General features: G+C 61.7%; 49 protein-coding genes and 1 tRNA gene. 16 read left to right on the top strand and 34 right to left on the bottom strand.

Going from position 1 to position 57,671, the window contains the following annotated elements; genetic code table 11:
• Positions 1-107: 107 nt before the first annotated feature.
• From PQQ52_RS27730 to PQQ52_RS27715, 4 genes are all read right to left on the bottom strand, one after another.
• Positions 108-3,104: a ribonucleoside-diphosphate reductase subunit alpha gene (locus PQQ52_RS27730; RefSeq protein WP_408218523.1), complete on the bottom strand. Its 2,997-nt coding sequence runs from the start codon at positions 3,102-3,104 to the stop codon at positions 108-110.
• Between the two features lie 528 nt (positions 3,105-3,632).
• Positions 3,633-4,229: a 1,6-anhydro-N-acetylmuramyl-L-alanine amidase AmpD gene (gene ampD / locus PQQ52_RS27725; protein WP_408218520.1), complete on the bottom strand. Its 597-nt coding sequence runs from the start codon at positions 4,227-4,229 to the stop codon at positions 3,633-3,635.
• Positions 4,226-4,561 carry a PP0621 family protein gene (locus PQQ52_RS27720; protein WP_408218517.1) on the bottom strand — a complete coding sequence of 112 codons (336 nt, stop codon included), beginning with the start codon at positions 4,559-4,561 and terminating at the stop codon, positions 4,226-4,228. The genes ampD and PQQ52_RS27720 overlap by 4 nt, the downstream gene beginning before the upstream one ends.
• A gap of 10 nt (positions 4,562-4,571) precedes the next feature.
• A complete protein-coding gene (locus tag PQQ52_RS27715) occupies positions 4,572-5,489 on the bottom strand; it encodes a cytochrome C assembly family protein (RefSeq protein ID WP_408218515.1) in 918 nt (305 codons plus the stop codon).
• Positions 5,490-5,570: 81 nt separating this feature from the next.
• Between PQQ52_RS27715 and ffh the strand changes: the two genes are divergently transcribed.
• Positions 5,571-6,938 (top strand): signal recognition particle protein, encoded by a 1,368-nt coding sequence (ffh, locus tag PQQ52_RS27710; protein WP_408218512.1) that lies wholly within the window; start codon positions 5,571-5,573, stop codon positions 6,936-6,938.
• A gap of 171 nt (positions 6,939-7,109) precedes the next feature.
• The gene (locus PQQ52_RS27705) at positions 7,110-7,661 is read left to right on the top strand and encodes a hypoxanthine-guanine phosphoribosyltransferase (protein ID WP_408218509.1); all 552 of its coding nucleotides are present in this window, start codon (positions 7,110-7,112) and stop codon (positions 7,659-7,661) included.
• Positions 7,662-7,794: 133 nt separating this feature from the next.
• On the opposite strand, the gene PQQ52_RS27700 is transcribed toward PQQ52_RS27705, so the two are convergent.
• Both PQQ52_RS27700 and PQQ52_RS27695 read right to left on the bottom strand, forming a co-directional pair.
• A complete protein-coding gene (locus PQQ52_RS27700; RefSeq protein ID WP_408218507.1) occupies positions 7,795-8,394 on the bottom strand; it encodes a MarC family protein in 600 nt (199 codons plus the stop codon).
• Between the two features lie 12 nt (positions 8,395-8,406).
• Positions 8,407-10,143, bottom strand: coding sequence for a proline--tRNA ligase (locus PQQ52_RS27695; RefSeq protein ID WP_408218504.1), 1,737 nt, complete (start codon positions 10,141-10,143; stop codon positions 8,407-8,409).
• A 360-nt stretch (positions 10,144-10,503) separates the two neighbouring features.
• On the opposite strand from PQQ52_RS27695, the gene PQQ52_RS27690 reads away from it, so the two are divergent.
• Positions 10,504-11,247: an RNA pyrophosphohydrolase gene (locus PQQ52_RS27690; RefSeq protein WP_408218660.1), complete on the top strand. Its 744-nt coding sequence runs from the start codon at positions 10,504-10,506 to the stop codon at positions 11,245-11,247.
• Positions 11,248-11,324: 77 nt separating this feature from the next.
• Complete coding sequence (locus PQQ52_RS27685) at positions 11,325-11,876, top strand: CNP1-like family protein (protein WP_408218502.1); 552 nt, start codon at positions 11,325-11,327, stop codon at positions 11,874-11,876.
• 116 nt (positions 11,877-11,992) lie between these two features.
• On the opposite strand, the gene proB is transcribed toward PQQ52_RS27685, so the two are convergent.
• From proB to rplU, 4 genes are all read right to left on the bottom strand, one after another.
• Complete coding sequence (proB, locus tag PQQ52_RS27680; protein ID WP_408218499.1) at positions 11,993-13,111, bottom strand: glutamate 5-kinase; 1,119 nt, start codon at positions 13,109-13,111, stop codon at positions 11,993-11,995.
• 70 nt (positions 13,112-13,181) lie between these two features.
• Positions 13,182-14,306 (bottom strand): GTPase ObgE, encoded by a 1,125-nt coding sequence (gene obgE, locus PQQ52_RS27675; RefSeq protein WP_408218497.1) that lies wholly within the window; start codon positions 14,304-14,306, stop codon positions 13,182-13,184.
• 241 nt (positions 14,307-14,547) lie between these two features.
• Positions 14,548-14,811, bottom strand: coding sequence for a 50S ribosomal protein L27 (gene rpmA, locus PQQ52_RS27670; RefSeq protein ID WP_007180330.1), 264 nt, complete (start codon positions 14,809-14,811; stop codon positions 14,548-14,550).
• A 25-nt stretch (positions 14,812-14,836) separates the two neighbouring features.
• A complete protein-coding gene (gene rplU / locus PQQ52_RS27665; RefSeq protein ID WP_007180329.1) occupies positions 14,837-15,148 on the bottom strand; it encodes a 50S ribosomal protein L21 in 312 nt (103 codons plus the stop codon).
• A 238-nt stretch (positions 15,149-15,386) separates the two neighbouring features.
• Here rplU and PQQ52_RS27660 point away from each other — a divergent pair, with 238 nt between their 5' ends.
• The 9 genes from PQQ52_RS27660 to yacG all read left to right on the top strand — a co-directional run bounded on the left by PQQ52_RS27660 (position 15,387) and on the right by yacG (position 23,631).
• Positions 15,387-16,379, top strand: coding sequence for a polyprenyl synthetase family protein (locus tag PQQ52_RS27660; protein WP_323043866.1), 993 nt, complete (start codon positions 15,387-15,389; stop codon positions 16,377-16,379).
• A 38-nt stretch (positions 16,380-16,417) separates the two neighbouring features.
• Positions 16,418-16,494, top strand: a tRNA-Pro gene (locus PQQ52_RS27655).
• Positions 16,495-16,696: 202 nt separating this feature from the next.
• On the top strand, positions 16,697-18,001 hold the full coding sequence (locus PQQ52_RS27650; protein WP_408218494.1) for an HlyC/CorC family transporter: 1,305 nt from the start codon (positions 16,697-16,699) through the stop codon (positions 17,999-18,001).
• A gap of 130 nt (positions 18,002-18,131) precedes the next feature.
• A complete protein-coding gene (locus PQQ52_RS27645) occupies positions 18,132-19,439 on the top strand; it encodes a GspE/PulE family protein (RefSeq protein ID WP_408218491.1) in 1,308 nt (435 codons plus the stop codon).
• Positions 19,436-20,665 carry a type II secretion system F family protein gene (locus tag PQQ52_RS27640; protein ID WP_408218489.1) on the top strand — a complete coding sequence of 410 codons (1,230 nt, stop codon included), beginning with the start codon at positions 19,436-19,438 and terminating at the stop codon, positions 20,663-20,665. The genes PQQ52_RS27645 and PQQ52_RS27640 overlap by 4 nt, the downstream gene beginning before the upstream one ends.
• Before the next feature lie 28 nt (positions 20,666-20,693).
• A complete protein-coding gene (locus tag PQQ52_RS27635; protein ID WP_408218486.1) occupies positions 20,694-21,635 on the top strand; it encodes a prepilin peptidase in 942 nt (313 codons plus the stop codon).
• A 3-nt stretch (positions 21,636-21,638) separates the two neighbouring features.
• Positions 21,639-22,241: a dephospho-CoA kinase gene (gene coaE, locus PQQ52_RS27630; protein WP_408218483.1), complete on the top strand. Its 603-nt coding sequence runs from the start codon at positions 21,639-21,641 to the stop codon at positions 22,239-22,241.
• 325 nt (positions 22,242-22,566) lie between these two features.
• Positions 22,567-23,322: a cell division protein ZapD gene (zapD, locus tag PQQ52_RS27625; protein ID WP_325046545.1), complete on the top strand. Its 756-nt coding sequence runs from the start codon at positions 22,567-22,569 to the stop codon at positions 23,320-23,322.
• 114 nt (positions 23,323-23,436) lie between these two features.
• Positions 23,437-23,631: a DNA gyrase inhibitor YacG gene (gene yacG, locus PQQ52_RS27620; protein WP_408218480.1), complete on the top strand. Its 195-nt coding sequence runs from the start codon at positions 23,437-23,439 to the stop codon at positions 23,629-23,631.
• A gap of 61 nt (positions 23,632-23,692) precedes the next feature.
• Here yacG and PQQ52_RS27615 read toward each other — a convergent pair whose 3' ends face one another.
• From PQQ52_RS27615 to secA, 4 genes are all read right to left on the bottom strand, one after another.
• Positions 23,693-24,121: an NUDIX domain-containing protein gene (locus tag PQQ52_RS27615; RefSeq protein ID WP_408218477.1), complete on the bottom strand. Its 429-nt coding sequence runs from the start codon at positions 24,119-24,121 to the stop codon at positions 23,693-23,695.
• Complete coding sequence (locus tag PQQ52_RS27610) at positions 24,118-24,987, bottom strand: ATP-binding protein (protein WP_408218474.1); 870 nt, start codon at positions 24,985-24,987, stop codon at positions 24,118-24,120. Before PQQ52_RS27610 ends, PQQ52_RS27615 begins: the two co-directional genes overlap by 4 nt.
• Positions 24,988-25,040: 53 nt before the next feature.
• Entirely contained in the window at positions 25,041-26,282 is a 1,242-nt protein-coding gene (argJ, locus tag PQQ52_RS27605; protein WP_408218472.1) for a bifunctional glutamate N-acetyltransferase/amino-acid acetyltransferase ArgJ, read from the bottom strand.
• 150 nt (positions 26,283-26,432) lie between these two features.
• The gene (gene secA, locus PQQ52_RS27600; RefSeq protein ID WP_408218657.1) at positions 26,433-29,243 is read right to left on the bottom strand and encodes a preprotein translocase subunit SecA; all 2,811 of its coding nucleotides are present in this window, start codon (positions 29,241-29,243) and stop codon (positions 26,433-26,435) included.
• Positions 29,244-29,533: 290 nt separating this feature from the next.
• Between secA and PQQ52_RS27595 the strand changes: the two genes are divergently transcribed.
• On the top strand, positions 29,534-30,019 hold the full coding sequence (locus tag PQQ52_RS27595) for a DciA family protein (RefSeq protein WP_408218469.1): 486 nt from the start codon (positions 29,534-29,536) through the stop codon (positions 30,017-30,019).
• Between the two features lie 92 nt (positions 30,020-30,111).
• Here PQQ52_RS27595 and lpxC read toward each other — a convergent pair whose 3' ends face one another.
• From lpxC to coq7, 18 genes are all read right to left on the bottom strand, one after another.
• On the bottom strand, positions 30,112-31,029 hold the full coding sequence (lpxC, locus tag PQQ52_RS27590; protein ID WP_408218466.1) for a UDP-3-O-acyl-N-acetylglucosamine deacetylase: 918 nt from the start codon (positions 31,027-31,029) through the stop codon (positions 30,112-30,114).
• 290 nt (positions 31,030-31,319) lie between these two features.
• Positions 31,320-31,823 carry a peroxiredoxin gene (locus PQQ52_RS27585; RefSeq protein WP_408218464.1) on the bottom strand — a complete coding sequence of 168 codons (504 nt, stop codon included), beginning with the start codon at positions 31,821-31,823 and terminating at the stop codon, positions 31,320-31,322.
• A 249-nt stretch (positions 31,824-32,072) separates the two neighbouring features.
• Positions 32,073-33,269, bottom strand: a complete 1,197-nt coding sequence (ftsZ, locus tag PQQ52_RS27580; protein ID WP_325046553.1) for a cell division protein FtsZ — start codon at positions 33,267-33,269, stop codon at positions 32,073-32,075.
• A 132-nt stretch (positions 33,270-33,401) separates the two neighbouring features.
• The gene (gene ftsA, locus PQQ52_RS27575) at positions 33,402-34,634 is read right to left on the bottom strand and encodes a cell division protein FtsA (protein WP_007180311.1); all 1,233 of its coding nucleotides are present in this window, start codon (positions 34,632-34,634) and stop codon (positions 33,402-33,404) included.
• 27 nt (positions 34,635-34,661) lie between these two features.
• On the bottom strand, positions 34,662-35,414 hold the full coding sequence (locus PQQ52_RS27570) for a cell division protein FtsQ/DivIB (RefSeq protein ID WP_408218461.1): 753 nt from the start codon (positions 35,412-35,414) through the stop codon (positions 34,662-34,664).
• A gap of 35 nt (positions 35,415-35,449) precedes the next feature.
• Positions 35,450-36,391, bottom strand: coding sequence for a D-alanine--D-alanine ligase (locus tag PQQ52_RS27565; protein ID WP_408218458.1), 942 nt, complete (start codon positions 36,389-36,391; stop codon positions 35,450-35,452).
• A gap of 1 nt (position 36,392) precedes the next feature.
• Positions 36,393-37,796 (bottom strand): UDP-N-acetylmuramate--L-alanine ligase, encoded by a 1,404-nt coding sequence (gene murC, locus PQQ52_RS27560; protein ID WP_408218456.1) that lies wholly within the window; start codon positions 37,794-37,796, stop codon positions 36,393-36,395.
• Positions 37,793-38,911, bottom strand: coding sequence for an undecaprenyldiphospho-muramoylpentapeptide beta-N-acetylglucosaminyltransferase (gene murG / locus PQQ52_RS27555; protein WP_408218453.1), 1,119 nt, complete (start codon positions 38,909-38,911; stop codon positions 37,793-37,795). The genes murC and murG overlap by 4 nt, the downstream gene beginning before the upstream one ends.
• A 121-nt stretch (positions 38,912-39,032) precedes the next feature.
• The gene (gene ftsW / locus PQQ52_RS27550; RefSeq protein ID WP_408218451.1) at positions 39,033-40,313 is read right to left on the bottom strand and encodes a putative lipid II flippase FtsW; all 1,281 of its coding nucleotides are present in this window, start codon (positions 40,311-40,313) and stop codon (positions 39,033-39,035) included.
• On the bottom strand, positions 40,310-41,824 hold the full coding sequence (murD, locus tag PQQ52_RS27545; RefSeq protein ID WP_408218448.1) for a UDP-N-acetylmuramoyl-L-alanine--D-glutamate ligase: 1,515 nt from the start codon (positions 41,822-41,824) through the stop codon (positions 40,310-40,312). The genes ftsW and murD overlap by 4 nt, the downstream gene beginning before the upstream one ends.
• A gap of 23 nt (positions 41,825-41,847) precedes the next feature.
• Positions 41,848-43,017, bottom strand: a complete 1,170-nt coding sequence (gene mraY, locus PQQ52_RS27540) for a phospho-N-acetylmuramoyl-pentapeptide-transferase (protein WP_408218445.1) — start codon at positions 43,015-43,017, stop codon at positions 41,848-41,850.
• 17 nt (positions 43,018-43,034) lie between these two features.
• Complete coding sequence (locus PQQ52_RS27535; RefSeq protein ID WP_408218443.1) at positions 43,035-44,447, bottom strand: UDP-N-acetylmuramoyl-tripeptide--D-alanyl-D-alanine ligase; 1,413 nt, start codon at positions 44,445-44,447, stop codon at positions 43,035-43,037.
• Entirely contained in the window at positions 44,444-45,991 is a 1,548-nt protein-coding gene (locus PQQ52_RS27530) for a UDP-N-acetylmuramoyl-L-alanyl-D-glutamate--2,6-diaminopimelate ligase (protein ID WP_408218440.1), read from the bottom strand. The genes PQQ52_RS27535 and PQQ52_RS27530 overlap by 4 nt, the downstream gene beginning before the upstream one ends.
• Positions 45,988-47,853 carry a peptidoglycan D,D-transpeptidase FtsI family protein gene (locus PQQ52_RS27525; RefSeq protein WP_408218438.1) on the bottom strand — a complete coding sequence of 622 codons (1,866 nt, stop codon included), beginning with the start codon at positions 47,851-47,853 and terminating at the stop codon, positions 45,988-45,990. Before PQQ52_RS27525 ends, PQQ52_RS27530 begins: the two co-directional genes overlap by 4 nt.
• Positions 47,850-48,200: a cell division protein FtsL gene (gene ftsL / locus PQQ52_RS27520; RefSeq protein WP_408218435.1), complete on the bottom strand. Its 351-nt coding sequence runs from the start codon at positions 48,198-48,200 to the stop codon at positions 47,850-47,852. Before ftsL ends, PQQ52_RS27525 begins: the two co-directional genes overlap by 4 nt.
• Positions 48,197-49,150 carry a 16S rRNA (cytosine(1402)-N(4))-methyltransferase RsmH gene (rsmH, locus tag PQQ52_RS27515; protein WP_408218432.1) on the bottom strand — a complete coding sequence of 318 codons (954 nt, stop codon included), beginning with the start codon at positions 49,148-49,150 and terminating at the stop codon, positions 48,197-48,199. The genes ftsL and rsmH overlap by 4 nt, the downstream gene beginning before the upstream one ends.
• Positions 49,151-49,165: 15 nt before the next feature.
• The gene (mraZ, locus tag PQQ52_RS27510; RefSeq protein WP_006053203.1) at positions 49,166-49,594 is read right to left on the bottom strand and encodes a division/cell wall cluster transcriptional repressor MraZ; all 429 of its coding nucleotides are present in this window, start codon (positions 49,592-49,594) and stop codon (positions 49,166-49,168) included.
• A 408-nt stretch (positions 49,595-50,002) separates the two neighbouring features.
• A complete protein-coding gene (gene coq7 / locus PQQ52_RS27505; protein WP_408218429.1) occupies positions 50,003-50,635 on the bottom strand; it encodes a 2-polyprenyl-3-methyl-6-methoxy-1,4-benzoquinone monooxygenase in 633 nt (210 codons plus the stop codon).
• Positions 50,636-50,937: 302 nt separating this feature from the next.
• On the opposite strand from coq7, the gene PQQ52_RS27500 reads away from it, so the two are divergent.
• Positions 50,938-52,107, top strand: coding sequence for a porin (locus PQQ52_RS27500; protein WP_408218427.1), 1,170 nt, complete (start codon positions 50,938-50,940; stop codon positions 52,105-52,107).
• A 211-nt stretch (positions 52,108-52,318) separates the two neighbouring features.
• Here the strand turns inward: PQQ52_RS27500 and PQQ52_RS27495 are convergent, their stop codons facing one another.
• Complete coding sequence (locus PQQ52_RS27495; RefSeq protein ID WP_408218425.1) at positions 52,319-53,992, bottom strand: long-chain fatty acid--CoA ligase; 1,674 nt, start codon at positions 53,990-53,992, stop codon at positions 52,319-52,321.
• 147 nt (positions 53,993-54,139) lie between these two features.
• Complete coding sequence (locus PQQ52_RS27490) at positions 54,140-56,218, bottom strand: molybdopterin-containing oxidoreductase family protein (protein WP_408218423.1); 2,079 nt, start codon at positions 56,216-56,218, stop codon at positions 54,140-54,142.
• 178 nt (positions 56,219-56,396) lie between these two features.
• On the opposite strand from PQQ52_RS27490, the gene PQQ52_RS27485 reads away from it, so the two are divergent.
• Positions 56,397-57,593 carry a M20 aminoacylase family protein gene (locus PQQ52_RS27485; RefSeq protein ID WP_408218420.1) on the top strand — a complete coding sequence of 399 codons (1,197 nt, stop codon included), beginning with the start codon at positions 56,397-56,399 and terminating at the stop codon, positions 57,591-57,593.
• The last annotated feature ends 78 nt before the right edge of the window (positions 57,594-57,671 follow it).

Raw genomic sequence — 57,671 nt, 5'->3', positions numbered from 1 at the left:
TGCTGATCGCTGCATGCGGGTCTTTACCTACAACCCGTTCAGCAAACAGCGATCCTGCTGCCTGCTTCGTACTCGCCTTGCGCTTGAATCACCATCGCGAAAGGTTCTTACTGGCAAGCCTCGCACTCGTCGAAACCCGGATCGCCCGGACGCATCATGCACACCGGACCATCCGCTTCCGGCGCTGCTTCGACTGCAACGGCCGGCGCTGCCGCCGCTGCCTGGATGCCGCCCGACGCTGCACCGCCGCTTGCGCCAAACCCGCCTGCCGCGCCACCGCCAACACCGCCCGAACCTTCGCCGCCACCCGAGCTCACCGCGTTCAGCGCGCCGTGAGCAACCGTCGACTTCTCGACGTGCGTCGCCGCCATCGTGCGGAGGTAGTAGGTCGTCTTCAGACCGCGCACCCATGCGAGTTTGTAGACTTCGTCGAGCTTCTTACCCGACGCGCCGCCCATGTAGATGTTCAGCGACTGCGCCTGGTCGATCCACTTCTGACGACGCGAGGCCGCTTCGACCAGCCACACCGGATCGAGTTCGAACGCGGTCGCATAGATCGCGCGCAGGTCGGCCGGGATGCGGTCGATGCGCGACAGCGTGCCGTCGAAGTACTTCAGGTCGGCGACCATCACTTCGTCCCACAGACCGCGTTCCTTCAGGTCGCGCACCAGGTAGTCGTTGACCACCGTGAATTCGCCCGACAGATTCGATTTCACATACAGGTTCTGGAACGTCGGTTCGATACAAGCCGACACGCCGATGATGTTCGAGATCGTCGCCGTCGGCGCGATCGCGACGCAGTTCGAGTTGCGCATGCCGTAGGTGGCGATGCGCGAACGCAGTTCGGTCCAGTCCATCGATTCGCTCGAATCGACTTCGACATAGCCGCCGCGCGCGTCGGCCAGCAGCTTCACCGAGTCTTGCGGAAGAATGCCGCGATCCCACAGCGAGCCGCGGTAGCTGGAGTAGCGGCCGCGCTCCTGCGCCAGTTCCGTCGACGCGTAGTAAGCGTAGTAGCAGACCGCTTCCATCGACGTATCGGCAAAAGCGACCGCCTCTTGCGACGCGTACGGCGTGCGCAGCAGGTGCAGGCAGTCCTGGAAGCCCATGATGCCCATGCCGACCGGACGGTGCTTCAGGTTCGAGTTACGTGCCTTGGCAACCGCGTAGTAGTTGATGTCGATCACGTTGTCGAGCATGCGCATCGCCACGCTGACGGTGCGCTTCAGCTTGTCGTGGTCGAGCACCAGCGTACCGTCGGCCTGTTCCTTCAGGTGGGCGACGAGGTTCACGGAGCCCAGGTTGCAGACGGCGATTTCGGCGTCGCTCGTGTTCAGCGTGATTTCCGTGCACAGGTTCGACGAGTGGACGACGCCGACGTGCTGTTGCGGCGAGCGCACATTGCATGGATCCTTGAACGTGATCCACGGGTGGCCGGTTTCGAACAGCATGCCCAGCATCTTGCGCCACAGCTGCGCCGCCGGAAGCTTCTTGAACAGCTTGATCTCGCCGCGCGCGACCTTGTCTTCGTAAGCCGTGTAAGCCGTTTCGAACTCGGCGCCGAACTTGTCGTGCAGGTCCGGGCAGGTGGACGGCGAGAACAGCGTCCAGTCGCCGCCTTCATGCACGCGCTTCATGAACAGGTCGGGAATCCAGTTCGCCGTGTTCATGTCGTGGGTCCGGCGACGGTCGTCGCCAGTGTTCTTACGCAGCTCGAGGAATTCCTCGATGTCCAGGTGCCACGTTTCCAGATACGCGCACACCGCGCCCTTGCGCTTGCCACCCTGGTTGACCGCGACAGCCGTGTCGTTGACAACCTTCAGGAACGGCACGACGCCTTGCGACTTGCCGTTGGTACCCTTGATGTGCGAACCGAGCGCGCGCACGCGCGTCCAGTCGTTGCCCAGACCGCCGGCGAACTTCGACAGCAGCGCGTTTTCCTTCAGCGCTTCGTAGATGCCGTCGAGGTCGTCGTCGACCGTCGTCAGATAGCACGACGACAGTTGCGAACGGCGCGTACCCGAGTTGAACAGCGTCGGCGTGGACGACATGAAGTCGAAGCTCGACAGCACGTTGTAAAACTCGACCGCGCGCGCTTCGCGGTCGATCTCGTTCAGCGACAGACCCATCGCCACACGCATAAAGAATGCCTGCGGCATTTCGATGCGCACGCCGTCGTGATGGAGGAAGTAGCGGTCGTACAGCGTTTGCAGACCGAGGTAACCGAATTGCAGGTCGCGGCTGTTGTCGAGTGCGGCGCCGAGGCGCTTCAGGTCGAACTGCAGCAGCTTGTCGTCGAGCAGTTCGGCTTGCACGCCGCGCTTGATGAATTGCGGGAAGTACTCGGCATAGCGGTCGGCCATTTCCGTTTGCGTGACTTCCTCTTCGAGGATCTCGCGGCGGATCGTATGCAGCAGGATGCGTGCGGTGACCTGGCTATAAGCCGGGTCCTTTTCGATCATGGTGCGGGCGGCCAGGATCGCCGAGTCGTAGACCTGGGTCATCGGCACGCCGTCGTACAGATTCTTCACCGTTTCCGCGATGATCGGATCGGCGCTCACGGCGTCGCCCAGGTTCGAGCAAGCCGATTCGATGATGCCGCGCAGTGCAGCCATGTCGAGCGGACGCGTCACGCCGTTGTCGGTGACGTTCAGACCCGGTGTGTTAGCGACGATCTGGTCGTCATGACCGCGCGCCTGGGTGCGCTTCTCGCGATACAGCACGTACGCACGCGCGACGTTGTGTTCGCCGCCCCGCATCAGCGCGAGCTCGACCTGATCCTGGATATCTTCGATATGGAACGTGCCGCCGTTCGGACGGCTGCGCACGAGTGCGCGCACCACGCTCTGCGTAAGTTGCTCGACCAGTTCGCGCACGCGAGCCGACGCAGCGCCTTGACCACCGTTGACAGCCAGAAATGCCTTCGTCACGGCGATGGCGATTTTCGACGGCTCGAACGACACCACGCTGCCGTTACGACGGATCACCTTGTAGTCGGCATAGGTCACTTGCGGCGCGAGCGCCTGTGCGCCTTGTGCCTGGCCGAAGGCCTGGCCAGTCGGTGAGCCCTCATACCGGGTCGTCACATTGTCGGTGGTTTGCATGTGCAAAGCTCCTGGTCCTGGAAATGGTGCGGAGAAAACCGCGGATTAAAACGAACGCTGCGCCGCCGCGTGCGCAAGCGATGGTGTGCAGGAAAAAGGCCGGCTGAGCCGGGCGGCGGGATGCGACAGCGATGAAGCCTGGTTCGAATTTGTAACGGTCTTCATCGTGTGTGTCGCGATCACTTGCTGTGCCCTTTTCCTGAATGCTTCTGGACGTTCCCGGTTCTCATTACCGGCCGCGCCGCAGGAATTTTTTCGCTGTCTGGAATGCTTGCGGCGCCATGCCCGGGGAGCGAGGCGCCGCATAACTTATGCACTCAGTTATGCACAGAGTTATACACACCGAACACTATATATAGTGCAAAGCTGAATTTCTGGCACCAAGTATAGTGGAGTTTCAAGACAGGTCAAATCGTTTTATTTGCTTTCGAAGACTTGACATTTGAATCGCGCGACGCAAAGCCACCGCCCCCAGAACAAGGCTGCGCCTTGCTCTGGGCGTCTCACGCGAAGTCGCGCGAAAGGTCGTTACGGTGCGCTGGAAAACTTGAGATAGGGGAAGTACTGATCCGCTAACGCGGTGTCGCGCTGCAGACGCTGCCACTCGAAATGGGGCCCTGGATCGGTTTTGCGGCCGGGGGCAATGTCCGAGTGACCGGCAAGCCACTCGACCGGATAGCGAGCCTTGAGCGCCGTCACAAGCGCACCGAGCGTGCGGTATTGCGCCGCTTCGAAAGCAGTCGTGTCACTGCCCTCCAGCTCGATGCCGATAGAGAAATCGTTGCAGCGCTCGCGCCCGAAAAAATTCGACGGGCCGGCATGCCACGCGCGCTCGTTGCAGGACACAAATTGCTCGAGCGCGCCGTCGCGATGGATCACGAAGTGCGCGGACACCCGTACGCCGCGCAAATGCGTGTCGTAGTACGGGTGGGCGTCGCAGTCGAGCGTGTTCTGGAACAGTTCGGCGATCGCCGTGCCGCCGAACTCATTGGGTGGCAAGCTGATGTTATGGACGACGATCAGCGTTGGCACGGCCCCGTCGGGCCGTGCTTCGAAATTCGGCGATGGCAGTTTGCGTGCGGCGTCGACCCAACCGTCGGCATCGACGGTGAACGCGACGCTCATCGAGCGTCGCGGCCCGTGGGATGCGCGCCGTGACGCTGCGCATGTGCGGCGCTGCAGAACGGCTGCCCGGCTACCACTACGGAGTCGCTTTTCGGCGCGTGCACGCCGCACTCGGCGCAACGGATCATCGGCTCGGCGAGTTGCGGCCGCGCTTGCGCGGAGGCGGGCCCACGCGCGCCGCCATTCGGGCCACTCTGGCCTTTTGCACCAGCGGCGCCATTCGCACCGGCACCTCCCGCGCGTTGCGACGCTTGCGCGTCATGACGACGCAGCGCCTTGACCAGCCACTGGCCAACGATGAACAACAGGATCAGCAGAAAAATTTGTCGCATAGCAGGGCACTCACACTACAGCACGGTGCAACAGCACCTCGAATACAAAACGGCTGCCGACGTACGCCAGCAGCAGCGCGACGAACGACGCCAGCACCCAGCGCAATGCCGCACGGCCGCGCCAGCCGGAAACCTTGCGCGCAGTCAGCAGCGCGCCGAACATCACCCAGGAAAGAATCGCGAAAACGGTCTTGTGATCGAGCCGCAACGCGCGGTCGACCAGTTGCTCGCTGAACATGATGCCCGAGAGCAGCGTCAGCGTAAGCAGTACGAAGCCGGCGCCGATCAGACGGAACAGCAGCTTTTCCAAAGTCAGTAGCGGCGGCAGCGTGTCGAGCCAGCTCGACAGCCAGCCGTTGCCCGCCGCAGCCGCGTTCCGTTGCGACACACCGCCGCGCATCGCGTGCAGACGCCGCTCGACCAGCAGCATCAGAATCGCGTGCAGTGCCGCGATCGCAAACAAACCGTACGCGATATTGGCGATCAGGAAGTGCAACTTGAACATCGGCGCGGCCGAATACGGCAGCACGCGCACGCCGTTGAACGCCAACGGTAATAGAGAAGCGACGCAGGCAAGCGGCAACACCAGCAAGCGAAGGCCGTCGAGCGGAAAGAAAAAACTTTCGATCCAGTAGATGCCGGCGCCGAGCCAGAACATGGCCGACAGCGCGAACGCGAAGCCGAACACCATCGCGTTCTGGGGAAAGATAGTGGTATGCAGCAGCACGCCGTGCGCGAGCAGCGCGACAAACAGCAGCGCGCGGCCCTGCGTGCTCATACCCGAGGCAGCCGAGACGCTCGCGGTCACGGGCACCGCCGGCACGCTCTCGAGCATGGGGCGCAAGGCGGCGTGCCGGTGCGAGCGCCAGCCGGCCACGGCGAGACCGCCGTAGAGGAGCGCAGTGAGGGCATACAGTACAATATCCATATTCGAAGTTTACACTAGGCCCCTGCTCCGCGACGTCTTCCACTTCGCGCCCCGCTCCGGCCGCACTGTTCATCGCTCCCCATGCTCGACAATCTGACTCAACGGATGGCGCGCGTCGTCAAGACGCTGCGCGGCGAAGCCCGGCTCACCGAGGCGAACACCCAGGAAATGCTGCGCGAAGTGCGCCTCGCGCTTCTCGAGGCGGACGTGGCACTGCCCGTCGTGCGCGAGTTCATCGCCAAGGTGAAGGAAAAAGCGCTCGGCGAAGAGGTCATCAGCAGTCTGTCGCCGGGCCAGGCACTGGTCGGCGTGGTGCAGCGCGAGCTGACCGCGATCATCGGCGGCGACTATGAAGGCAAGGCGGTCGAGCTGAATCTCGCCGTCACTCCGCCGGCCGTCATCCTGATGGCGGGTCTGCAAGGCGCCGGTAAGACGACCACGGTCGGCAAGCTTGCCAAGCTCCTGCGCGAAAAGTACAAAAAGAAGGTCCTGACCGTTTCGTGCGACGTTTACCGCCCGGCCGCTATTGCGCAGTTGAAGATGGTGACCGAGCAGGTTGGCGCGGATTTCTTCCCGTCGGAGCCAGATCAGAAACCGGTCGATATCGCGCGCGCCGCGGTGGATTGGGCCAAGCGCCACTACCACGACGTGCTGCTGGTCGATACGGCCGGCCGTCTGGGTATCGACGAAGCGATGATGCAGGAAATCACCGCGTTGCACAGCGAACTGAAACCGGCGGAAACGCTGTTCGTCGTCGACGCAATGCTGGGTCAGGATGCGGTCAACACGGCGAAGGCTTTTAGCGACGCATTGCCGCTCACTGGCGTGGTCCTCACCAAGCTCGACGGCGATTCGCGCGGTGGCGCGGCGCTCTCCGTGCGTCACGTGACGGGCAAGCCGATCAAGTTCGTCGGCGTCGCCGAAAAACTCGACGGCCTTGAAATTTTCTATCCGGATCGCATGGCGAACCGGATTCTCGGCATGGGCGACATTCTCGCCCTCGTCGAAGAAGCACAGAAGGGCGTCGATGTACAAGCCGCGCAGAAGCTCGCCGACAAGGTCAAGAAGGGCGGCGACTTCGACCTCAACGATTTCCGCGCGCAGCTGACGCAGATGAAGAGCATGGGCGGCCTGTCGTCGCTGATGGACAAACTGCCCGCGCAGTTCCAGCAGGCTGCGGCCGGCGCCAATATGGGCATGGCCGAATCGCAGATGCGCCGCATGGAAGGCATCATCAATTCGATGACGCCACTGGAGCGGGCCAAGCCCGAGCTGATCAAAGCCACCCGCAAGCGCCGCATTGCCGCCGGCGCAGGCGTGCAGGTGCAGGAAGTCAACCGCATGCTGAATCAGTACGACCAGATGCGCACGATGATGAAGAAGCTGAAGGGCGGCAATTTGCAGAAGATGATGCGCGGCATGAAGGGCATGATGCCCGGCATGCGCTAAGCTTTAGCAAAGACGGCGGCGCGCGTGCTTCCGTGTATGAACAACGGCACGCGTGGCTGACTCCGGATTTGTGCGGGTTTATTCTGTACCGCACGCCGCCGTCCCCAAAGGGGACCTCCTTCGGGGCGTTCTCACCCACACTATGTATACAGTTACCGCCCGTCAGACGTCATGAACCGCGAAGAAGCTCTCCACATTTTTAGCCACTCCGAAGAAATCGTTTCGGCCGACGACGTCAACGCGTCGATCAGCGGCATGGCTGCCGCCATCCGCGATGAGATGAGCGAGGAGTTCCCGCTTGTACTGTCGGTGATGGGCGGCGCGGCGGTATTCACCGGCATGCTGCTGCCTCACCTCGATTTCCCGCTCGAGTTCGACTACATCCACCTGACCCGCTACCGCAACACCACCAAGGGCGGCAGCGAGATGCAGTGGCGCGTGGCGCCAGCTGAGTCGGTGAAGGATCGCGTCGTGCTGGTGCTCGACGACATCCTCGACGAAGGCGAGACGATGGCCGCGATCCGCGACCGCATTCTTGCGATGGGCGCGAAGCGCTTCCTGAGCGCGGTGCTGTGCGAGAAGATCATTCCGAAGGCGAAGCCGCTGCATCCGGATTACTGTGGCTTCGAAGTGCCGGACCGCTACGTGTTCGGTTGCGGAATGGACGCTAAAGGCTACTGGCGCAACCTGCCGACCATTCGGGCGTTGACCGAGGGCGCTTGAGGCCTGGTTGCTTTGGCAGCGCCATTTGCGGCGCGCATCGACGTAAAAAAAGCGGCCTGCGGGCCGCTTTCTGTTTGTCAGGCTGGTTGATCGCACTGCTCCGCCGCCGTGTTGAATCTCGCACCAGATCTACTCAAAGTTGATGCACGAAAGAGCGGATGCCGCCGAGCATCATTTCGACTGAGATCGCCACCAGCACCAATCCCATCAGCCGTTCGAAGGCCATCATGGTGCGCTCGCCGAGCCACGCCTGAATGCGCTCCGCCAACATCAGCACGATCGCGCAGACGACCATCGTGACGGTCAGCGCACCGATCCATTCGAACATCTTGCCGGGCGCCTGCGACGTCAGCAGCATCACCGTCGCGAGCGCCGATGGGCCCGCCAGCGCCGGAATCGCAAGCGGCACGATCAGCGGCTCGCCACCCCGTGTGTCACCACCGAACGGACCGTCCGGGTGCGGGAACACCATTCTGAGCGCGATCAGAAACAGTACGATCCCACCGCCGATCCGCAACGACTGGTCGGTCAGGCTCATCATGCGCAGGAAGCCGTCGCCGACCACCATGAAGACCAGCAGGATCGCGAAGGCGATCGCCATCTCACGGAGAATGACGATCGTGCGCCGCTTCGGCGACACACCCCGCAGGCAACTGATAAAGAGCGGAATGTTGCCGAGCGGGTCTGTGATCAGAATCAGCAGGATGGTCGCGGACAGAAAGGTGTACTCCACCGTCCGCTCCGCTTACTGCGCCAACGCGGCGCGAACTTTGCCGATCACCGTTTGCGCGGCGTCTTCGACCAGCAGCAGCGTCGCTTCAGCGTCGCGGCGGCCTTGATACTCGAGCTTGCCGTCCTTGAGACCACGATCGCCGATCACCAGACGATGCGGCACACCGATCAGTTCCCAGTCGGCGAACATCACGCCCGGACGCTCACCCCGGTCGTCGAGGATCACGTCGATGCCCGCTTCGACCAACTCCGCGTACAGCTTGTCGGCCTGCTCGCGCACGGCATCGCTGCGGTCATAACCCATCGGGCACAGCACGACTTCGAACGGCGCAATCGATTCCGGCCAGATGATGCCCTTGTCGTCGAAATTCTGTTCGATCGCCGCGCCCAGAATGCGCGTGACGCCGATGCCGTAGCAGCCCATTTCCATCGGCTGCGGCTTGCCGTTCTCGTCGAGACAGGTCGCGTTCATCGCTTGCGAATACTTTGTGCCGAGCTGGAACACGTGGCCGACTTCGATGCCACGGCAGATGTCGAGCACGCCCTTGCCGTCCGGCGACGGATCGCCCTTCTTCACATTGCGGATGTCGGCGACGACCGGCTCCGGCAGATCGCGGCCCCAGTTTACGCCGGTGATGTGGTAATCCACCTCGTTCGCGCCGACCACGAAGTCGCTCATGTTCGCGACCGTGCGATCCGCAACGACCTTGACCGGCTTCTTCGTGTTGATCGGACCGAGGTAACCCGGCGGCGTGCCGAAAGTCTCGATGATCTCGGCTTCGGTGGCCATGCGGAATTCTGCAAGGCCCGGCAGCTTGCTTGCCTTGATCTCGTTCAGATCGTGATCGCCACGCAGCATCAGCAACCAGATGGTCGGCTCCGCGCCTTCGTTTTCGGTAGCGAGGACGATCGACTTGATGGTGCGCTCGAGCGGAATGTTCAGCAGCTCGGCTACGGCCTCGCACTTCGCTTTGCCCGGCGTTGCCGTCTTCTTCATCTCTTCGGCCGGCGCCGCGCGTTCCGTGTAGAGCGGCAACGCTTCAGCCGCTTCGACGTTCGCTGCGAAATCCGAGGTGGGGCAATAGGCGATCGCATCTTCGCCGGTGTCGGCGATCACGTGGAATTCATGCGAGCCGCTGCCGCCGATCGAACCGTTGTCCGCTGCCACTGCGCGGAAATCCAGACCAAGGCGCGTGAAGATCCGCACATACGCGTCGTACATCTTGCGATACGACTCGCGCAGGCCTTCCACGTCTTTGTCGAACGAGTACGCGTCTTTCATGATGAACTCGCGGCCGCGCATCACGCCGAAACGCGGACGGATCTCGTCGCGGAACTTCGTCTGGATCTGGTAGAAGTTCACCGGCAATTGGCGGTAGCTCTTGATCTGGCCGCGCGCGATGTCCGTGACCACTTCTTCGTGGGTCGGTCCGAACACGAAATCGGATTGTTTGCGGTCCTTGAAGCGCAGCAGTTCGGGGCCGTATTTTTCCCAGCGGCCCGATTCCTGCCACAGTTCCGCTGGCTGCACCGACGGCATCAACAACTCGATCCCGCCTGCCCGGTTCATTTCTTCACGCACGATGGCTTCCACCTTGCGGATCGAACGCAGGCCGACCGGCAGGTAGTTATAGATACCGCCGGCGACGCGGCGGATCATGCCGGCGCGCACCATGAGCTTGTGGCTGACGATCTCGGCGTCGGCGGGCGCTTCTTTCAGCGTGCCGATAAAGAAACGGGAAGCTTTCATTCAGATTTTCCAAAAGCGGCGGCTCCGGAGGGACCGCCCGAAAGGTGAAAACGGTGGGGAAACCGACACAGACCCGGCTTGGAGCCGGCACGGACTCGCCGAACACCCGGCCAAAGTCTGGCCAGGCCTCGGCAAACGCCCTGCACATACCAGGCAAAACCCGCGCAAAACCGGTCCGCCCGCGGCGCCGAAGCCACCGCGCAAAGCCTTTGCAGCAAGGGATAAGGCACGGAAAGACTGACAGGCTACCGCAAACGCGGGCCTTTTGCGGCGAATCGTTCCAATCTGGTGCGATTCGGTGCGTCGGGTCCGTTATCTGTTTATAATCAAAGCAATTTTAAAGGATTCGAAGGTGGTTGTATGCTGGATCGTGAAGGCTTTCGCCCGAACGTCGGCATCATCCTCTTGAACGCGCACAACGAGGTGTTTTGGGGCAAACGGCTCCGTGAACATTCCTGGCAGTTTCCGCAAGGGGGCATCAAGTACGGAGAGACCCCCGTGCAAGCGATGTATCGGGAGTTACACGAAGAAACCGGGCTGCTTCCTGAGCACGTCAAGGTGATTGGTCGCACGCGCGACTGGTTGCGTTACGAGGTGCCTGACAAGTTCATCAAGCGCGAAGTACGCGGTCATTACCGCGGCCAGAAACAAATCTGGTTTTTACTCCGGATGGTTGGGCGCGATTGCGACATCTGCTTGCGCGCCACCGACCACCCTGAGTTCGATGCGTGGCGCTGGAACGAGTACTGGGTGCCACTCGACTGTGTGATCGAGTTCAAGCGGGATGTGTATCAGTTGGCGCTGACGGAGCTATCCCGTTTCATGCGCCGGGCTGCGCCGCGTGCGGAAAAACCTGGCGGGCACCATGGGCCGCGTTATCCCCGGATAGCGTCGTCAATGGAAGGTCCGCCGGATTCGACAATGATGACGGTCACCACCTCGGTGACCACCCTCAGCATCGAAACGTCGATTCACACGACGATCGTGTCTGATTGCGGTCCCGATTCCGGGTCGGTAGCCGAGGTTGGCTCCGCCTCGGAACGCGAAGACGAATCGGATCGCGAAACCGCCGGCTCGTTGTTCCGTCCTGGCGTACGCAATTAACAACTCTGTGCGGCTGTCCACGCCGCCTCTCTCTGGCGCGGCTCGATGAGCTGCGCCAGTGTTTCGAGGAAACCATATTGAAAGCACTTGCTCTCGTCGTGGCGTGCGTCGCCACCGGCGCCCTGCTGGCTGGTTGCGCCAGCAAACCCTCCAATAAAGACGACAGCGCGTTTGCCTACTTGCTGGACCGGCCGACCAACTGGGTGGAAAACAAGGTGGACACCTTGCCGCCGCTGCCGCAAGACTCGAACCTTCTTCCTTTCGAGGTCTCAGGCAACACGCCGTTGCAGTTCGCGATCGACAGAAATTCGCTGAGTGTCGGCACCGACGGCGTGGTGCGCTACACCGTTGTCGTAACGAGCCCAAGCGGCGCGCGCAACGTGAACTACGAAGGGATTCGCTGCGACACGTATGAATGGCGCCAGTACGCGGGGCTGAACGCCGATCACGACGGCTGGGACCAGACCGTCGCCAACGACTTCAGGCGCATTGAGAATGGCGCGCTGAACGCGTACCAGGCAGCGCTGTATCAGGATTACATGTGTGCGAACAAGATGCCTACCGGCACCGCGAAGCAGATCGCTGAGAACATCCGCTACAAGCGCACGCAAACGTCTCTGGTCCACTGAGGTCGTTTTCGCGGGTACACGCCCAATCTGGAAGCCGCAGCGGACGTGAAAAAGCCGTTCCAGCTCACGCTGGAACGGCTTTTTTGTCTGTCTGTCGTGCGTACTTTACCTGGAAATCAGACGAGCACAAGATTGTCGCGGTGGATTACCTCAGGCTCCAGCATATAGCCGAGCACAGATTCAATCTCGCCGCTCGGACGCCGCTGAATCAGCTTGGTTTCCGCACTGCTGTAATTCGTCAGGCCGCGCGCTACTTCACGGCCTGCCGCGTTCAGACAAGCGATCACTTCGCCGCGTGCAAACGCGCCCTGCACACCGACAATGCCGATCGGCAGCAAGCTCTTGCCGCCTTCGGTCAGCTTCTCGACTGCGCCGTCGTCGATCACCACGTGGCCGCGCACCTGCAGGTGATCGGCCATCCATTGCTTGCGCGCCGCGATGCGTGCCGTGCGCGCGATCAACTGCGTGCCAATCGCCTCGCCCGAGGCCAGCCGTGACAAGACATCCGCCTCACGGCCGCTCGCGATCACCGTATTGGCACCGCTGTGCGCCGCGCGTTTAGCCGCAAGAATCTTGGTCAGCATACCGCCGCGGCCCAGGCTCGAACCCGCGCCGCCCGCCATTGCTTCGAGTTCCGGCGCACCGGCATCGGCCTGCTGGACGAGCGTTGCGTTCGGGTCCTTGCGTGGGTCGGCGGTAAACAGCCCTTGCTGATCGGTGAGGATGACGAGCGCGTCGCCTTCGATCAGATTCGCGACCAACGCTCCCAGCGTGTCGTTGTCGCCGAACTTGATTTCGTCGGTGACGACCGTGTCGTTCTCGTTGATGATCGGCACAACGCCCAGACGCAGCAGCGTCAGCAACGTGGAGCGCGCGTTCAGATAGCGTTCGCGGTCAGCCAGATCGGCGTGGGTCAGCAGAATCTGCGCAGTCTGGATCGAATGCTCGGCAAAGCGGCTTTCGTAGACTTGCGCGAGGCCCATCTGACCAACAGCTGCGGCCGCCTGCAATTCGTCAATTTCGCGCGGCCGTTTGGTCCAGCCGAGCCGCTGCATTCCTTCGGCAATGGCGCCCGAACTGACCAGCACCACTTCCTTGCCTTGCGCGCGCAGTGCGGCAATCTGAGAGGCCCAGCGGCCGATTGCAGCATGATCGAGGCCGCGCCCGTCATTCGTGACGAGGCTCGAGCCGACTTTCACTACCAATCGCCGTGAGTCTGCGATGACGGAACGCATTGTGCGCGGTCTCCCAAGATGACGCGTGATGCATGCCGGCCGCCCTCGCGGACGCCGGCGCTCAGGCTTGTTATTGCTGCGGGTCGACGCCGGAGTCGTCCGAAGCCGCCGCCGGCGCTTCCGGTTTCTCGCGGAAACGTACATCAGCGGCGAGATCTTCGGCTTCGGCCGCGCGCTGCGCGTCCGAATGCGCGGCGATGTGGTCATATATCGCGTAGCAAAGACTTTCGCAGCCTTGGCCGGTCAGCGCCGAGATTTCGAACACCGGGCCATCCCAGCCGTAGCCTTCGAGGAATGCCGACACACGCGCTTCACGCTCGTCTTCGGGCACCATGTCGAGCTTGTTCAGCACGAGCCAACGCGGTTTCTCATACAGCAACTCGTCGTACTTGCGCAGCTCGTTGACGATCGCTTTCGCTTCCGCGACAGGATCAACGGCGTCGTCGAACGGTGCGAGGTCGACGATATGCAGCAGCAGGCCGGTACGCTGCAGGTGACGCAGGAACTGGTGGCCGAGGCCGGCGCCTTCTGCCGCACCTTCGATCAAACCAGGAATGTCGGCGATCACGAAGCTGCGGCTCGGCCCGACACGCACCACGCCAAGATTCGGCGCGAGTGTCGTGAACGGGTAATCCGCGATCTTCGGCCGCGCATTCGACACCGACGAGATGAAGGTCGACTTGCCGGCGTTCGGCATGCCGAGCAGACCGACGTCCGCCAGCACCTTCAATTCGAGGCGCACCATTCGGCGCTCGCCGGGCTTGCCGTCGGTTTTCTGACGCGGCGCGCGGTTCGTACTGGATTTGAAATGCAGGTTACCGAGACCGCCCGCGCCGCCTTGCGCGATTTGCACGCTCTGGTTGTGCTCGGTCAAATCGGCGATCAGCTCGCCGGTTTCCATATCGCTGATGGTCGTGCCGACCGGCATGCGCAGCGTGATATCGTCGCCGCCCTTGCCGTAACAGTCCGCGCCGCGACCGTTTTCGCCGTTGCGCGCCAAATGTTTTTTTGCGTAGCGGTAGTCGATCAGCGTGTTGATGTTGCGGTCCGCGACCGCGATCACGCTGCCGCCCCGCCCGCCGTCGCCGCCATCCGGGCCGCCGAACGGAACGAATTTCTCGCGGCGCATCGACGCGCTGCCATCCCCTCCGTCGCCGGCGATGACTTCAATCCTCGCTTCGTCAATGAACTTCATGCGTAACTCCGTCCCGTGGTGTGCTGCTAGATGGTGCTGCTGGGTTGATGCTTTCAGATGCTGCTATTTTGCCGCGCCCGCCGTGCGGTAAGCAATCAGCCAAACGGCTAGCTTTGCCGGCGCATGGCAATCCGATCCACAGAATCGCCAATTTCACCCAGCAAAAAGATGCTGCAATAAAAAAGGCCCCGCGAACTTCGCGGGGCCTTTTTCCGGTCCTGAAGCCCGTGCCTGAGTAAACTCAGACTGCTGCCGGGACGACGTTGACCATGTGCTTCTTCGCTGCGCCCTTCGTCGAGAAATTGACGTGGCCGTCCGTCAGCGCGAACAAGGTGTGATCCTTGCCGATGCCGACGTTTTCGCCCGGGTGCATGCGCGTGCCACGTTGGCGAACGATGATGCCGCCAGCGTTGATGGCCTGACCGCCGTAAACCTTGACGCCGAGACGCTTCGATTCAGAATCGCGGCCGTTGCGGGATGATCCGCCTGCCTTTTTGTGTGCCATTTGATTTGCTCCTTAACCGTTGCGCTTACGCGTTGATCGCGTCGATGCGCAGTTCGGTATAGTTCTGGCGGTGGCCGCCATGCTTCTGGTAGTGCTTCCGGCGACGCATCTTGAAGATGGTCACTTTTGCGTGACGACCTTGCGACACGACGGTAGCCTTGACGGAAGCCCCACTGACCAGCGGCGTACCGAACTTAATCGATTCGCCTTCGCCCACTGCGAGAACCTGGTCGAGCGTGATTTCAGCGTCAATGTCTGCCGGTATCTGTTCTACTTTAAGTTTTTCGCCGACGGCAACTTTATACTGCTTGCCACCGGTTTTTATGACCGCGTACATTGAGAACCTCACTCTGTGTTCATTTTTCCCACGCACCGCGCGCGGAAACCCGTGATTATACATAGAGTTAGCTGCTCGGTCAAAACTCATTGAGAGGCGCTGCGCGCACCGCCCGGCGCCTTGCTGTCCGGCCCCGGCGGCGGCTCAGCCGCTACCTCCGTCGCGCCGTGCCGCAGCCTGCGACCCGGAACTGCCGCGATTCGCCTTATAATTCGCGGCACTACCCAATTCAGCCATCATGTCGTCGACTGCCACCCCCTCCTCCAACGCCGCCAGCCTGCTTGCTCCGATCGCCGAAGACATGCAGCAGGTCAATCGCGTCATACGGCACCGTCTGGCGTCCGAAGTGATGCTGATCAATCAGATCTCCGAGTACATTATCAGCGCCGGGGGCAAACGGCTGCGGCCCGCGCTGCTGCTGCTGGTGGCGGGCGCGCTGGGCGAAACCACCGGGCACAGGCACGAACTGGCCGCTGTAGTGGAATTCATCCACACGGCCACGCTGCTGCACGACGACGTGGTCGACGAATCCGATCTGCGGCGCGGCCGCCAGACCGCCAACGCGCTGTTCGGCAACGCCGCGAGCGTCCTGGTCGGGGATTTCCTTTACTCGCGCTCGTTCCAGATGATGGTCGGCGTGGGCAAAATGCGTGTGATGGAAATCCTGTCGGAGGCGACCAACATCATCTCCGAGGGCGAAGTCCTGCAACTGCTGAACATGCACGACGCCGACGTGGACGAAGCGCGCTACATGCAGGTGATCCGTTACAAAACTGCCAAGCTGTTCGAAGCCGCCGCCCAACTCGGCGCAGTGCTGGCCGGTTCGGATGCAAAAATCGAAGCCGCCGCAGCGGAATTCGGCCGCCGCATCGGCACTGCGTTCCAGATCATGGACGACTGGCTCGACTACACCGGTACGGCTGAATCGATGGGCAAGAACGCCGGCGACGACCTTCGCGAAGGCAAACCCACGCTCCCGCTGATCTATCTGATCGAACGCGGCACGCCGGAGCAGTCGGCGCTCGCGCGGGAAGCCATCGAGCAAGGCGGTACAGACCGTTTCGACACGATTTTCGAAGCGATCACGCGCTCCGGCGCGCTAGACCACACGCTCGAATGTGCGAAGCAGGAAGCACTGGCCGCAGCTGCAGCAATTTCTTCATTTCCGGATTCCATTTTCAAAGATAGCCTGCTAGAATTATGTTCTTACTCGACGGCAAGACAGTCTTGAACGGGACTGAAACACCGTAAGAGTCCAGCAGTATGAATCGGGGTGTAGCTTAGCCTGGTAGAGCGCTACGTTCGGGACGTAGAGGCCGGAGGTTCGAATCCTCTCACCCCGACCAGATTTGCCTTGTTCGCTCAAGGCCCGAGAAACCGCCCAGCTTGCTTGGCGGTTTTTTGTTTTGGATCGCAATTTTTTGCGCCTGGCCGGTGCGTTGCCGTTGTGTGCGATTCGTCTAAGGCATCTTGGACCGTCCGCGCAACCGGTTCGCGCAGCCCCCTCTGCTATATTCTCTCCATCCTTTCCCCTATCCTTCGCTACGCGTGGAACAACTTCCCTTATGGGCGCAGATCGGCGCCGTGTTTCTGCTGCTTATCTGCTCCAGCTTCTTTTCGATTTCCGAAACGGCGATGATGGCGATCAACCGCCATCGCCTGAAACACCTTGCCAATCAGAATGCGCTCGGCGCAAAGACCACTCAGGGTCTTTTGGCGCACACCGACCAGCTATTGAGCGTGGTCCTGATCGGCAACAATCTCTTCAACACGATCATTCCGGTGCTAACCACCTCGATCGCGCTGCATACGTTTGGCCACAATAACGTCGTGCTGTCGATTGCGACCGGCATCGTCGCGTTTCTGATTATCGTGTTTGCGGAAATCACGCCGAAGATTGTCGGCGCGACGTTCCCGGAGAAGATCGCGCTGCCGGCCAGTTTGCTGATCGCACCGATGATGCGTATCGGCAAGCCGCTCGTCTGGTTCGTCAATCTGTTCGCGAACACCATCTTGCGGGTCCTGCATATCAATACCAAAGGCGCGCGCGATCAGCGGCTTTCCACCGAAGAACTGCGCACCATCGTGCTCGAATCAGGCAGCTTCATGCCGACCAAGCACCGCAGCATTCTGTTGAACCTGTTCGACCTCGAGAACATCTCTGTCGACGACGTGATGATTCCGCGCCGCCGCATCGAAGCGCTCGACTTCGACGCGCCGTTCGAACAGATCCTGCATCAGCTGGAAACCTGTTATCACAACAAGCTGATCGTCTATCAAGGCGACATCGACCGGGTGCTCGGCGTGCTGCACGTACGCAAGACCCTGGCCGCCCTGCACAACCAGGAACTGGAGCGCGAGACGTTGCGTGAGTTGCTGGCCGAGCCGTATTTCGTGCCTAGCGGCACGCCTGTATTCCAGCAACTGCAGTACTTCCAGGAAAGCCGTCACCGCACCGCGCTGGTTGTGAACGAATACGGCGAGTTGCAAGGATTGGTCACGCCGGAAGACATCATCGAAGAGCTGATCGGTGAATTCACCACGTCGATTCCGCGTAGCGCCAATTCGCGCGGCGGCTGGAACGAGAGCGGCGAGTGTATTGTTGCGGGCAGCATGCCGCTACGCGAGCTGAACCGCTGGCTGCATCTCACGCTGCCGACCGACGGGCCGAAAACGCTCAACGGGCTGATTCTCGAAATACTCGAAGAGATTCCCGACGGCGACGTGTGCGTGCAGATCGGCGAGATGAAGCTCGAAGTGATGCGCAGCGACGACCAGGCAATTCGCACGGTCAAGCTGTTCAAACCACCCACTCGCGCGGGCGTGAAAGCCAGCAAGTCTGCACGCGGCTAAGACCTGCGCGTTGCAGCATCGCACATGGACGCGGCGCGCGCCATTAGCCGATTGGCTGAATGGTGGTGTCGGCGGCCTTACCGGATGATGGAGTCGTCGTGTTCTACAGGCGGCTCATCACCGGTCACCCATGCAAGCTTCTTTTCAACGCGCGGCGTCGTTGCCGCCTGTCGCCGTCGATAGCGAAAGCGCAGCCAAACCTAGGCGCAACGCCTTCACGGCCGACGCCAGTGGCAGTGCCAACCTCAACTCGAGTCTCTCCGATTCCGATAACGCGCCTGCCGTACGCCTGCTGACGGACACGTTGCAGGAGGCAACCCGCCGCAATGCGTCGGACCTGCACATCGAACCGGCGGAGCATGGCTGGCGCGTGCGTTTGCGCATCGACGGCGTACTGCATGAAATCCCTCAGCCCCCGGCACATCTGCGCGACGCGTTCATTACGCGCGTGAAGGTGCTGGCGCGCATGGATATCGCCGAACGGCGCGTGCCGCAGGACGGCCGGCTGCGTATTGCCACGTCGCCCGGCCGCGTCGAAGACTATCGCGTCAACTCGCTGCCTACACTGTTCGGCGAAAAGCTGGTATTGCGCAGGCTGGACGCATTACCCACCGATCTCTCACTCGACTCGCTCGGCCTCGATCCTCGACAACGTGAAGCAGTCGACGCCGCGATTCGCGCGCCGCACGGCCTGGTGCTCGTCACCGGCCCCACCGGTAGCGGCAAGACACTGTCGCTGTATTGCTTCTTGCACATGCTCAACGACGAGGCGCGCAATCTGTGCTCAGTGGAGGATCCGGCGGAAATTCAATTGGCGGGTATCAATCAGGTTAGCGTGCGCGAAAAAGCCGGCCTGACATTCGCGGTCGCGCTGCGTGCGTTTCTCCGCCAGGACCCCGATGTGATCATGGTTGGCGAAATCCGCGACGACGAAACTGCCGATGTTGCCGTGAAAGCCGCGCAGACGGGCCACCTCGTCCTGTCGACCTTGCACACGAACGACGCGCCGGCCGCCGTCGCGCGCCTGATCGACATCGGCGTCGAGCCATACAACCTGACCGCCGCGCTAAGGATGGTGACGGCACAACGGCTCGTTCGGCGGCTTTGCGTAGCGTGTCGCGCACCTGCGCCCCAATCTGCGGCGGCGCTGCGAGCAGCGGGCTTCGCCGCCGATCAGCTCGATGGCTGGCAACCATTCGGCGCAGCCGGTTGTGCAGCTTGCCACGGTATCGGCTACCGGGGCCGGATCGGGGTTCACCAGGTGATGCCAGTCTCCGATGCAATGCGCGAGCTGATCGTGGCGCGCGCAGGCACCCATGAACTGGCTCGGCTCGCACAAACTGAACAGGTCGCCACCTTGCGCGACGCAGCCTTGGTGCGAGTGCGCGACGGCACGACAAGCCTCGCCGAAGCGCTGGCCGCCACCGAGGTCGCATGAGCATCGCGACGAGTCATCCACTGCCAGCGGCCGAGATGCGCTTCAAATGGCACGGCGTCGATAGTGACGGCATACGAAAAGCCGGCACCCTCATTGCACCGGACGTAAGCACCGCGCGAGCCATGCTCAAGCGCGACAAGCTATTCATTGTCGAACTCACGGCACGTGGGCCGGCGCCGCGCCCCCAAACCCGCACCACCGACGTCACTGTGTTCACCCGCCAACTCGCCAGTCTGCTACGCGCTGGTTTGCCGCTCGCGCCTTCGCTGGAACTGCTGGCGCAAGCGCAGAGTTCGCGCCGGCGAGGCATGCCGCGGATCGTCGGCACACTGGCACGCGATATCACGGGCGGCCTGCGTTTTTCGGCAGCGTTGCAGCGGCATCCTGCGCAGTTCAACGCGCTCTTTTGCCAACTTGTCGAAGTCGGCGAAGCGGCAGGCGCGCTGGCGGCCATCCTCGCCCGCATCGCCGACGACCGCGAACGCGCCGCCGCGCAGCACGCCAAGGTCCGCGCAGCGCTGACCTATCCGGTCGCGATCCTGTTGCTTGCCATCGCAATCACCGCGGCGTTGCTGGTGTGGGTCGTACCGACCTTCAAGCAGATCTTCGACGGCTTCGGCGCGAAACTACCTGCGCCCACGCAGTTCGTGCTGGCTTTGTCGGCGGGCGCCGCACGTTGGAGCATTCCTCTGGTCGTCATGATTTTCGCAGCGGGCTCGGCTATGACGTTTCTGCAACGACGTTCCGAAGCGGCACGCATCCGGTTCGCGCGCTTATCGCTGACAATGCCGGTCGCCGGTCCGTTGCTGCGCACCTTGTGTGCGGCGCGCTGGAGCCGCGCGCTCGGCACCTTGCTGTCGGCCGGCACACCGCTCGCTGACGCGTTCGATTCATTGACTCACGCTACCGGCAACGCTTTCTTCGATCGCGCCACCGTGGAGATTGCCGCCCGGCTGCGGCGCGGCGAACGGCTCGCCGCAGCCATGCGCGCGGCGCACTGCTTTCCGCCGGAGGTCGTGCAGCCGGTTGCGGTTGCCGAGGAGTCCGGAGCACTCGACACGATGCTGATCGATGTAGCCTCGCTCGCCGATCGTCAGGTAGACGAAAAGATCGGCACGCTCTCGAGCCTGTGCGAGCCGCTTGTCATTATCGTGCTGGGCACGCTGGTCGGCGGGCTGGTGATCGCGATGTATCTTCCCATTATTCAACTCGGCAACGTGGTGTAGCATCGCAGCCGAATCCCACCCTTTATATATGCCGGCCACCATTCCGCTCGTGTCAGATACTTCTTCCAGCCTGCTTTCGGGCTTGCTGCCCGGCCACTTCGCGACCAGTCTGGGCCTCGCGTTTGGCAGCTTGCCCAGCGGCCTGCAGACCGCATTCGTGGTCGTATTCGGTCTGGTGATCGGCAGCTTCCTGAACGTGGTCGTGCACCGGGTGCCGATCATGCTGGAACGTGCGTGGCGCGAGGAAGTCAGCGAAGCCACCGAAGAACCGCTCGAAAACGACGGCTTGCCCGCCCGCTACAACCTCTGGGCGCCGCGCAGCGCGTGTCCTCACTGTGGCCATGTGCTCAACGCGTGGGAGAACTTGCCGGTGCTGAGCTATCTGCTGTTGCGCGGGCGCTGCTCAGCATGCAAGACGCGCATAAGCCTGCGCTATCCGCTGCTCGAAATCGCCTGCGCCGGCTTTGCGACAGGGGCACTCGCGCTGTACGGACCGACCGGCATGGCATTCGCCGCCTTCGGCCTATGCGCCGCACTGCTTGCAATGAGCGCGATCGACATCGACACCCATCTTCTGCCTGACTCGATGACACTGCCGCTTTTGTGGGCCGGCCTCATCGTCAACTTCAATGGCATGTTCGCGAGTCTCCACGATGCGGTGCTGGGCGCGATCTTCGGCTATCTGGTGCTGTGGGCCGTGCATTGGCTGTTCCGGCTCGTGCGTGGCGTCGAAGGTATGGGTTATGGTGACTTCAAACTGCTGGCAGCGCTTGGCGCGTGGCTCGGCTGGGCAGCGCTGCCGCAGATCGTGTTGATCGCGGCAGTCGCCGGCGCGGTGGTCGGTCTCGCTGCGACGTGGCGCGGCCGCATGCGCTTCGAAGAGCCGCTGCCGTTCGGGCCGTTTCTCGCAGCGGGCGGTGCTGTTACGCTATTTCTCGGCACACCGCTTTATCTGGCGTTGGGAGGCTGAAGCATGTTTGCAGTGGGATTGACCGGCGGCATCGGCAGCGGCAAATCGACCGTGGCCGACCTGTTCGCCGCGCACGGCGTGCCGCTTGTCGACACGGACCTGATCGCACACCGCATTACGGCGCCGCACGGCATTGCGATGCCGCAGATCGCCGCGGAGTTCGGCGCTTCATTCGTTGCGGCGGATGGCTCGCTCGACCGCACGCGCATGCGCACGCTGGTGTTCAGCGACGACGGCGCGCGCAAGCACCTTGAAGGCATCACGCATCCGTTGATTCGTGCTGAGACCGAACGCGAACAGCGTGAGGCGCAAGGGCCGTACGTGATCGTGGTGGTACCACTACTGGTGGAGTCGGGTAGCTGGAAGACTCGCGTGAATCGTGTCCTGACGGTCGATTGCAGCGTCGAGACGCAAATCTCGCGCGTGATGAGTCGCAATGGGTTCAGTCGCGAACAGGTGCTGGCAATCATCGCCCGCCAGGCAACGCGCGAAGCACGCCTCGCCGCGGCCGACGACGTGATCGACAACGACAACGCTCCGCTCGATGCACTCAAGGCGCACGTCGATACACAGCATCGCGTCTATCTGTCTCTAGCGGGCGCGTGAGAATACACGGAACGTGGTTTGCTGAGCGGCATCGCCGATGAGCGTTCGATGAGACAGCCGGACCCGACACATGAGCGCCATGTAAGCACCGCGTATCGGCACCGTATAGGTACCGCACGAACGGTACATGCACCCAGCGCACCGCGTCTCTTGCCCATCCGTTGAACTTTGCCGCCGCACGCGAGCCGAAGCATGCAGAAAACCGCCCGAAACACGTGAAAAAAGTTGTGGAAGCGTGCGGAAAAAGTGCGTGATTGCTAGGGTAGTCTCACGGCATTAGAATGTTCTGCATTCCCGTCACCGACCACGCCCGAGGCGAGCCCGCTTGATCCTTTACGAGTATCCCTTCAACGAGCGAATCCGGACGCTATTGCGCCTCGAAGATCTGTTCGAGCGCTTCACGTTCTTTCTGACCCAGGAAGACGCCAGGGAACATCACGTCGCACTGACCACGTTGTTCGAAATCTCAGACGTTGCCGGTCGCGCGGATCTGAAGTCCGATCTGATGAAGGAACTCGAACGCCAACGGCAAACTCTGGCGCCGTTCCGGGGCAATCCGGGCATCGAGCAGAACGCGCTGGAGGCGGTGCTGGGAGAAATCGAGCAGACCTTGTCCGGACTTTCACAGATGCAAGGCAAAACCGGCCAGCATCTGGCAGACAACGAGTGGCTTGCCAGCATCCGCAGCCGCGCGATCATCCCGGGTGGCACCTGCAAGTTTGATTTGCCTTCGTACTACGCGTGGCAGCAGATTCATCCCGATCAGCGCCGTCAGGACATCGCCAAATGGGTCACTCCGCTGCTGCCCTTGCGCGATGCGGCAACAATTGTGCTGCGCCTCGCGCGCGAATCCGGTCAGGCGTCCAAGGTCATGGCGATGCAGGGCAGCTATCAACAGATGCTGTCAGGCCGTTCATACCAGTTGATGCAGGTACGGGTGACGCCTGAATTGCGGGTGATTCCAGAAGCCAGCGCTAACAAATACATGCTCTGGGTACGGTTCACGGTGCAGGACGGCGATCTGCGTCCGCGCGCGGTGGATGTCGACGTGCCGTTCCAGCTTACGCTTTGCAGCCTGTAAGCCAGCCTTTAACGACCGCCCCATAGAGCCGAATCGCGGGGCCACGCCTTTAAATCGGCGAAAAATGCCCCTATATTCATTACTTGTTCCGTTTCCGATTAACTGCCTGACCGTATGCCTACCGTCAAATGCCCCACCTGTGGGAAGGATGTCCGCTGGACCCCTGAAAACCGCTTCCGCCCGTTCTGCTCAGATCGTTGTAAGCAGATCGACCTCGGCGCCTGGGCCAATGAGAAGTACAAGATAGGCGGTACGGAGGAAGAAACGCCGTCGGATGAGTCGCCTGGTGAGGACTACAACCCGCACTGAGCACCACAGGCTGCAGTCGCGCGGGGCGACGCTGCTCTCGTAGCGCCGCTGCAACCGAGCGCTATTTTTCTAGTTTTTCAGCAGCGAGCCATTCCAGCACGGGAATCGTCGCCGGCAAAAGCGGTGAGACATCAGCCGGCAGCATCTGCCAGACAAATGCCTGGCCTTCGCGGCCGTGCGGCTCGCCGATCCACTCTGTCACCTTGCAGAAGAACAGCCGCACGTAGGCGTGCGGGTAGTCGTGTTCGAGCGTGTGCCAAAGATGGCTCGCCTTAACGTCGATACCCAGTTCCTCGTGCAGCTCGCGGGCTAGTGCGGCCTCGACTGACTCGCCCGTCTCGAGCTTGCCGCCCGGAAACTCCCAGTAGCCTTCGTACGGCTTGCCTGCCGGGCGCTGCGCCAGCAGATAACGTCCATCCGGCTGAATCAGCACGCCCACGGCGACTTCAGTCACCGGGCGGCCGGCTGCGTTCTTCTGCGCGTCACTCATACCGGGGTCTTCCGACCAGACCAGTCGCGAGCGAATTGCCATGCGACACGCCCGGAACGCGAGCCGCGCTCCAGTGCCCACACCAGCGCATCGCCGCGCGCCGCTTCGACTTCTGCGTCGTCGCAGCCGAAATGGCGCAGCCAGTGGCCAATGATCGACAGGTAATCGTCCTGCTTGAACGGGTAGAAGCTGACCCAAAGCCCGAAGCGCTCGGACAGTGAGATCTTTTCTTCAACCAGTTCACCCGGATGAATCTCGCCGTCGGATGTGTGCTTGTACGTCTCGTTGTCGCTCATGTACTCCGGCAACAGATGGCGGCGGTTGGACGTTGCATAGATCAGTACGTTGTCCGACTGCGCAGCGATCGAGCCGTCCAGCGCGACCTTCAGCGCTTTGTAGCCCGACTCGCCGTCTTCGAACGACAGGTCGTCACAGAACACCACGAAGCGTTCCGGCCGCTGCGCGATCAGATCGACGATGTCACCGAGATCGTGCAAATCGTCTTTATCCACTTCGATCAGGCGCAGGCCGCCTTTCGCGTAGGCGTTCAGGCAAGCTTTGATCAGCGACGACTTGCCGGTGCCGCGCGCGCCCGTCAGCAGTACGTTATTGGCCGGCTGCTTGTTCACGAACTGACGGGTGTTCTGCTCGATCAGGCCTTTCTGGCGATCGATGTTTTGCAGGTCGTCGAGCGTGATCGACGAGATAGCGGGAACCGGCTGCAGGTAACCGCGCCCCTGGCGCTTGCGCCAGCGGAAAGCAACCGCTGCCGACCAGTCGATCTCCGGTGCAGCGGGCGGAAGCATTGCTTCGAGGCGGACGAGCACGGCTTCGGCCCGGGTCAGAAACTGTTCGAGTTTGTCCATGGCTGTGAGGTAAGCGGCCGGACGCCGCGTAAAAAACCTAATGAGGAACCTGGTTACGAACGATAGTCGGCGTTGATGCTCACGTAGTCGTGCGACAGATCGCAAGTCCAGATCGTGGCTTGCGCATTGCCGCGGCCGAGTACGACGCGAATGCCGATCTCGCTCTTTTTCATGACGCGCTGGCCGTCTTCCTCACGGTAGGCCGGATTGCGGCCGCCAGCAGTGGCGACCAGCACGTCGTCCAGATACAGATCGATCTTGCCGACGTCGAGATCGTCCACGCCGGCATAGCCGATGGCCGCGAGAATGCGGCCGAGATTCGGATCCGATGCATAGAAGGCCGTCTTCACGAGCGGCGAATGGCCGATCGCGTACGCGATCTGGCGGCATTCGCCGACGCTCGAGCCGCCTTCGACATGCACGGTCATGAATTTGGTCGCACCTTCGCCGTCGCGCACGATCAGTTGGGCGAGGGTTTGGGCGACTTCGGTCACCGCGTCGCGCAACGCTGCATAAGCGGGCGAGTCGGTGGACGTGATCGCTGGCAGGCTCGATTTGCCCGAGGCGATCAGGATGAAAGAATCATTGGTCGACGTATCGCCGTCGATCGTGATGCAGTTGAACGAGCGGTCCGCCACGTGCTTGACCAGTGCGTCGAGCACCGGTTGCGCGACGGCAGCGTCGAACGCGAGGAAGCCGAGCATGGTCGCCATGTTCGGCTTGATCATGCCGGCGCCCTTGCTGATGCCGGTGAGCGTGACGGTGTGGCCGTCGATTGTGACCTGGCGCGAGGTGGCTTTCGGCAGCGTGTCCGTGGTCATGATCGCCTGGGCGGCGTCGTACCAGTTGGCTTCCTTGCGGTTCGCCAGTGCGGCCGGCAGGCCTGCCTTCAAACGATCGACCGGCAACGGCTCCAGAATCACGCCCGTCGAGAACGGCAGAACCTGCTCCGGCGTGATATCTGCGAGACGCGCGAGTTCGGCGCACGTTTCGCGCGCAGCCACGAGGCCCGGTTCGCCCGTGCCCGCGTTCGCATTACCGGTGTTGATCACCAGCGCGCGAATCGGCTTGCCGCCGGCGCGCACGCGCTCCAGATTCTCGCGGCACACCGTCACGGGTGCGGCGCAGAAACGGTTCTGCGTAAACACGCCACCTACCGTCGCGCCTTCGCCGACGGAAATGACCAGCACGTCCTTGCGGTTCGGCTTGCGGATATTCGCCTCCGCCCAGCCCAGCGTGACGCCGGCGATGGGGTGGAGTTGAGCGGGATCGATCGAAGGGAAATTGACAGCCATGGTCGCGACCTGTCGAAGAAAATGCCGGCAGGCGCCGGCATCGAGGAATCGAAAACTGATGGCTCGGGCGTGTTGCCGAACCACCGCGAAATCACCAGCAAACCACCGCGTAAAACGAAACGGCGCGCTTCGAGCGCGCCGCTTTCGGCATTACGCGATCTTGCCGTGGCACTGCTTGTACTTCTTGCCGCTGCCGCACGGGCACGGGTCGTTGCGGCCGACCTTCGGCACGTTATCCGCGCTCAGGTCCGACGCGAGGGCTTGCGAGGCGCCGTGGCTCATCGCGTCGCCGATCATTGCGGCTGTAGCAGCTTCCGCGGCGGCAGGCGCTGCTGCTGCCGCTTCGGCGAATTCGGCATGGTTGAACTCGACATTTTCGAGGTGGCTGCCCTGCTCTTCGTACTGCTCGGCGGCCTGTTCCAGCTGTTCCGGCGACTGGATCTGCACGTTCATCACCACACGGGTGACTTCGAGCTTCACGGCGTCGAGCATCGCAGCGAACAGTTCGAACGCCTCGCGCTTGTATTCCTGCTTCGGATTCTTCTGCGCGTAACCGCGCAGATGGATACCCTGACGCAGGTGATCGAGCGCGGCCAGATGTTCACGCCAGCTGCGGTCCAGCGTTTGCAGCATGATTGAGCGTTCGAACGCGCTGAATGATTCGCGACCGACCTGCTCGACCTTCGATTCATACGCTTCGTCTGCAGCGGCTTCGACAGCTTCGAGAATCTCGTCCACGCTGATCGTGTTCGACTCGTTGATCATTTCCTGGATCGCGAGGTCGAGCTGCCATTCGTTGCGCAGCACTTCTTCCAGCTCGGGCACATCCCACTGTTCTTCGATGCTGCCGGCCGGCACGAACTGATGAACGATATCGGCGATCACGCCATGACGCATGGCGCCGATGGTCTCGGTGATGTCGTTCGCTTCGAGCAATTCATTGCGCTGCTGGTAGATCACCTTGCGCTGATCGTTCGACACATCGTCGTATTCGAGCAATTGCTTGCGAACGTCGAAGTTGCGCGCTTCAACCTTGCGCTGCGCCGATTCGATCGAACGCGACACGATGCCCGCTTCGATCGCCTCGCCTTCCGGCATCTTCAGGCGGTCCATGATGGCGCGCACGCGATCGCCCGCGAAAATGCGCAGCAGCGGATCTTCCAGCGACAGATAGAAGCGTGACGAACCCGGGTCGCCCTGCCGACCGGCACGGCCGCGCAGCTGGTTATCGATCCGCCGCGATTCGTGACGTTCGGTACCGATGATGTGCAGACCACCCGCGGCCTTCACCTGATCGTGCAGTGCTTGCCATTCGTCGTGCAGCTTCTGAATACGAGTCTGCTTTTCCGCGTCGGAAAGCGTTTCATCCAACTCGAGGAACGACGCCTGCTTTTCGGCGTTGCCGCCGAGCACGATGTCGGTACCGCGACCGGCCATGTTCGTGGCAATCGTGACACGCTTCGGACGGCCCGCTTCGGCGACGATCTCAGCTTCACGCGCATGCTGCTTGGCGTTCAGCACTTCGTGCGGCAACCCGGCCTGCTTCAGCAGGTGCGACAGCAATTCCGAGTTTTCGATCGACGTCGTACCGACCAGCACCGGCTGACCACGTTCGTAGCAATCGCGGATGTCGCGGATCACCGCGTCGTAGCGTTCCTTCGCGGTCTTGTAGATCTGATCCTGCTTGTCGATCCGCTTCGGCGGACGGTTGGTCGGGATCACGACCGTTTCGAGACCGTAGATCTCGTTGAATTCGTACGCTTCGGTATCGGCCGTACCGGTCATGCCGGACAGCTTCGCGTACATACGGAAGTAGTTCTGGAACGTGATCGACGCGAGCGTCTGGTTCTCGCTCTGGATCTTGACGTGTTCCTTCGCTTCAACGGCCTGGTGCAAGCCGTCCGACCAGCGGCGGCCTGACATCAGACGGCCGGTGAATTCGTCGACGATCACGACTTCGCCGTTCTGCACGACGTAGTGCTGATCCTTGAAGAACAGCGTGTGCGCGCGCAATGCGGCGTACACGTGGTGCATCAGCGTGATGTTCTGCGGCGCGTACAGGCTTTCGCCCTCGCCGATCAGGCCCCACTCGGAGAGCAGGCGCTCGGCCTTTTCGTGGCCTGATTCCGTCAGGAAGACCTGGCGGCCTTTCTCGTCCAGCGTGTAGTCGCCCGCCTTTTCGACGCCGGTGCCGTCCGCTTTCTCTTCACCGATCTGACGTTCGAGCAGCGGCGGCAGCGCATTCATGCGCACGTAGAGTTCGGTGTGGTCTTCGGCCTGGCCGGAGATGATCAGCGGCGTGCGGGCTTCGTCGATCAGGATCGAGTCGACCTCGTCGACCACCGCGAAATTCAGGGCTCGCTGCACGCGCGCGTCGGTCTCGTAGACCATGTTGTCGCGCAGGTAGTCGAAGCCGAATTCGTTGTTGGTGCCGTAGGTAATGTCAGCGGCGTACGCTTCCTGCTTCGCGCCATGATCCATCTGCGACAGGTTGATGCCGACCGACAGACCGAGGAAGTTGTACAGACGCGCCATCCATTCGGCGTCGCGCTGGGCAAGATAGTCGTTGACCGTGACGACGTGCACGCCGCGACCGGACAGCGCATTCAGGTACACCGGCAGCGTGGCGACGAGCGTCTTGCCTTCGCCGGTGCGCATTTCGCCGATCTTGCCGTAGTGCAGGACCATGCCGCCGATCAGCTGCACGTCGAAGTGGCGCATTTTCAGCGTCCGCTTGCTGGCCTCGCGGCACACCGCGAAAGCCTCCGGCAGGAGCTTGTCGAGCGACTCGCCACTCGCAACGCGCTGGCGGAATTCACCCGTTTTGGCGCGCAATTGGTCGTCCGTCAATTGCTCGATCTGCGGCTCGAGCGCATTGATCGCCGTGACGGTCTTTTGATATTGCTTGACTAGCCGCTGGTTGCGGCTGCCAAAAATCTTCTGTAGAAAACCGGTGGTCATCGGATCGGTGTCTGCGTCGCGGCTTCGGCTGGTTCGCTCCGTGCGGTTCATGCACGTGCGCTCCGGGGTCGGAAGGGCCTCGGCGGCTTAGTCCAAGAGTGAATTCGAATCGGGCATTTTAGCACGCGGCCCCGCCCGCGCCTGTGTCAGCGGTGCGACGGCGGCAAGGCACAGAAAGCCCACCGTAGCGACCTCCGACGGTACGCATTGAGGCGGGTCCGCGTGCATCCCGCGCGGTACAATCGCGGCGTGAACGCGCATAGGGTGCGGACGCGCCGTTACGACTAAACATGAGCCGTTTTCCGTCCTTTTCAAGGCCGCCGCCCAAGCAGTTCAAAGCGCGCCGCCCGCAGCCCGTCGCCGAAGTGCTGAATCGCACTGACGCGTTCGTGGCTCTGCGCGCGGGCGTCGAGCAGATTGCGGCGCTCGAAAAGGATCTGCGCGAGCTGTTGCCGGATTATCTGGCCACGAGCGTGGAGCCGAGCTTCATCAAGGAAGGCGTGCTGGCCCTGTTTGCCGCGCACAACGCCTTGGCGGCGCGCCTGCGCCAGATCGAACCGCGACTGCTGTCGGACCTGCAGCAGCGCGGCTGGCCGGTCAATGCGCTGCGGATTCGCGTACGGCCACAGCCCCTGAAGGAGCCGCCGCCGGTCAAGCAGGCACGCATGACGCCGGTCGGCGCGGATGCTCTGCGAGCGCTCTCCGAATCGCTCGCGCCCTCGCCGCTGCAGGAAGCGTTGGCGAAAATGGCAGCGCGGCATCGGAGAAATCGCTGAACAAAAAATAAGCGGCCCAGATGGGCCGCTTATTTTTCATCCATTCGCTTCGGAAATTTCATCCGAAGGCGCTGCGCTGGGCACTGCGCCGATTACGCAAACGCCGTCTGCGTTTCGTACGCAAAGCCGCGCGGTGCCTTCTGCGTGTCGTCGAACGTGACGATTTCGTACGAATCCTCATGTGCCAGCAACTCGCGCAGCAGCGCGTTGTTCAGACCGTGGCCCGACTTGTACGCCGTGTACGAAGCCAGCAACGGATGACCGACCACGTACAGATCGCCGATCGCGTCGAGCATCTTGTGCTTCACGAATTCGTCGTCGTAACGAAGGCCGTCGTTGTTCAGAATGCGGTATTCGTCCAGCACGATGGCGTTATCCATGCTGCCGCCGCGTGCCAAACCGAGTTCGCGCATCATTTCCACTTCATGCGCAAAGCCGAACGTACGCGCACGAGCGATTTCCCGCACATACGACGTATGGGCAAAATCCACTTCCAGCGCCTGGCCGGTTTTATCCACAGCCGGGTGACGGAAATCGATGGTGAATTTCAGCTTGAAACCAAAATACGGATCGAGACGCGCGAATTTATCGCCGTCGCGAATTTCCACAGGCTTGGTGACCTTGATAAATTTCTTCGCCGCGTTCTGCTCTTCAATACCGGCCGACTGGATCAGAAACACGAACGAACCAGCACTGCCGTCCATGATCGGAATTTCTTCAGCGGTAACGTCGATATAGAGATTATCGATGCCGAGGCCTGCGCATGCGGACATCAAATGCTCAATGGTCGACACGCGCGCGCCGTCTTTCTGCAACACGGAAGCCAGACGCGTATCGCCAATCGCCAACGCGGACGCAGGAATATCCACCGGCGTGGCCAAATCCACGCGCGAAAACACGATGCCCGTGTCCGGTCCCGCCGGGCGGAGCGTCAAGTCGACTTTGCGGCCGGAGTGCAGGCCGATGCCGACTGTCTTGACGATTGATTTGATAGTGCGCTGCTTCAACATGGTGATCTTCTATTCGATTGAAAATCCCAATCGGGACTTTTTATTCCATAGCGCGAAGTATACTCCAATACCCTAAGGAGCGTCTTTGCGCGGAACGTATCAATCTGTTTCGCGGCATTACCCAATGGGCGCCCGTCAGGGAAAGCGTGACGGGCCGATGTCCGGAACGGAGGCGTTTCCGGTCATCGGCCCGCGTAACGGCCTGTCACAAAAGCGTCTTGTGCGCCGTTGCCCTGATACAACGCGGTAGCCGCGCAGCTTCGAGGCGAAGGGCCCAAACGCCATCGTAACTAGCTCAACGTAGCGAGAATACTCCCTGCATCGCTCACTTCGAATTTGCCGGCAGCCTCGACGTTCAACGTCTTGACCACGCCGTCGTCGACAACCATCGCGTAGCGCTGGGAACGGATTCCCATGCCGCGCGCCGACAAATCCTGCTCGAGACCAAGCGCCCGCGTGAAAGCCGCACTGCCGTCCGCCATCATGCGCACCTTGCCCGAGGCGTGCTGATCGCGTCCCCACGCGCCCATTACGAACGCGTCGTTGACGGACACGCACCAGATCTCGTCGACGCCAAGAGCGCGCAACTGCTCGGCGTGCTCGACGTAACCCGGCACATGTTTGGCCGAACAGGTCGGCGTGAACGCGCCCGGCAATCCGAAGATCACCACGCGCTTGCCTGCCGTCTGCTCGTACACGTTGAAGCTGTTAGGCCCCAGCGTGCAGCCCGCTCGCGCGTCTTCGACGAACTCGAAGAGCGTCGCGTCGGGCAGCTTTTCACCTGTCTGAATCATGCTCAGTCCTTTGCATCGATGCGAAGCACGCTCGCACGTTGTCGTGTCGCAGTGAATTCAGCGTCTGCCTGACTACCGGCTCCGCCATTCGGCGACAGTCGCCCCATCCGCTTCGCGAATCCGAAGAGGGCACTTGTCCTTGCCGCGAATCAGACGATACGCGGCTTGTTCGCCGTTCACCCGCCACGCTCGTGCATTCGTCCGCCAGCGCTACTAAAACAGCGCGGCAACGAAAGCCTGCTCGTGCGCTCAGTCCGCCTGCTTGCGCAGGAATGCCGGAATATCGTACGTGTCGACGCCCTTTTCCTGCAGCGCCTGCACGTGCGAAGCTGCCGTATCGCGCGACGTGCGCCACACAGCCGGCGTATCCAGCGCGCCGTAATCAGCCGTGCTTGCATGCGACGACGACGGTGTGTAGGCAGCGTGCGTGCCGATCGGCTGGTTGTCAGTGCCGGTGCGCAGCAGCGTCATCGGTGCCGATTGCTGCTTCTTCGCCGCACGGCCCAGACCCGTTGCCACGACCGTCACACGCAGTGCATCGCCCATTGCATCGTCGTACACCGCGCCGAAGATCACCGTTGCGTCTTCTGCAGCATAGCTCTTGATGGTGTTCATCACTTCGCGCGTTTCCGACAGACGCAGCGAACGGCTCGACGTGATGTTGACCAGCACGCCACGCGCGCCCGACAGATCCACCCCTTCCAGCAGCGGGCTGGCCACAGCCTGCTCAGCAGCCAGACGTGCGCGATCGACACCGGCAACCGTCGCCGTGCCCATCATTGCCTTGCCCTGCTCGCCCATCACCGTCTTCACGTCTTCAAAGTCGACGTTCACCAGACCGTCAACATTGATTATTTCCGCGATGCCGGCAACTGCGTTGTTCAGAACGTCGTCTGCGCACTGGAAGCACTTGTCCATCTCGGCGTCATCGCCCATCACCTCGAACAGCTTGTCGTTCAGAACGACGATCAGCGAGTCGACGTGATCCTCCAGTTGCTGCGAACCCGCTTCTGCCACACGCATGCGCTTGCCGCCTTCGAATTCGAACGGCTTGCTGACCACGCCAACGGTCAAGATACCCATTTCCTTGGCGATCTGCGCGACCACCGGTGCTGCCCCCGTACCCGTGCCGCCACCCATGCCTGCAGTGATGAACACCATGTGCGCGCCGCGCAGTGCGTCTGCGATGCGCTCACGTGCTTCTTCTGCTGCGGCGCGGCCCATTTCCGGCTTGGCGCCAGCGCCCAGCCCCGTGTTGCCGAGCTGGATCACCGCGGAAGCGCGCGAACGCGACAGAGCCTGCGCGTCCGTGTTCATCACGATGAAGTCGACGCCTTGCACGCCTTTGTTGATCATGTGCTGAACGGCATTGCCGCCAGCGCCACCGACTCCGATCACCTTGATGATGGTGCCGTTCGTTTCGGTTTCCAGCATCTGGAATTCCATGTTGCCTCCGTCAAGATAAAAAATTGCAGCCACTTCGGCCGTTATTCGGCAGGAGATCGGGCAACCTCCTGTCGCGCGCCAGCCGCCGGCACCAGCGCGTGTTTACGTAAAACCGTTCAAAACTCGAATTCGTCAGAAGTTGCCGAGGAACCAGTCTTTCATTCGTGTGAAGACCTGCCCCATCGACCCCGACTGCACCGCGACCTTGCGGCCGCGCATTCGTTGCGAGCGCCCTTCGACGAGCAGACCCATCGCCGTCGAGTAGCGCGGGTTCCGCACTACGTCAGCGAGACCGCCCGCGTATTCCGGCACACCAATGCGCACCGGCTTCAGGAAAATATCCTCGCCGAGTTCGACCATGCCGAGCATCATCGACGCGCCGCCGGTCAGCACCACGCCGGAGCTCAGCAATTCCTCGTAACCCGACTCGCGCACGACTTGCTGCACGAGCGAAAACAGTTCTTCGACACGCGGCTCGACCACCGCCGCCAGCGCCTGGCGCGACAGCGTGCGCGGACCGCGCTCGCCGAGACCCGGCACTTCGATCATTTCGTCCGGATCGGCGAGAGCCTGCTTCGCAATACCGTAGTCGACCTTGATGTCTTCCGCGTCCGGCGTCGGCGTGCGCAAGGCCATCGCGATGTCGCTCGTGATCTGGTCGCCGGCAATCGGAATCACCGCCGTGTGACGAATCGCGCCTTCGCTGAAAATCGCAATATCAGTCGTGCCGCCGCCGATATCGACCAGCACCACGCCAAGTTCTTTTTCATCTTCCGTCAGCACCGCCAGCGACGAAGCGAGCGGCTGCAGGATCAGATCGTTCACTTCGAGCCCGCAACGGCGCACGCACTTGACGATGTTCTGCGCCGCGCTCACCGCACCGGTGACGATGTGCACCTTCACTTCCAGCCGAATGCCGCTCATGCCGATCGGCTCGCGCACATCTTCCTGACCGTCGATGATGAATTCCTGCGTCAGGATGTGCAGCACCTGCTGATCGGTCGGGATGTTGATCGCCTTCGCCGTCTCGATCACGCGCGCGACGTCGGTCTGCGTGACTTCCTTTTCCTTGATCGCCACCATGCCGCTCGAATTGAAGCTGCGGATATGGCTGCCGGCGATCCCGGTAAACACGTTCGTAATCTTGCAGTCGGCCATCAGCTCGGCTTCTTCGAGCGCGCGCTGAATGGACTGCACGGTGGCTTCGATGTTCACCACTACGCCTTTCTTGAGCCCCTTCGATTCGCTCTGGCCGAGGCCGATCACCTCGTAGTGACCCTCGCCCTTCAGCTCGGCGACGATAGCCACTACCTTCGACGTCCCGATGTCGAGGGCGACCAGCAGATCTTTATAGTCTTTACTCATAGCGTGCTCATTGCGTGTGATGTCCGTTTACTTCTTGCCCTTGTCGGGTTCGCTGATGAAGCGCATGCCAGCGGCACGAATCGCGAAACCGTTCGGATAGCGCAAGTCCGCATACTCAATATCCTTCCCCCAACGTTGCGTCACCGCGTTCCACGCCGCGGTCAGGCGCTTGCTGCGATCCAGCAGCGTGTCCTGATTGCGTTCGCGCCCAAGTTCCACCTGCATTCCGTTCGACAGCTTCACCGTCCACGCGTAACGCGGCGACAGCGTGACTTCATCCGGTGTCGCGCCTAGCGGCGCAAACCACTTCTTGAAGTCGCTATACCGCGCGACGACTTCTTTTGCCGTACCGTCCGGACCGTCGAACGCGGGCAGCTCTTCTTCGAGCTCACCCTGGTTCGCGGTGAACAGTTCGCCGTCCACGCTTACCAACTGATCGCTGCCCCACGTTCCAAGCGGTTTGTACTCCTCGAGCGTGACAGCCAGCGCATTCGGCCAGACCCGCCGCACGCTCGCGTGACGCACCCATGGCATCTGCTCGAACGCCTGCCGCGCGACATCGAGATCCACCGTAAAAAAGTTGCCCTTCAACCTGCCGACTACGCTCGCGCGCACCGTCGGCGAATTGATGTGCTCCGTGTCGCCGTCGATCTGGATTTCGCGCAACGCGAAATTCGGACGCTGGATCAGCCAGTAACCGCCTGCCGCCAGCAGCACGAGCACCAGCAACGCATGCAATGCGTTGGCGGCGAGATTGAGCTGGCGAACGTTGTTCCACATGGTGTTGCTTTCGGGTTACCCCGATTAGTCCTTGGTTAGTCCTTGAGTGTCAGCGCCAACACGCTGACAACCAGTTCCTGATAGCTGATGCCCACCGCACGCGCCGCTTTCGGCGGCAGCGAGTGATCGGTCATCCCAGGCGCCGTGTTGACTTCCAGGAAGTACGGATTGCCATCCGCATCCAGCATGAAATCGGCGCGGCCCCAATCAGTGCAGCCGAGTACGTCGAACGAGCGGCGTGCCAGCACTTTCAGACGGGCCTCTTCGTCGGCCGCCAGACCGCACGGAATCAGGTACTGCGTGTCGTTGGCGATGTACTTCGCGTGGTAGTCATAAAACTCGCCGGCCGGCACGATGCGGATCACCGGCAGATCGAGATCGCCGGCGATACACGCGGTGTATTCGCCGCCGCCTTCAATGCTCTTTTCGACCACGACGATCTTGTCGTATTTGACCGCTTCGAGCAGCGCTGCCGGCAACGCGTCGGCGCTTTTCACCTTGATCACCGCGACGCTCGAGCCTTCGCTCGCCGGCTTCACGAACAACGGCAGGCCGAGCTTCGCGACGATGTCTTTCGCGCGTGCTTCGTAGTCGTCGCCGCGCAGGACGGCCTCGAACGGCGGCGTCGGAATGCCGAGTTGCTGCCACACGAGCTTGGTGCGGAACTTGTCCAGACCGAGCGCCGACCCGAGCACGCCGCTGCCGTTGTACTTGATGCCGTAAAAGTCGAGCGCGCCCTGAATCTGGCCGTTCTCGCCATAGCCACCATGCAGCGCGATGAACGCACGGTCGAAACCTTCTGCCTTCAGCTCGGCGAGCGGACGCTCGGACGGGTCGAAAGGATGGGCATCGATACCGGCGTCGCGTAGCGCTTGCAGCACCAGGCGGCCGGACGTGAGCGACACTTCGCGCTCGGCAGACACACCGCCGAGAAGTACTGCCACCTTGCCGAATCGTTTAGGATCGATGCTGCTCATCTCACACCTTCGTTTCTTGCGCCAGGCGACCCGGCACACCGCCGATCGAACCCGCACCCATCGTGATCACCACATCGCCGTCGCGCACCACTGCTGAGAGCGCATCCGGCACTTCATCCACCGTATCGACAAACACCGGTTCGACCTTGCCCGCCACGCGCAGCGCGCGCGCCAGGGCGCGGCCGTCCGCGGCGACGATCGGCGCTTCGCCGGCCGAATAGACTTCGGTCAGCACAAGGGCGTCGACGGTCGACAACACCTTCACAAAATCTTCGAAGCAATCGCGCGTGCGCGTGAAGCGATGCGGCTGGAATGCCAGCACCAGACGCCGCCCCGGAAACGCACCGCGCGCCGCCGCCACCGTAGCCGCCATTTCAACCGGGTGATGACCGTAGTCATCGACCAGCGTGTACGCGCCGGCAGCTTTGCCTTCCGACACGACCGGCACTTCGCCGTAACGCTGGAAGCGTCGGCCCACGCCGTTGAAATCCGCCAGTGCTCGCTGGATATCGGCATCTTTCACTTCAAGTTCAGTCGCAATTGCAATTGCGGCCAAAGCGTTCTGCACGTTGTGCTCGCCCGGCAGGTTCAGGACGATGTCGATCGGCGCCGCGTCTTCGCGCATTGCCGTGAAATGCATCTTGCCGTTGCGAGCTTCTACATTGACCGCGCGCACTTGCGCGTCCGGCGCAAAGCCGTAGCGAATGATCGGCTTCGACACGAACGGCAGGATCTCCCTCACGTTCGGATCATCGACGCACAGCACCGCGATCCCATAGAACGGCAGACGGTGCGTGAATTCGATGAACGCCTGCTTGAGCCGCGCGAAGTCGTGGCCGTAGGTGTCCATGTGATCAGCGTCGATGTTCGTGATGACTTCGATCACGGGGAACAGATTCAGGAACGACGCGTCCGACTCATCCGCTTCAGCGACGATGAAGTCACCCGTACCCAGACGCGCATTCGCGCCCGCGCTGATGAGACGGCCGCCAATCACAAACGTCGGATCCAGCCCGCCCGCCGCCAGCACGCTCGCCACCAGCGACGTGGTTGTGGTCTTGCCATGCGTGCCCGCAATCGCGATGCCCTGCTTCAGGCGCATCAGTTCCGCGAGCATCACCGCGCGCGGCACAATCGGAATGCGGCGATGACGTGCGGCCAGCACTTCCGGGTTGTCGCTGCGCACCGCTGTGGAAACGACCACGGCGTTCGCGCCTTCGATGTTCTCCGCCGCGTGACCGATCGCGATCCGCGCGCCGAGCGCGGCAAGGCGATCGGTGATCGCGTTGCTCGTGAGATCCGAGCCGCTCACCTGATAGCCGAGGTTGACCAGCACCTCAGCGATGCCGCTCATGCCGACACCGCCGATGCCGACAAAGTGAATATGTTTGACGATGTGTTTCATTGCTTTCCTTCTGGGCTCGCGCCCGAAATCGAACCCGCCACAGTCGCGCAAATCTGCGCGACCTGTTCCGTGGCGTCGGGTTTCGCGAGCGAGCGCGAACGCTCTGCCATTTCCGCGAGGGTCTCTCGCGTCTGGCTGCGCAACCAGTCGGCGAGCATCTCCGCCGACAGATCGCGTTGCTGCACGACCAGCGCCGCGCCGTTATCGGCGAGGAACGCTGCATTAGTGGTTTGGTGATCGTCTACTGCAAATGGGAACGGCACAAAAAACGCCGCCACCCCGACTGCTGAAATCTCCGACACGGTCATCGCACCCGAGCGGCAGATCACCAGATCCGCATTCGCGTACGCGCTCGTCATGTCGTCGATGAAGGGTACGAGTTCTACATCGGCACCGGCTTGCAGACCCGCTGCCGCGTAGTTCTCACGCAGCGCTTCAATATGCTTCGCGCCCGCCTGATGCACGATGCGCGGACGTTCATTCGGCGCCAACAGCGCAACCGCGCGCGGCACCACTTCATTCAACGCCGCCGCGCCGAGACTACCGCCCACCACCAGCACATTCAGTGGACCGCTGCGCTCTGCGTAGCGTGCTTTGGGTGCAATTGCGCGCGCAAGTTCCGCGCGAATCGGGTTTCCGGTCCATTCGCCGTGCGGCAGTGCATTCGGAAATGCCACCAGCACGCGTTTGGCGACTTTCGCAAGCACCTTGTTCGCGAGACCCGCGATCGAATTCTGTTCATGCAGCACCAGCGGGCGGCCGCTCAACGCAGTCATCAATCCCGCAGGAAACGTGATGTACCCCCCCATACCGAGCACGACGTCCGGCTTCACGCGACGCAACACGCTCAGACTCTGCGAACAGGCGCGCAGCAGATTCAGCGGCAACATCAGCTTGGTCTTCAGGCCTTTACCGCGCAGTCCGCCAAAGCGTACGTATTCCATCGGGATGCCGTGTTTCGGCACCAGCGTCGCTTCCATGCCCGCGGGATTGCCGAGCCATACGACCTTCCAGCCCCACGCCTGCATCAGGTGCGCGACCGCGAGCCCCGGGAACACATGTCCCCCGGTGCCACCGGCCATCACCATCAGCGTGCGTTGCGGCACAGCGGTCATACTTTGCCCCCACGCATCAGCAAGAAAAAGAACTCGTTTTGGCTCCGGCCGCTTCGCTTAACTTCGCGCGCTTTGCGCACGAAGTTAGCCTCCGCCGAAATCGTGTGCTGCTGCGTGGGGGTCATACCTTCCCCCCACGCATCAGCACACGATTTTCATAATCGACACGCATCAGCACGGCTATCGCGACGCAGTTCAGCAAGATGCCCGAACCGCCGTAGCTAACGAGCGGCAACGTGAGGCCCTTGGTCGGCAGCAGGCCAAGGTTCACGCCCATATTGATAAAGGTCTGCGCGCCGAACCAGATGCCGATGCCCTTCGCCACCAGCCCGGCGAACGTGCGATCGAGCGCGAGCGCCTGGCGGCCGATCTCAAACGAGCGGCGCACAATCCAGTAGAACATCAGGATCACAACGAGCACGCCGACAAAACCGAGCTCCTCGCCGATCACCGCGAGGATGAAGTCGGTATGCGCTTCCGGCAGATAGTTGAGCTTCTCGACACTGCCGCCCAAGCCCACGCCAAACCACTCGCCGCGCCCGAAAGCGATCAACGAGTGCGTCAATTGATAAGCCTTGCCCTGCGCGTAACGGTCGTCCCACGGATCGAGGTAAGCGAAAATCCGCTCACGACGCCACGGTGACGCCCACACCAGCAAGCTGAACGTGCTGACCGCGGTGGCCACGAGGCCGCCGAACAGCTTGCCGTTCACGCCGCCGAGGAACAGCACGCCCATCGCGATCGCGGCGATCACCATGAACGCGCCCATGTCCGGCTCGAGCAGCAGCAACGCGCCGACGAGACCCACTGCAACCGCCATCGGCAGAAAGCCCTTGGCGAAGCTGTGCATGTATTCCTGTTTGCGCACCGTGTAGTTGGCCGCGTAAATCGTCACGGCGAGCTTCATGATTTCCGACGGCTGCATGTTCGTGATGCCAAGCGGAATCCAGCGACGCGCGCCGTTCACGCCCTTACCGACGTGCGGGATCAACACGATCACCAGCGCCGCCAGCGAAATCAGGAAGAGCTTTGGCGCGTACTTATCCCACGTCGAGATCGGGATGCGAAACGACACGACGCCGATCACCGAACCCATCACCACGAAAATGAGCTGGCGCACCAGGAATGCGTAATCGCGGTACGACGCGTACTTCGGCGAATCAGGCATCGCGATCGACGCCGAATACACCATCACGACGCCGAGGCCAAGCAGCGCCACGACCACCCACAGCAGCGAATGGTCATAGTCGAGCATTCGCGAGCGCAGCGGACGCACGCCGTTCACGGCGCTCGCCAGACCACTGCCGCCGGTGCGGCTGGTGGTGCGGCCCGCGCTACCTGTATCACCATTGCCGGCACGGGAGCCGGCAAGGCGCGAACCGAAGCGTTCCGACCAGCTCATATCATCGTCCCCCGTTCCGCCGCGATGTCTTCCACCGTGCTGCGAAACACCGCAGCACGATGTGCGTAACCCTTGAACATGTCGAAGCTCGCGCAAGCCGGCGACAGCAGCACGACGTCCCCCGGTTGCGCCAATGCGGTGGCGGCCCGCGTCGCTTCTTCGAGCGTCGCGTGGTCGGTCATCGCGATGCCGCTGTCTTCCAGCGCGGCGCGAATTTGCGGTGCGTCACGGCCGATCAGCATCACAGCCCGGCACCAGCGCATCACGGGCGTGGCGAGCGGTTCGAAATCCTGACCCTTGCCGTCGCCGCCGACGATCAGCACCGCGCGTTGCGCGAGTCCGTCGAGCGCGGCAACCGTCGCGCCGACGTTGGTGCCCTTGCTGTCGTCGACATAGTCGACACCTTCGATCGACGCGATCAATTCCACGCGATGCGGCTCACCATGGTATTCACGCAAGCCGTGCAGGAGCGGCGCGCCAGGCAGACCGACCGCACGCGCCAGCGCATACGCCGCCAACGCGTTCGCAGCGTTGTGCAAGCCGCGAATGCGCAGCGCGTCCGCCGGCATCAGGCGTTTGAGTGCGATGTTCTTCGGTGCCGTCACTTCGTTCTTGCGACGACGCGTCGGCGCAGGCTCGTCGCTGGCGTCGCGATCGTGTGCTTCCACCAGCCAGACCATGCCGTTGTCGCGCAGCAAACCGTAGTCGCCGTCGTTCTTCGGCTCGGTCACGCCAAACGTGATCATCGCCACTTCGCTGCCCTCGGAAGGAGCCAGCGCCATCACACGCGAGTCGTCGCGATTCAGCACGCGCACGGTTTGTGTGCCGAAGATGCGACCCTTCGCGGCGGCGTACGCATCAAGGCCGCCATGCCAATCCAGGTGATCCTGGGTGATGTTCAAAACGACTGCGGCATCCGGCGTAAACGTATGCGCGGTTTCCAGCTGGAAGCTCGACAGTTCCAGCACCCATACGTCAGGCAACGCGGTGTTGTCGATAGCTTCGCTGAGCTTGTCCAGCGCAGCCGGGCTGATATTGCCCGCCACCGCGACTTTCTTGCCCGCGCGTTCGCACAGCAGGCCGGTCAGGCTCGTTGTCGTGGTCTTGCCGTTGGTGCCGGTGATCGCGATCACCTTCGGCGCATAGCCGCTCTCGCCAAGCGTCTTCAACGCTTGCGCGAAGAATTCGAGTTCGCCCCACACGGGGATGTCCTGCTCACGCGCCGCCGAGATCAGCGGCAGCAAGTCGGCGGCGAGCGGCGACAAACCCGGGCTGATCGCCACGATCTCGACACCTTCGAGCAGTACCGGCGAAAACGGGCCGCCGACGAACTCGGCATCGACACCGTGCGCTTCCATAGCGGACAGGTTCGGCGGCACCTCGCGCGTATCGGCCACACGCAGCCGACAGCCGTGCCGCGCGCACCAGCGCGCCATCGCGAGACCGGATTCACCGAGTCCCAGCACGAGCACCATCGGCTTTTGCCGATCCCGAAACTTCTCGCCAAACATCGCCTGCTTCCCCTAAATACGACTTAACGCAACTTGAGCGTGGACAAACCGAACAGGCACAACATCAACGTGATGATCCAGAAACGCACCACCACCTGCGTTTCCTTCCAGCCCGACAATTCAAAATGGTGATGCAGCGGCGCCATCTTGAAGAGACGCCGCCCTTCTCCGAAGCGGCGCTTGGTGAACTTGAACCACGTAACCTGCAGCATCACGGAGAGGGTCTCCGCGACGAAAATGCCGCCCATGATGAAGAGCACGATTTCCTGACGCACGATCACCGCGACCGTACCGAGCGCGCCACCCAGCGCCAATGCGCCGACGTCGCCCATGAACATCTGCGCCGGGTGCGTGTTGAACCAGAGGAACGCGAGCCCCGCTCCCCCCATCGCCGAACAGAAGATCAGCAACTCGCCCGCACCGGCGATATGCGGAAACAACAGGTACTTCGAATAGACCGAACTCCCCATCACATAAGCGAACACGCCGAGCGACGCGCCGACCAGCACGACCGGCATGATCACGAGGCCGTCGAGACCGTCGGTGAGATTCACCGCGTTGCTCGAACCGACGATCACCAGATACGTCAGCACGATGAAGCCCCACACGCCGAGTGGATAGCTGATCGATTTAACGAACGGCAGCATCAGGTCGGCGCGCGCCGGCAAGCCCATCGACAAGCCGCTGCGCACCCAAGCCATGAACAGATCGAATACGCGTACGTTGCTCGCTTCGGAAACGCTGAACGCGAGATACACCGCCGCGAACAGGCCGATCACCGACTGCCAGAAATACTTTTCACGCGACGACATCCCGCGCGGGTCCTTGTAGACCACCTTGCGGTAATCGTCGACCCAGCCGATCACACCGAAACCAAACGTGACGAGCATCACGATCCAGATGAAACGGTTGGTCAGATCGGCCCACAACAACGTCGACACAGCAATGCCGAGCAGAATCAGCACGCCGCCCATCGTCGGCGTACCGGATTTGACGAGGTGCGTTTGCGGACCGTCTTTACGAACGGCCTGACCGACCTTCATCGCGGTCAGCTTGCGGATCACCGCCGGGCCGCAGACGAGCCCAATCAGCAGCGCGGTAATGGTGGCCATCACCGCACGGAAAGTCAGATAACTGAACACGCGCAAGAAGCTTGCGTCATTCTGCAGCCATTGCGCCAGCGCCAGTAGCATGCTTCGGTCCTTCTATTTCAATGTGCAGCAGGCGTACTGCCCGCTGCGTTGGGTTGTGGACTCGTTACGGCGTCCACCACGCGCTCCATTTGCATGAAGCGCGAGCCTTTCACGAGAAGCGTTGCAGCAGGGCCGAAACCCGCCTGCTGCAATTGCGCGACCAGCGTGCCGACATCGGCGACGTGATGCGCGCCCGTGCCGTACGCGGTGCAGGCGTCGCGCGAAGCGTCGCCCATGGCGTACAGCGCGTCGATGCCGCGTTCTTTGGCGTAGGCACCGATTTCGCGGTGAAACGCCGGGCCGTTGTCACCGACTTCGCCCATGTCGCCCATCACCAGCACGCGCGGCGATTCGCGCGATGCGAGCACGTCGATCGCCGCGCGCATCGAGTCGGGATTCGCGTTGTAGGTGTCGTCGATCACGGTTGCGCCAGCGAGCGTGCCGAGCGCGGCGTGCTTCACCTGCAAGCGGCCCTTCACTGCACCGAACGATTCGAGACCGCGCTTGATCGCGTCGAGCGGCACACCTGCGGCGAGCGCCGCTGAAGTCGCGGCCAACGCGTTGTGCGCGTTGTGGTTGCCGAGCACTTGCAGTGTCACGTCGACGTGGCCTTCCGGCGTGTCGATGCTCAGTTCATTGCCCGCGAACGTGCCGGTTACTGCGGCTTCGGTCACGCGCCCAGCGGTGTTCAAAGCGAAGTCGACGATGCGGTTGCCCGTTGCCGCGACGCGCCAGATGCTCGCGTAGGCGTCGTCGGCCGGGAACACGGCGACACCTTCCGGCGTGAGCGCGTGAATCACGCTCGCATGCTCGAGCGCGACGGCTTCGACCGTCGCCATGAACTCCTGATGCTCGCGCTGTGCGTTGTTCACCACCGCGACCGTCGGCTCGGCGATCTTCGCGAGCAACGAGGTTTCACCCGGGTGGTTCATGCCGAGTTCGACCACCGCCAGTTGATGCGCGGCGTGCAGACGGAACAGCGTGAGCGGCAGGCCGATATCGTTGTTGAAATTGCCCGCAGTCAAGAGACGTGCGTCTGCGCCGACCGCAGCGGCGAAAATCGACGCGATCATTTCCTTCACCGTCGTCTTGCCGTTGCTGCCCGTCACGGCGACGAGCGGCATGCTGAACTTGCGACGCCAGCCGCGTGCGAGTGCGCCGAGCGCGACACGCGTATCGGCCACACGCAACGCGGGCACGTGCCAGTCGCCCGGCGTGCGCGTCACCAGCGCTGCCGTGACGTTGCGCGACGCGATTTCCGGCAAAAAGTCGTGCGCGTCGAAACGGTCGCCCTTGATCGCGACGAACAGGTCGCCCGGACCGGCGCTACGGCTATCGGTCGACACACGTTCAAACGTGACGCTGTCGTCACCCAGCACGGTTGCGCCGGGGATCAGCGCGGCGGCTTCACGCAGCGAGAACATTTTCATTCGCCACCCCCGCGTGCGTGCGTCGCCCGCGCGGCGAGCGCAAGGCGAGCATGGTCCTGATCGGAGAAAGCGCGCTTCTTACCCATGATTTCCTGTGTTGCCTCATGCCCTTTTCCGGCCAGCACGACGACGTCTTCGCGTGCGGCGGTGCGGATCGCCTGCAGGATCGCGCTCGCGCGGTCCTCAATGCGCCGCGCCTTCGACGCGTCTTTCATGCCTGCGGCGATCTGCTCGATGATCGACTGCGGATCTTCGCTGCGCGGGTTGTCGCTTGTCACGACCACACCGTCGGCAATCTTCTCGGCGATCGCGCCCATCAGCGGACGCTTGGTCGCGTCGCGGTCGCCTCCGCAGCCAAACATGCAGATCAGTTCGCCGCCTCGTGCAGCCGCCATCGGACGCAGGGCTTCGAGTGTCTTTTCGAGCGCGTCCGGCGTGTGCGCGTAATCGATGACGACGAGCGGCTCGTCGTTTTGCAAGCGGCCACCGAGACGTTGCATGCGGCCGTTTACCGGCTCGAGCTTCGCGAGTTCGGCGAGCGCCGCGTCGAACGGCACGTCGGCAGCGAGCAATGCGCCGAGTACGCCGAGCAGATTGCTGACGTTGAATGCACCGAGCGTTTGCACTTCGACTTCGGCGTTGCCCCAGTCTGATGTGGTCAGATGAAACGCGGTGCCAGTCGCGGTTGCGCGCACATTCGAAGCGAGCAATAAGGCATCGGCTTGCGGCGCGCCTTTCAGCGTTTCGTCGAGTCCATACGCAATCGTGCGAGCGTGGCCTTGCGTGCTGGCAAGCAGACGGCGACCAGCGGCATCGTCACGATTGATTACCGCCACGCGCAATTCCGGCCAGGCGAACAGCCGCGCCTTCGCGGCTTCATAGGCTTCGAACGTGCCGTGATAGTCGAGATGGTCCTGGGTGAGATTCGTGAACACGGCGATGTCGAACGCCGTGCCGTTCACGCGGCCCTGATGCAACGCGTGCGACGACACTTCCATCGCCACCGCCTGAGCACCCGCATCGCGCAACTGCGCGAGACTGCGTTGCAGTTGCGGCGCGTCAGGCGTCGTGAAACCGGTGTGTACGAGTTGACCCGGCAGACCTGTGCCGAGCGTGCCGATGATCGCGCAACGTTTGCCGAGCGCGGTTAGCGCCGCGGAAATCCACTGGCTACACGAAGTCTTGCCGTTGGTGCCGGTGATGCCGACCGCCAGCATGCCGTCGCTCGGATCGTTATACCAGGCGCTCGCAATCGACCCGGCGAGTTCGTTCAACGCGGGCACAGCCAGCGTCGTGGACGGATCGATCGCGTCGCTAAAGCCTTCGGGCTGGACGAGCACGGCTGCAGCGCCACGCTCGATCGCGCTGTTAATAAACGAGCGGTTGTCCGCACCGTCGACCGCGTAGGCGAAGAACGCGTCCCCGGCAGCGATCGAACGCGTGTCGGCGTGCAGATGCGCGCCTGGCTGCACGCGAGCGTGCAGCCAGTTGAGTGCAGCGGCGATCTGCCGGTGCGCTGGGTGTTTCTTACGCAGCGCGCTCATCGCACAACTCCGGGATGGCTTCTCGCGTTGGCGGAGATCGTCATCTTCTTCGCGCCACTGCTGGTGGACAGTTTCTTGACCACTGCGGGCGAGGGTGGTGCGTTCGGTGCGGCAGGCGCCGAATCGTCCGACACGACCATCTGTTTGACTGGCATATCCGGCGGCACATTCAGCGAGCGCAGCGTATCGCCGGCGATCGCCGAGAACACCGGCCCTGACACCTGACCGCCGAAGTGGCTGCCCGCCGTCGGTTCGTCGACCGACACGGCGACGACGATGCGCGGATTCGGCATCGGCGCCATGCCGACGAACGACGCGCGGTACTTGGAGTGGTCGTAACCGTGAGCGCCGTGCTTGTATGCGGTACCGCTCTTGCCGCCGACGCGATAGCCCGGCACAGCCGCGTCCGGCGACGTGCCACCCGGCGCCGTGACGGTTTCGAGCATGGCGCGCACTTCGCGAGCGGTGGTGGGCGCGAAAATTTGCGGCCCCGTTGCAGGCTGATCGCCAGGCGTACGGAAAATCGACACCGGCATGATCTCGCCGTCATGCGCGATCGCGGTGTATGCACGGCCCAACTGGAACAGCGACACCGACAGGCCGTAGCCGTACGACATGGTCGCCTGCTCGATACGGCGCCAGCTCTTCCATGGACGCAAGCGGCCCGCCGCCGCGCCCGGGAAGCCGACCTTCGGCGCCTGGCCGAGACCGATGCTGGTGTACATATTCCACATCTCTTCGGGCTTGAGCTGCATGGCGATCTTCGTCGCGCCGATGTTGCTCGACTTCTGGATCACGCCACCCACCGTCAGCACGCCGAACGCGCTGTCGTCGGTAATCGGCGCACCGTCGAGCACAAAGCGGCCCGGCCCCGTATCTACCAGTGTAGTCGGCGTCACGCGGTGCAGGTCGAGCGCGAGCGACACCGTGAACGGCTTCATGATCGAACCCGGTTCGAAGGTGTCCGTGAGAATGCGGTTGCGCAGCTGATCGCCCGTGAGGTGCGAACGGTCGTTCGGGTTGTACGTCGGGTAGTTAACTAGCGCCAGCACCTCGCCGGTCCGCACGTCGATCACCATCGCCGCGCCAGCCTTCGCCTTGAATTTCTCGACGGCCGCTTTCAGGTTCGTATAAGCGATGTACTGGATCTTGCTGTCGATCGAGAGATCGACGTCCTGGCCGTTGTGCGGCACGACTTGCTCGTCCACATCTTCGATGATGTGGCCCATGCGGTCTTTAATGACGCGGCGGCTGCCCGACACGCCGGCCAGCAACTTCTGGTCGCCGAGTTCGACGCCTTCCTGGCCTTCGTCTTCCACATTGGTGAAGCCGATCAGGTGAGCCGTGATCTCGCCTTCCGGATAGAAGCGCTTGTACTCGTCGCGCGCATAAATGCCGGGGATGTCCAGCGCGGTGACTTTCGTGGCGACGTCGACCGGCACCTGGCGCTTCACGTAGACGAAGTTCTTGTCTTCGGAGAGCTTGGTGCGCAACTCCTTGTTCGTCATGCCGAGCAGCTTGCCGAGCTGATTCAGTTTGTCGGCGCCCAAGTCGTCCGGCACCGAGTCGGGAATCGCCCAAATGGCGCGCACCGGCAGACTTGTGGCGAGCACAAGGCCGTTGCGGTCGAGAATCTTGCCGCGCGTGGCCGGCAGCTCGAGGCGGCGCTGGTAACGGATTTCACCCTGTTTCTGATAGAAGGCGTTGCCGGGGCCCTGAATCCAGAAGGCGCGCGCGGTCAGCGCGACAAACGCCATAAACAGCATGAACACGACGAGTTTCGAGCGCCACATGGGCAAACGCACCGACAGGATCGGGTTCGCCGAAAAGGCGACGCTTTTGCGAGTCGACGATTTTTTCATCGCACGCCTCCGCGACCGGTCGCAGCTGGCGCCGAGGCCGGGCCGGAAGTCGGGATCGGCGCGTCCTCAGCCTTGGCGGCGCCCGGGTCGAGCGTCAGGTACTGCGTACGGCCAGTCGTGACCGCCTGCATCTTCAGGGAATCAGTGGCGATCTGCTCAATCCGCGAAGTCTTCGACAACGCGCTCTGCTGATATTGAAGCTGTGAATAATCCTGCTGCAACTGACGCTCCTGAGACTGAGCGCGCTGCAACTGGATAAAGATCTGACGCTGCTGATTAGTTGCGTTGACGACAGACAAAGCGCAGCCCATCACGATCATCAGCAGGAAGATATTGACGCGATTCATGGTGCAATCCGCTCCGCCACACGCATCACGGCAGAACGGGCACGCGGGTTCGCGGCGACTTCAGCGTCGCTGGCGAACACGCGGCCAATGATTTTGAGCGGAGGGCTCGGCAGATCGACTGCACGAATCGGCAGACGGCGATCCACAGTAGGCGTACTGGCGTGCGCCTGCATGAATCGCTTGACGATCCGGTCCTCGAGCGAATGAAAGCTGATGACCACCAGCCGCCCCCCTTGCTCCAACAGCGACAACGCTGCTTCTAAAACGACTTGCAGCTCCGCAAGCTCTTGATTGATGTGAATCCGTATAGCTTGAAAGGTGCGGGTTGCCGGATCCTTGCCCTTCTCACGGGTTTTGACGACGTTAGCCACGATTTGGGCAAGCTCGCCCGTGCTGACGAGAGGCCCAAGACGGTCGGACTCTGCCCGGCGAGCAACAAGCGCCTTTGCAATCTGAAAAGCAAACCGTTCTTCCCCATAATCTCGTATCACCTCCGTCAGTTCCTGCACCGTGGCCCGCGCCAGCCAGTCAGCAGCGGACTCGCCGCGCGTCGGGTCCATCCGCATATCGAGCGGGCCGTCGGCGCGGAAACTGAAACCCCGCTCCGGATCGTCGACTTGCGGCGACGACACGCCCAGATCCAATAAAACGCCCGACACCCGCCCTACTCCGCGCTCCGCAATCGCGTCACGCAGTGAAGCAAAACTCTCGTGCACGATGCCAAAGCGCGGATCGGTAATCTGTTGCGCCGTGGCGATGGCGAGCGGGTCTTTGTCGAACGCAATCAGGCGCCCCGATTCACCCAGCTTCTCCAGCACCAGCCGGCTATGACCGCCGCGCCCGAACGTACCGTCCACATAAACGCCGTCCGCGCGCGTAACCAGCGCTTCGACCGCCTCTTCCAGCAGCACCGTGCGATGCTGCAATTCGTTTCTCATCGCAGGTGCCATATATGTAGTCCGCGATCAGAACGTGAAATTCTTTAACGCTTCGGGCATGCCCTCAGCGATCGCTGCCTGTTCCTTTGCTGCGTAAATTTGTGCGTCCCACAACTCAAAGTGACGACCCATGCCCAGCAACGTCACCTCTTTCTCCAGCGAGCCGGCCGCGCGCAATTCCGGCGACACGAGCACGCGGCCCGCACCGTCCATATCGACGTCCATGGCATTGCCGAGAAAAATGCGCTTCCACCAGGCCGCGTTCATAGGCAGCTTGTCGACCTTGTCGCGGAAGATCTCCCACTCCGGGCGCGGAAAGAGCAACAGGCAGCCGTCAGGGTGCTTGGTGATCGTCACCCGGCCCTCTGCCTGTGTTTGCAGCGCATCCCGATAGCGAGAGGGAATCGACATCCGCCCTTTCGCATCGAGCGTCAGCGCCGACGCCCCTTGGAACACTTCATTCTCCCTTGCGGCGTTTTTGCGCCGGCTGCCCGATTCGTGAAAATCTACCCGAAACCGCCTGTGAGATCACACAAAAATACACTTTCTCACACTGTCTCCCACTTTAGAGTAACGCTAAACAGGGGTCAAGGGAGATACGCGCTTTTCGAGCGAATTTTGTTTGTTAGAACAAGGACTTAGCGCGACTCCTTCACATCAGACATAAAACGGAAAACCGTTATAAATGAATGAGCTAGTGAAACTTGTGAAGGTGATACGTGAAAAGTGCGAGGGAAAGGTGCGGAATGTAAGAGATCGTGAAGCGGGATTGGAAGATGTTTGCTGGCGTTCCGGGTATTTCGGGCGGACGGCGCGCGAAGCGCCGTCCCACTCTCAGACAGTGCGTGAGCAGACGTCTCGAACTTATATGTAATAGGCGGTACGTGTCATGACTTTCGATACTGCCCGCATGAACGCGCGCGCAGGAAACGGCAACTCGACGCCACCTGCGTCCATGGCGGATTTCCCGTGCTCCGCTTCGTCCACGCGCATCTGTTCGACGATCGCACGCGACTCGCGGTCGGCCGCGGGTAACTGATCCAGATGGCTATCCAGATGCTGTTCGACCTGACGTTCGGTTTCGGCCATAAAGCCCAGACTCACCCGATCACCCAGGCGACCTGCCGCGAGGCCAATTGCCAACGCACCTGTATACCAAAGCGGGTTCAACAGACTTGGACGCGAATCGAGCGCCTCGAGCCGTTTGGCGGTCCACGCCAGATGATCCTCTTCTTCCATGGCAGCGTGATTAAACACGGCTCGCAAAGACGGCGACCTGGTAGCGAGTTTCTGAGCCTGATAAAGCGCCTGGGCGCACACCTCGCCGACATGGTTCACACGCATCAAGCCGGCCGCATGCGCGCGTTCCGCCGGGGAGAGCTCGGCAGGCTCCGCCGCCGATTCTTGCGGAACTGGCAACGGACGACTCATCCGCGACACGCCAGTCATTGAGCGTAAACCCCGATCAAACTCGCTAATTAACTCGTCCAGAAACATTCAGCACTCCCTGATTCGACAACCGCCCTGCCGCGCCGGCAGGTCCGCGTGGCAAGGCTTTGCAGGGCAAAACCGGTGTTCCGCGAACCGCGAATTCGGGCGAACCCAGCGGCCAATTCTGGATTTTAGACCATGTTGCGTAAACGAAACAGGAACCGTCCTGGCCATCTCCTTTTTCTTTGTGGCATGTATGCCTTTTGTTACATTACGTGCAACTTCTCGCGAAGTTGGACCTGCAAGGCCTCAACGCTACATAAATATTCGCCTTGTACAAAAGATTCGTAATCCTTGGAGATCATTCGATGAAAAAGTCGCTTCTCGCTCTCGCAGCACTGGGCGCATTCGCAGGCGTCGCACATGCACAGAGCAGCGTGACCCTGTACGGTATCATTGACGAAGGCTTCAACATCAACACCAACTCGGGTGGCAAGCACCTGTACAACCTGTCCAGCGGCGTTCTGCAAGGCTCGCGTTTCGGCCTGCGCGGCACGGAAGATCTGGGCGGCGGTCTGAAGGCAATCTTCGTGTTGGAAAACGGCTTTGACGTGAACAACGGCAAGCTGGGTCAAGGCGGCCTGATGTTCGGTCGTCAAGCTTACGTCGGTCTGTCGAGCCAACTCGGCACGGTCACGCTGGGTCGTCAGTACGACTCCGTCGTCGACTACGTCGGTCCGCTGGAAGCCGGTGACCAATGGGGTGGCTACATCGCTGCTCACCCGGGTGACATCGACAACTTCAACAACGCGTACCGCACCAACAACACGGTCAAGTACACGAGCGCAAACTACGGCGGCCTGACGTTCGGCGGCACGTACAGCTTCGGCGGCGTTGCTGGCAACGTCACGTCGAACCAGATCTGGTCGTTGGGCGCTGGCTACAACAACGGTCCGTTGGTCTTGGGCGTCGGCTACTTGAACGCGCGCACCCCGTCGGCATCGGGTGGCCTGTTCAACAACGGCGGCACGACGACGGCAGCGAACGCAGCTGTGACGTCGCCGGTGTACGCTGGCTTCGCATCGGCTAACACTTACCAGGTGATCGGTGCAGGCGGCGCATACACGTTCGGCGCAGCAACGATCGGTGCAACGTACTCGAACATCCGTTTCGGCAACCTGGGCGCTTCGTTCACGTCGCCGTTCAAGGGTCAGACGGCTACGTTCAACAACGCCGAACTCAACTTCAAGTATCAGTTGACCCCGGCATTGCTGGTCGGCGCAGCGTATGACTACACGCGCGGCGCGGAAATCAACGGCGCATCGCGTGCTCAGTACCACCAAGGCTCGGTTGGCGTGGACTACTTCCTGTCCAAGCGTACCGACGTGTACGTGATTGGCGTGTACCAACACGCTCTGGGCGAAACGCTGAATGCAGCGGGCGCTACGGTCGACGCAACGGCCGGCATCAACGGCCTGACGGGTTCGTCGAACCAGAACCAACTCGCAGCTCGCGTCGGCATTCGCCACAAGTTCTAATAAGTCGTAATAAAGCAGTCTGCCTCAAAGGCGCCTTCGGGCGCCTTTTTTTATGGCTGCGCGCGGCGCGCACGTCGACCGGTTAGCGTGCGGCGGCCAAAGAGCAAGGCCCGGAAGACTTTCATCTGCCGGGCCTTGCTCTGTCTCTCCTGCAATGCGTTACTTCTGGTCGACTTTGGTCTGGACGATGGACTTGATACGCGTGATGCGCCTATGCCCGGCCGTCGCGCAACTCGCGACGCAGAATCTTGCCGACATTGCTCTTGGGCAACTCAGTCCGGAATTCGACGATCTTCGGCCGCTTGTAGCCAGTCAACTGCGTTTTGCAGTAGGTGAAGATGTCCGCATCAGTAAGCGCCTGATCCTTTTTCACGACAAACAGCTTTACCGCTTCGCCCGAATGCTGATCCGGCACGCCGACCGCGGCGACTTCGAACACCCCTGGCATCTTGGCGACTACGTCTTCGATTTCGTTCGGATACACGTTGAAACCGGAGACCAGAATCATGTCCTTCTTCCGGTCCACGATCTTAACGAAGCCGTTTTCGTTCATTAAACCGACGTCGCCTGATTTGAAGAAGCCATCCGGTGTCATAACCTTGGCCGTTTCGTCCGGACGGTTCCAGTAACCCGCCATCACCTGCGGGCCGCGGATGCAGATTTCTCCCGGCTGGCCGAGCGGCACCTCGTTGCCTTCATCGTCGCGAATCGAGATTTCCGTCGACGGCAGCGGCAACCCGATCGTGCCGCTATATTCCGTGACGGTGACCGGATTGCAGGTGACGCACGGTGATGTCTCCGACAGACCATAGCCCTCAATGATCGGCGTATGCGTATGCTCGAACCAGCGCTTGGCGACGGCTTCCTGCACAGCCATACCGCCGCCATTTGCTGCGATCAGCTTCGAAAAATCGAGTTTGTGGAAGTCAGGGCTGTTCAGCAGCGCGTTGTACAGCGTGTTGACGGCGGGAATCGTCGTGATCGGATAGCCTTCCAGTGCCTTGATCATGCCGGGGATGTCGCGCGGATTTGGAATCAGCACGCCGAGGCCGCCAGTACGGATCGTCAGAAGCCCGCAAACCGTCAGCGCAAAGACGTGATAAAGCGGCAACGCGACAACCGTGATGAACTGATCGATGTCCGTGCGGTTAGCGCGAACCGGATCGAGCCAGATTTCCGACTGCAGCACATTGGCGATCAGGTTCCGATGCAGGAGCGTCGCGCCCTTGGCCACGCCGGTCGTGCCGCCCGTGTACTGTAGAAACGCGACGTCGTCGGGACCTTGCTGAACCGGTTTGAAACTCTGGCGGCCACCCTCGGCGACTGCGGTGTTGAACTTGACGTGGCCCGGTAGACTCCACGCCGGCACCATCTTCTTCACTCGACGCACGACGAAGTTCACCAGCGCGCCCTTCACACCCATCAGATCGCCCATTGCGGCGACGACGACGTGCTTGACCGCCGTATTGCGCACGATCGCCTGCAGCGTGACAGCGAAGTTTTCGAGCAGGATGATCGCTTCCGCGCCGCTGTCCTTGAGCTGATGCTCGAGCTCGCGCGGAGTGTAAAGCGGGTTCACATTCACGACCACGTAGCCCGCGCGCAAGATCGCGGCAATCGCCACTGGATATTGCAGCACGTTCGGCATCATGATTGCGATGCGCGCGCCGCGGGCAAGGCCCTGCGACTGAAACCAAGCGGCCAGCTTGCGCGACAGCACGTCAAGCTCGCCGTAGCTGATCTCCTTACCCATACAGACGAACGCCGGTTTGGCGCGGTAGTCGCGGAAGGCTTCTTCGAGCAGTTCGGCGACGGACGTATAGCGGGTCGGGTCGATCTCTGCGGGAACGCCGGGCGGATAAGATTTCAGCCAGATTTTGTCCATGCAGCGTCTCCTCCTTTATTTTCGAATGGTCGTGCTAAAAACGCATCGTAGCATGGGCACCCCTTTGCTATTCGCGAAAAGCGGCTGGGTTAGACTGCAGCCTCGAACCCGTTGAGAGCCATAGCAGCGAGATTTTTGAGCAGGTTTTCAGGCGCGTTCGACTTCGACTAGGCAGTCGTAGAACGTGGCCGATCCGCCCAGATCGGTGAGTGCCTGGCTGGTGACCTGGTTGGCATTGCAGCCGTCGGGCGCGAGTTTTTTCCACCAGATCGACAAGCCGACCACGAGCCCTTGACGTGCCTTGTCGGTAACACGGGCTCGCGCGTGCATCGCGCCGCGATCGTTGAATATGCGCACTTGATTGCCGTCGGCAATGTTTCGCTGCCGCGCGTCGGTCGGGTGAATGTCCAGGTGCGGCTCGCCTTCCGTCGAGCGCAGACTTTCAACGTTGACGAAGGTACTGTTCAGGAAGTTGCGGGCCGGCGGCGAGATCATTGCAAGCGGGTAGCGGGCGGCAAGCGCAGGCGCACCATCTGCGGATTCGTAAGGCGGCAGATAATCCGGCAACGGATCGAGCCCCTGCTGCGCAAGGCGCTCGCTAAAGAACTCGCATTTCCCGGACGGCGTGCGAAAGCCACCCTCAGCGAATGGCGCGTCAGGCAGGTTCAGCTTTGCCCAGCCGGTTTCCCTTAACGAATCCCAGCTGACTCCTTGCAGCGTTGCGTCGTTCCAGCGGAATGCCGACTGTGCGATAGCGTCGTCGCTATCGTAAAGCGCCGGCTCCTGAAGACCCATGTGACGCGCGAGACCGCGAAATATCTCCGTGTTCGGGCGTGCATCGCCGACCGGCGCGATCGCCGGCAAGTTGACCATCACGTGCGTGTGTCCGTACGACTTGTGCACGTCGAGGTGCTCGAGTTGTGTTGTGGCAGGCAAAAGAAGATCGGCGTAGTCCGCTGTGTCAGTCTGAAAGTGCTCGAGCACGATCGTGAACAGATCCTCTCGTGCAAAACCTGCAGCGACCCGCTCCGAATCCGGCGCGACCGCCACTGGATTCGAGTTATAGACGATGATCGCTTCGACTTTCGGGCCGAACATGGCGTCGCCCGGGTGCAGTAAGGCGTCGCCGATTGCGTTCATATTGATGACGCGCGACGCCTTCGCCGGCCAGCCCGGCATCAGGTCCGGGCGCTGCAACGCGTGCGAATCTACCGGTGCCCATCCACCCGACGACAGCAACACACCCCCGGCCCGCTCGCGCCATGCGCCGGTCAGCGAAGGCAGACAGGCAATTGCGCGCACGGCGTTGCCGCCGCCACGCACCCGTTGCAGACCATAGTTCATCCGGATCGCGGCCTTTTTCGTGCTGCCATAAAGGCGCGCGAGATCGATGATCACCTGCTCATCGACATCGCAAATTTGTGCGGCACGTGACGGCGGATAGCTGAGCGCGCGGGCCTTGAGTTCAGCGAAGCCCAGCGTATAGGCCGTGATGTAGGCGTCATCGAGCAGATTTTCCGTCACCAGGACATTGATCATGCCGAGCGCTAAAGCACCGTCGGTTCCGGGTTTCAGTGCGATGTGCTGGTGGCATTTTTCCGCCGTCAGTGACCGGTACGGATCGATGGCGATCAACCGTGCACCGCGACGCTTCGCTTCCTGGACGCGCGTCCAGAAGTGCAGGTTGGACGCGATGGGATTCGAGCCCCAGATCAGAATGACCTCGCTCTCGGCAAAAAACTCGGTGAGCATGCCGAGGCTGGCGCCGTAGGTGTATTTCAGCCCCGCCGCACCGGCGGCAGCACAAATCGTGCGATCTAACTGCGATGCGCCGAGTTTGTGAAAGAACCGCTGCGCAATACTCTCGCCCTGAACCAGACCCATCGTGCCCGCGTAGCTGTACGGCATGATGGCTTCTGGCGCTCGGTCCGCGATCTCCGAGAGACGCGCTGCAGCTAGCTCGTACGCCTCATCCCAACTGATCGGCTCAAAACGGCCTTCGCCTTTGCGGCCGACGCGCTTCATCGGTGTCGTCAATCGATGCGGATGATGAACCCGCTCGGCATAGCGACTGACTTTGGTACATAGCGCACCTTGAGTCGGAGGATGGTCGGGATCTCCGACGACTTTGATCGCGCGTCCGTTTTCCACGGTCACACGCATCGCGCAGGTATCAGGGCAATCGTGCGGGCACACCGCGCGGGCAAATTCAGTCGGAGCATTCATCGGCGATCCGTCCAGGAGAGCGATAAGCGGTGAGGCGATCCCGGATTTTATTACGTTCATTGCCCGTTGACCTGCGCGATCCCGCCAAAAACGCCTTCGGCGTAGAATCGGTTATCAACGTGCCCGGGCGATATGGCCCCGAGCGATTCCACGCAAAGCAAAGCACAAGCGCACCATCATGAAACTGATCCCCGAAATCCAGGCCGCCCACGGCGAAATTCAGACCCTCCGCCGAACGATTCATGCACACCCTGAGCTGCGTTACGAAGAGACCGCCACAGCGGATCTGGTTGCCAGGACACTTGAGTCCTGGGGCATCGAAACTCATCGCGGATTAGGCAAAACGGGCGTAGTCGGAATATTGAAGCGCGGCAACGGATCACGCTCGATCGGACTGCGCGCCGACATGGATGCGCTGCCGATCCAGGAGCTAAACAGCTTCGACCATCGCTCGCAGAACAACGGCAAAATGCACGCTTGCGGCCATGACGGACATACCGCGATGCTGCTCGGCGCGGCGCGACATCTGGTCAAGCACGGCGAATTTGATGGCACGATCGTGTTCATCTTTCAACCTGCAGAAGAAGGCGGTGCCGGCGCGCAGGCAATGATCGACGATGGCCTGTTCACGAAATTTCCCGTCGATGCGGTTTTCGGGATTCACAACTGGCCGGGCATGCCGGCGGGCCACTTCGGTGTGACCGAAGGCCCGATCATGGCGTCCAGCAACGAATTTCGCATTGAAATCAAAGGCGTGGGTTCGCACGCCGCACTGCCGCACAATGGTCGCGACCCCGTGTTTACGGCGGTGCAGATCGCGAACGGGTTGCAGAGCATCATCACGCGAAACAAGAAGCCGCTCGATACCGCAGTGCTTTCCGTCACCCAGATCCACGCCGGCGATGCCCTCAATGTCGTCCCGGACGATGCATGGATTGCTGGTACCGTGAGGACTTTTACCACCGAAACGCTTGATCTGATCGAAGCGCGCATGCGCAAGATCGCCGAAAGTACGGCCGAGGCTTACGACTGCACTGTGGATATCCACTTCCACCGTAACTATCCGCCGACCATCAACAGTAGCGAAGAGGCCCGCTTTGCTGCGACGGTCATGAAGGAAATAGTGGGTGCGGAAAATGTCGATGACGCGGTCGAGCCGACAATGGGTGCCGAGGATTTTTCGTTCATGCTGCTGGCCAAGCCGGGCTGTTATGCATTTCTCGGCAACGGCGACGGTGGGCACCGGGACTCAGGACATGGTGCCGGGCCCTGCATGCTACATAACGCGAGCTATGACTTCAACGATGAGCTTTTGCCGATCGGCTCAACGTATTGGGTGCGGCTGGCGCAACGATTCCTCGCACAAGAAAAATAAGACGATTGGGTGGAGCTGGTCGACGGCTTGTACGTTGGGCACCGTCACGCGTGTTGATGTGTGACGCGCTGTGAGGTC

Source organism: Paraburkholderia sediminicola (assembly GCF_046030555.1).
Taxonomy (GTDB): Bacteria; Pseudomonadota; Gammaproteobacteria; order Burkholderiales; family Burkholderiaceae; genus Paraburkholderia; species Paraburkholderia sediminicola_E.
Note: the sequence above shows the minus strand (reverse complement) of the source record. Positions and strands in the feature narration are given on the sequence as shown.

Bases quoted from the DNA above. Each gene is read 5' to 3' on its own strand.
- mraY (WP_408218445.1), bottom strand. From the start codon at position 43,017: ATGCTACTGGCGCTGGCGCAATGGCTGCAGAATGACGCAAGCTTCTTG.
- rsmH (WP_408218432.1), bottom strand. From the start codon at position 49,150: ATGGCACCTGCGATGAGAAACGAATTGCAGCATCGCACGGTGCTGCTG.
- murG (WP_408218453.1), bottom strand. From the start codon at position 38,911: ATGACCGCTGTGCCGCAACGCACGCTGATGGTGATGGCCGGTGGCACC.
- lpxC (WP_408218466.1), bottom strand. From the start codon at position 31,029: ATGTTGAAGCAGCGCACTATCAAATCAATCGTCAAGACAGTCGGCATC.
- PQQ52_RS27490 (WP_408218423.1), bottom strand. From the start codon at position 56,218: ATGAATGCTCCGACTGAATTTGCCCGCGCGGTGTGCCCGCACGATTGC.
- PQQ52_RS27690 (WP_408218660.1), top strand. From the start codon at position 10,504: ATGCTGGATCGTGAAGGCTTTCGCCCGAACGTCGGCATCATCCTCTTG.
- PQQ52_RS27500 (WP_408218427.1), top strand. From the start codon at position 50,938: ATGAAAAAGTCGCTTCTCGCTCTCGCAGCACTGGGCGCATTCGCAGGC.
- PQQ52_RS27705 (WP_408218509.1), top strand. From the start codon at position 7,110: ATGAACCGCGAAGAAGCTCTCCACATTTTTAGCCACTCCGAAGAAATC.
- ffh (WP_408218512.1), top strand. From the start codon at position 5,571: ATGCTCGACAATCTGACTCAACGGATGGCGCGCGTCGTCAAGACGCTG.
- PQQ52_RS27720 (WP_408218517.1), bottom strand. From the start codon at position 4,561: ATGCGACAAATTTTTCTGCTGATCCTGTTGTTCATCGTTGGCCAGTGG.
- PQQ52_RS27570 (WP_408218461.1), bottom strand. From the start codon at position 35,414: ATGTGGAACAACGTTCGCCAGCTCAATCTCGCCGCCAACGCATTGCAT.
- PQQ52_RS27535 (WP_408218443.1), bottom strand. From the start codon at position 44,447: ATGAAAATGTTCTCGCTGCGTGAAGCCGCCGCGCTGATCCCCGGCGCA.
- PQQ52_RS27730 (WP_408218523.1), bottom strand. From the start codon at position 3,104: ATGCAAACCACCGACAATGTGACGACCCGGTATGAGGGCTCACCGACT.
- PQQ52_RS27610 (WP_408218474.1), bottom strand. From the start codon at position 24,987: ATGGACAAACTCGAACAGTTTCTGACCCGGGCCGAAGCCGTGCTCGTC.
- PQQ52_RS27585 (WP_408218464.1), bottom strand. From the start codon at position 31,823: ATGATTCAGACAGGTGAAAAGCTGCCCGACGCGACGCTCTTCGAGTTC.
- ftsW (WP_408218451.1), bottom strand. From the start codon at position 40,313: ATGAGCTGGTCGGAACGCTTCGGTTCGCGCCTTGCCGGCTCCCGTGCC.
- obgE (WP_408218497.1), bottom strand. From the start codon at position 14,306: ATGAAGTTCATTGACGAAGCGAGGATTGAAGTCATCGCCGGCGACGGA.
- argJ (WP_408218472.1), bottom strand. From the start codon at position 26,282: ATGGCTGTCAATTTCCCTTCGATCGATCCCGCTCAACTCCACCCCATC.
- PQQ52_RS27530 (WP_408218440.1), bottom strand. From the start codon at position 45,991: ATGAGCGCGCTGCGTAAGAAACACCCAGCGCACCGGCAGATCGCCGCT.
- PQQ52_RS27715 (WP_408218515.1), bottom strand. From the start codon at position 5,489: ATGGATATTGTACTGTATGCCCTCACTGCGCTCCTCTACGGCGGTCTC.
- ftsL (WP_408218435.1), bottom strand. From the start codon at position 48,200: ATGAATCGCGTCAATATCTTCCTGCTGATGATCGTGATGGGCTGCGCT.
- coaE (WP_408218483.1), top strand. From the start codon at position 21,639: ATGTTTGCAGTGGGATTGACCGGCGGCATCGGCAGCGGCAAATCGACC.
- yacG (WP_408218480.1), top strand. From the start codon at position 23,437: ATGCCTACCGTCAAATGCCCCACCTGTGGGAAGGATGTCCGCTGGACC.
- PQQ52_RS27495 (WP_408218425.1), bottom strand. From the start codon at position 53,992: ATGGACAAAATCTGGCTGAAATCTTATCCGCCCGGCGTTCCCGCAGAG.
- proB (WP_408218499.1), bottom strand. From the start codon at position 13,111: ATGCGTTCCGTCATCGCAGACTCACGGCGATTGGTAGTGAAAGTCGGC.
- PQQ52_RS27525 (WP_408218438.1), bottom strand. From the start codon at position 47,853: ATGAAAAAATCGTCGACTCGCAAAAGCGTCGCCTTTTCGGCGAACCCG.
- PQQ52_RS27635 (WP_408218486.1), top strand. From the start codon at position 20,694: ATGCCGGCCACCATTCCGCTCGTGTCAGATACTTCTTCCAGCCTGCTT.
- PQQ52_RS27660 (WP_323043866.1), top strand. From the start codon at position 15,387: ATGTCGTCGACTGCCACCCCCTCCTCCAACGCCGCCAGCCTGCTTGCT.
- ftsZ (WP_325046553.1), bottom strand. From the start codon at position 33,269: ATGGAATTCCAGATGCTGGAAACCGAAACGAACGGCACCATCATCAAG.
- ftsA (WP_007180311.1), bottom strand. From the start codon at position 34,634: ATGAGTAAAGACTATAAAGATCTGCTGGTCGCCCTCGACATCGGGACG.
- PQQ52_RS27595 (WP_408218469.1), top strand. From the start codon at position 29,534: ATGAGCCGTTTTCCGTCCTTTTCAAGGCCGCCGCCCAAGCAGTTCAAA.
- murC (WP_408218456.1), bottom strand. From the start codon at position 37,796: ATGAAACACATCGTCAAACATATTCACTTTGTCGGCATCGGCGGTGTC.
- PQQ52_RS27645 (WP_408218491.1), top strand. From the start codon at position 18,132: ATGCAAGCTTCTTTTCAACGCGCGGCGTCGTTGCCGCCTGTCGCCGTC.
- rpmA (WP_007180330.1), bottom strand. From the start codon at position 14,811: ATGGCACACAAAAAGGCAGGCGGATCATCCCGCAACGGCCGCGATTCT.
- PQQ52_RS27485 (WP_408218420.1), top strand. From the start codon at position 56,397: ATGAAACTGATCCCCGAAATCCAGGCCGCCCACGGCGAAATTCAGACC.
- PQQ52_RS27640 (WP_408218489.1), top strand. From the start codon at position 19,436: ATGAGCATCGCGACGAGTCATCCACTGCCAGCGGCCGAGATGCGCTTC.
- coq7 (WP_408218429.1), bottom strand. From the start codon at position 50,635: ATGTTTCTGGACGAGTTAATTAGCGAGTTTGATCGGGGTTTACGCTCA.
- ampD (WP_408218520.1), bottom strand. From the start codon at position 4,229: ATGAGCGTCGCGTTCACCGTCGATGCCGACGGTTGGGTCGACGCCGCA.
- rplU (WP_007180329.1), bottom strand. From the start codon at position 15,148: ATGTACGCGGTCATAAAAACCGGTGGCAAGCAGTATAAAGTTGCCGTC.
- PQQ52_RS27615 (WP_408218477.1), bottom strand. From the start codon at position 24,121: ATGAGTGACGCGCAGAAGAACGCAGCCGGCCGCCCGGTGACTGAAGTC.
- murD (WP_408218448.1), bottom strand. From the start codon at position 41,824: ATGTTTGGCGAGAAGTTTCGGGATCGGCAAAAGCCGATGGTGCTCGTG.
- PQQ52_RS27565 (WP_408218458.1), bottom strand. From the start codon at position 36,391: ATGAGCAGCATCGATCCTAAACGATTCGGCAAGGTGGCAGTACTTCTC.
- secA (WP_408218657.1), bottom strand. From the start codon at position 29,243: ATGACCACCGGTTTTCTACAGAAGATTTTTGGCAGCCGCAACCAGCGG.
- PQQ52_RS27695 (WP_408218504.1), bottom strand. From the start codon at position 10,143: ATGAAAGCTTCCCGTTTCTTTATCGGCACGCTGAAAGAAGCGCCCGCC.